This window comes from Streptococcus sp. SS-4456 (assembly GCF_036680365.1).
Lineage (GTDB): Bacteria > Bacillota > Bacilli > Lactobacillales > Streptococcaceae > Streptococcus.
The window spans coordinates 1-56,353 of record NZ_JAVIHI010000007.1 but is presented as its reverse complement, the minus strand read 5'-3'; the positions used below and the strand labels follow the sequence as shown (position 1 = coordinate 56,353).

Here is a 56,353-nt window from a genome sequence, read left to right as displayed (position 1 = left end):
GATTGGAATAGGTAGGAAGGTCAATTCCCAGATTATTTTGACTGGCATCTATATGGATGTCAGTTTTTGTTTTGGGATGAAGAGAAATGTCAATGGAACCATTGTAATTACTGATACCATGTCTTCCTTCTAGTTTTAGATTTTCTGCTTTAAAATCCCCATCCTCAATCGTTAAGCTACTGCCAACAGTATCGGAAATGTCTTTCGGACTTATTAATGTGGACTGATTGATTGCTACTTCTCCATTGATGTGCAATAGACTACTAAGGCTGATGTGACTGTTTTCAATCAAGATGTCCCCATCTTCTGCAGTGAGTTCAAGATTTTGAATAGTTACTTTATCTAGATAAAGGTCTCCTTGAAGGGTGCCTGAAAGTGTTTCGATTGTGCTGTTTTTGGGGACCTGTAAAACAGGTTGATAGTAGGCAATATTCTGGTCATTGACAAGATGTAAGATGGGCTCGAGTAAACCATCATAAGAAACGATGCCTTGAAAAGCACTAGAAATAGTTAATTTTCCATCTTGAACTTGGTGGCTGAGTAGGTCAATGCCTTTGTGCTGATTTCGGTAGTAGTGGAGGTGAAATTGATTGTCAGGCGAGGGCATAATGGACAGTCTTTCATTGACCTCTATAGAACGAATATCCGTAAAGCTTGCCGTTTGGGGCTGAAAGTAGTTTTCGCCAATGTTTTTCATATTTGTCCAACCGCCAGCAAGGTAGCCGATGAGGCTGAGAATGGTCCCCATGGTTAACAGGCTCAGACTGATTTTCGTAAATGGTTTAAGCTGTTTCATGATAGCCTCCTTTGCGAATCATTCTTTGTATCCAGTGTAAAACAAGCAAGAAGGTTTTGCTTCCAAGGTCTAGAGTGAATTTACTACCCAATAGAGTGAGGGCCAAGCAGATGAGGGCCAGGCCTGTGAAGAGAAGGGAGGTAGACCATGATAGTGTGAAGAGGTCAAAGGCGAGGAGTAGCTGGGCGATTGCCAGGCTGAGGAGGACAATCCAGAGTGAGATAAGAAGTAGGAAGACACTGAAGATGAGCACGAGAAGGATGATGAAGAGGGCGATCAAGGTGATGGCTAGGGGGATGCCGATTGGTGCGGCAAGGATAGAGAGGATGGTCAGCCAGAACATATTGCGGGTATTTGGCTTATCCTCAATCTTCTCTTTATCATAGAGATTGGCTAGAATTTCACGGGCTGCATCTTTGGGACTGCCTAATTCTTGAATGGCTTGCTCGTCGTTTTCTTTTTCGTCAAAATATTCATTGAAATAGTCTATGGTATCCTGAAAATCTTCTTTTGGCAGGTGTTTGAGATGTTTTTCAAGCTTCTGTAAATATTCCTTGCGATTCATGGAAACCTCCTTTATCCAACAGTAAGCTGGCAGTCTTGACAATGAATAACTAGCTGAGCAGGGCTATTTTCTTGCTTATAGCTGAGATGAGTGATGTCATCCTCTTTCATCATTGTAAACGCCTTATCCTTTGGAAGTTTAAGGCTAGAATCCTCCTCAGTAATGTCTATGCTGATGTCTGTAGTAGGTTTAAATGTTAGGATAGTATCTTCGGCTTTACAGTTTAGGCTGTTTTCTAGTGCAAACACGTTCAACTTCCAGACGCAATCTTCTAATTCTATGTTGGCATTTGATAGGTTAAGACTTGTTAGATTGATGATAGAATCACTAGCTTTCAGTGTCAAATCTCTTAATTGCCCACCTGAAATAGATAAGGTAGTATCTTCTAGCTGTAGAGAAGCTAGAGGACTTTTTAGATCCGACATTGTCAGACTAGTGTCAGTTGCCTTAAGGACCAACTGTTCGCTTACTTGCACATCCACCATGGTTAGACTGCTATCTCTTGTGTTCAGATTAAGATTGGTAAGGGGCAGGAGATTTTTAGGGATTTTGAGAATAGCAGAGCTAGTTTGATTATTTGAGAAGTAGAGGTGATTAGGGGAAGGCTTGCTTGTTAGGTACAAACTATCCTGAACCAGTTGATAGTCAAAAGCCTGATAGTTGCCATCTTCAGAAACGGGATTGTACAATAAGACAGTTTCTCCGTCATAAGTTTGAACACTCAGAGCCTGATCTTCGAGCGAAATCTGTAGATTTGAAAACTCAGGTAATTCTTCGCTCTTCGCCTTCAATTCCATCCTTTCTCTAGCTTGATAAGCTGAGTGTTTGAAATTGTTGAAAAAACCATCCCAATCAAATTGGAAATCAAAGTCAAAATCGAAATCAAATGCCTTAGCTGATTGTGAAGCTCCTCGGTCTTCCTTAGCAATTAGGGCATCTTCGGGTAGGTTGGCGATGATTTCATTTGCTGCTTCTTGGGGGTTACCTAGTTCAGCAATGGCTGTCTGGTCATCACCTTTTTCATCAAAATATTCATTAAAATAGTCTAGAGCTTCTTGTCTAGCACTTGGATGGAGTTGTGTCAGTGCTTGTTCTAGTTGGTTCAAATACTCTGCGCGTGTCATTTTCGTAGGCTCCCTTCTATAATTCCGTCGATATGGTCTTTGTAGGTATTCCATTCACCTTGCAGGAAGGGGATGTGCTCACGTCCAGCAGGTGTGATGGTGTAGTATTTTCTCTTTCTCCCTTGATATTCTTGGGTATAGGTGGTGACGTAGCCCGCCTTTTCCAGTTTCTTCAAGATAGGGTAGAGCGTGGATTCCTTTATATCAGCAACTATCTTGATGGTTTGACTGATTTCATAGCCATAAGAATCTTGTTTCTCTACGATGGCCAAAATCAGAAATTCAATCAAGATAGAGGATACGGGGTAGTACATGAAATCACCTCTTTATCTTTATGTAATTATTTTATATATAAATTATATACCTATCATTTGCTAAAATCAAGTAATTATATAAATTTTTTATATATTTTTTTAAAAAGTAAAAGCAACCCTTCCAGCTAGGAAAAGTTGCTTCATTTGATATTAGTCAATAAAGAAAGTTTGTGGACCTTGGTAAGAACTTCCGTCATTGAAGGCGATGTAGACATTGAAAAGTGGTGTAAACAAGACATAGAAGATGGCTTGAATATCAGACAAACCAAATGCTTTACCATAGCAGTAAGTCAAATAAATGCCATAAAGTGGTCCAGCAAGTGGGATGAGTAGGAAGAGGATAAACCAACCCTTGTCTTCGCCGAATGTGATACATTGTTGGACGTATAGGTTGTAGAAAGGAATGAGAGATTTCCAACCAGCATAGCCAGCTTTTTTAAAGAGGATGAAGTTGGAAATAGTTACGAGGACATACCAAATGAGTGAAAAAATCATACCGGCTCCCCAAAGCCCAACTAAAATACCTTGTGCAAATGTTTCTTCTGTCATAATAAAACTCCATTTCTTTTTGATGGTTCTATTATAACAGTATTAGTTCAATAATACAAGTGATTTTTCAAAAATTTTGAAAGATTTTCAGAAAAAATCAGACCTTCAATTGAAAGTCTGAACAAATTGTTTATTTATAAGCTACAATACCTAAAATCACATCAACAGCTTTTTCCATGGTTTGCAGACTGACGAACTCGAAGCGGCCGTGCATGTTTTCGCCACCAGCGAAGATATTTGGCGTTGGAATGCCCATGAATGAAATCTTAGAGCCGTCAGTTCCTCCGCGAACTGGCTCGATTAGTGGCTTGATACCTAGATTTTCCATGACGTCCTTTGCTATGTTGATTGGAGTCATGTCTTTTTCGATGATTTTTTTCATGTTGTAGTACTGGTCATGTAGGTTGACAATGACACGTGGAGTGTCAAAATTGGCATTCATTTTCTCTGCAATATCCAGCATGAGCTGCTTGCGGGCTTGAAAATCTTCTTCCTCAAAGTCGCGGATGATGTAGGTGGTAGAAGCAGTATCAACGCTACCCTCCATGTTCATCAAGTGGAAGAAACCTTCATAGCCTTCGGTTTCTTCAGGGCGGTCTGCTTCTGGAAGGGCATTGTGGAAATCAATAGCCATCTGGAAGGCGTTGATCATCTGGTCTTTGGCAGAACCTGGATGGACATTGCGACCTAGGAAGTCAATCTTGGCAGCAGCTGCTGAGAAAGTTTCGTACTGGAGTTCACCAAGCGGTCCACCGTCCATGGTGTAGGCAAAGTCCACATCAAAGTCTTCCACATCAAACTTGTCAGCACCGACACCGATTTCTTCATCAGGACCAAAGCCGACACGGATTTCGCAATGTTTGATGTCGGGATTTTGCACCAAATACTCGATAGCCGTCATGATTTCTGCAATTCCTGACTTGTCATCAGAGCCTAGCAAGGTCGTACCATCTGTGGTAATCAGGGTTTGACCCTGGTAGTTGGTAAGTTGTGGGAAATCTTTTGGATGCAATTCATAGGCAGAAGTTCCCAAAGCGATTGGGTTGCCGTCGTAGTTTTCGATGATTTGGGGATTGACACCTTCTGCGTTGAAATCAGCCGTATCCATATGGGCGATAAAACCAATCTTGCGTGTCAAACTCGGGTCGTTAGCAGGGAGTGTTCCTACCGCAAAACCATTTGGTAAGTAGTGAACATCCTGCAAGCCAATCCGTTTCATTTCAGGCAAGAGGATATTCTGTGCAAACTCGACTTGGTTTTGGGTAGAAGGTGTAGTTGTCGAATGTTCATCTGAGCGGGTGTTTTCTTTGACGTAGACTAAAAAGCGGTCTAAGAGTGTTGGGTATTTCATAGTATCTCCTTATTTGTTCAAAATGTGTTTTTCAATGGCCTTGGCAACACCGTTGTTCTCATTGGTATCTGTGATGTCTTGTGCGATTGCCTTGACCTGCTCGTTGGCGTTGCCCATGGCAATTCCCAAAACAGCAAATTCAATCATTTCAAGGTCGTTGTTGGCATCTCCCATAGCCATAATTTCTTCAGGAAGGATACCGAGACGGTCTGCCAGTTTTTTCAAACCAGTTGCCTTGCTTGCACCGTTTGGTAAAATTTCCAAGAGATAGTCTTGTGAACGAACGGTGGAATAGTGTTTGCTGAGTACAGGATTGTGTTGATTTTCAAAGGCATCAATGGCTTCCTTCTCACCGACAAACATGGCTTCAAAGAAACGGTGACGACCTGATTGGGCTTCCTTCAAATCAATAGGTTGAGGGGTCATGCCCACTAAACGTGCGTCCAAATCAACCATATCATTTGCCTTTTCCGCAAGAACGAAATAGTCTTCCTCATCGAAGAGGGAAATTTGCACATGGTCATTTTCAGTAAATCCAGCAAGATAGCGGACATCCTCAGCGGATAGCTCTTCCCAGTCAATCAAGCTCCAATCCTTTGTCGAATGGGTGGAACAACCATTGTTGACAATGATGTATTCGTCTTCTGTATCAAAGCCTAATTGTTTAACAAAGGGTTTGACGCCAACCAAGGGCCGTCCTGTACAGAGCACAACTGTCACACCAGCTTTAACAGCTTTATGAATGGCATCGATTTGCGGTTGCATCAGTTCTTTTCTCTCATTTAAGAGCGTTCCGTCCATATCAAGGGCGAGTAATTTAATCATATATTCCTCCTTGTTTCCAATACATCTAGTATAGCACAAATCGGGAGAGGACGGATTGAAATACTAAAAGAAATGCTGTATAATATAACAAAATAGAAAGGGGGGCGATTGAGATGAAAGTATTAAAAAATAGAATTGCTGTAGAAAAAATGAATCAAGGGGAGGTTATCAGAAACTAATCTCCCAAAAGGAGTAAAAATGAAGATTGTAACTGTATCGACTGCCGCTGATAAAGCAAGGATTATCGAAGAGGTGCTGGCGGACTTGCCAGAATGGTTTGGTTTGCCTGAGAGTACCAGAGCTTACATTCAAGACGGCTCTGCCTTGCCACTTTGGGCTGCCTATGATGCTGATGAAGCTGTTGGTTTTGTGACCCTGACTAATTCTTCGGAGGCTTGCGGAGATGTTCATTGTATGGGCATCAAGAAAGCCTATCATCGCCAGGGAATTGGACGTTTGCTCATGCAAGCCTTGGAGGAGGAGGCTCGGAAGGACTATGCCTACTTGCAAGTCAAGACAGTGGATGAAGGGCATTATAAAGAATACGACCAGACCATTGCTTTTTATAAATCCTGCGGTTTTGTCAAGTTAGAGGTATTTCCGACCCTCTGGGATGAATGGAATCCCTGCTTGGTCATGATTAAAAAATTATAGACAATGGAGAACATCGGTTATAGACCGGTGTTTTTTGGTATAATAGAGGTATAGAATAGGAGTATGATATGAAGATTGCTGTTAAAAAAGAGGCAGAGAAATATCTGCTCAACATTTGCTACACTGTTCCAGCTAATTTGGTGGAGGCATGGGATTTGTTAGCGACGGATAGTGGTTTTGCTCGCTGGTTTCCTCAGTTGAGGGTTGAGGGTGACAAGTTGATATTTGAAATGGAAGACTTCCGAGAGACCATGGACTTGCTAGCCTATCAACCACAGGAAAGAATTGCTTACACTTGGGATACTGCCACGGTTTCTTTCAGTCTGAGCCAGCAGGAGCAAAGAACACAGATCCTTTTTGAAGAAGAAATCCCTGTCGATTTTGGTAATGACTATGCGGACGCTCAAAAAGACATGACAGGCTGGTTGGTCCAGAATGAATGCATTCAACTTCTCTTGCAAGGACAGGAGTTGCCTGACCACTTGCCCTTGCAGGAAAAATGGGCTACATTTTTGGAAGAAGAACTGAAACGATAGAAGACTAGGAGATTGAGTAAGATGAAATGGTGGGCCCGATTGAGAGAAGAATATTATGAAACACGGTACAATTCTAGCGAGGATTGGCTGGAGTGGTTCATAAAGAGAAAAATGACTTGGGGGTGGCGTTGGCTTATAGTCGTGGCTATTTGTGTCCTCTATCGACTGTTTTGGCTAGAACCACGAAATATTTTTCGCTTCTTCTATTTTATTTTTGTCCTTGGACTTGTATATGGTTGTTATAATTTGATAAGGTTAATACGCAGGAAGTGAGAAAACGAGTAAGCGACATTATTGTTTGCACACGTGATATATGAATGTAATTGAAAGGAAAAATGATGCACAATATTACTTGCCCTAATTGCGCTACCGTTTTTACGGTTAATGAAACAGAATACAGTCAACTCTTGGCCCAGGTGCGTGGTGCGGAGTTTGATAAAGAAATCCACGACCGCTTGGAGCGGGAACGGGAATTATTACACCAGAGGGCTGAAAATGACTTACAGGCCAAACTGGGTGACAAGGACAAGGAAATCCTTAAACTCAAGGCTCAATTGAGGCAAATCGAGCTAGCCAAGGACTTGGAGTTGCAGCAGGCAGTGGCTCAGGTTGAGAAGGAGCGTGACGCGGCTCAGAATGCCTTGGCTGTGCAGGAACAAAAGCAGGAATTGGAGCTGGCGACCACCCGTCAGGAGTACGAGGTACGGCTCAAGGCGGCGGATGAGCAGGTGGAGTTTTACAAGAACTTCAAGGCCCAGCAGTCCACCAAGGCAATTGGTGAAAGTTTGGAACTTTATGCTGAGGCGGAGTTCAATAAAGTGCGGCAGTTGGCCTTTCCAAATGCCTACTTTGAGAAGGATAATCAGGTGTCGGCGCGTGGTTCTAAGGGCGACTATATCTATAGGGAGCTGGATGAGAACGGCGTGGAAATTATCTCCATCATGTTTGAGATGAAGAATGAGGCTGATACAACCAAAACCAAGCATAAAAACGCAGATTTCTTCAAAGAATTGGACAAGGACCGTCGGGAGAAGGACTGCGAGTATGCGGTTTTGGTGACCATGTTGGAGGCGGACAACGACTACTATAACACGGGTATCGTAGATGTCAGCCACAAGTACGAGAAGATGTACGTGGTTCGTCCCCAGTTCTTTATTCAGCTGATTGGGCTTTTGCGAAATGCTGCGCTCAATAGCTTGAAGTACAAGCAGGAGTTGGCAATGATTAAAAAACAAAATGTCGACATCACCCAATTTGAAAAGGAGCTAGATGCCTTCAAAACGGCCTTTGCCAAGAACTACAACTCGGCAAGTACTAACTTTAAAAAAGCCATTGATGAAATCGACAAGTCCATCAAGCGGATGGAAGAAGTCAAACGCTTCTTAACAACCAGTGAGAACCAGCTCCGCCTTGCAAATAATAAACTAGATGATGTCTCTGTCAAAAAATTAACCCGCGACAACCCAACCATGAAAGCTAAGTTTGAGGCGCTGGAGGGGGAAAACCAATGAACACCATCGATCTAAATCTGCCTGTGGCACAGATTATCAACCAGCACCCAGAAGTCAAGGATATTCTGGTAGAGCTTGGTTTCAAGCCCTTGGCAAATCCAGCTATGCTGAATACAGTTGGTAAGGTGACCAGTCTCAATACAGGCTCCAAGATGACCAAGATTCCACTTGACCGTATTCAACAGGTCTTGGAATGCAACGGCTATGAGGTAATAGGAGGAGAAGCATGACAGACCAACGGATTGATATTTTGAAGAATATTCTCTTAGAACTGCACAATGGTGCCAGTCCAGAGTCTGTTCAGGACCAGTTTAATCAGCATTTCACGGGAGTTTCTGCCCTGGAAATCTCCATGATGGAGCATGAACTTATGTCCAGCGACACGGGTATCACCTTTGAAGACGTCATGAGCCTTTGCAATATCCATGCCAACCTCTTCAAAGGAGCCATTGCAGATGTGGAAGTGGCGGATATGGATCAGGAAGGGCACCCTGTCTATGTCTTCAAGCAGGAAAACCTGGCCCTACGGGCAGCTCTCTTACGCATCCGCCGTATCATTGACCAGTATGAGCAGACAGAGGATGCGGAGCTGAAAGACCAGCTCCTGCAAGGTTTGACACGCCAGTTTGACCTCTTGGGGCAGTTTGAAAACCACTACACCCGCAAGGAAAAGATCTTCTTTCCGATTATGGAACGCTACGGTCACGATGCACCGCCCAAGGTCATGTGGGGTGTGGACGACGAGATTCGCGATCTCTTCAAAACGGCTCGCAAAACCCTTGCAACAGGCGACATAGTAGCAACAAAAGCCCATTTTGAAACCTTTGTCAAGGAATTTGAGGAGATGGTGTTCAAGGAAGAGGCTATTCTCCTCATGATTCTGCTGGAGACTTTCACCCAGGACGACTGGCTCCAAGTGGCAGAGGACAGCGACGCCTACGGCTACGCCATTGTTAAGCCGACAGCCAAGTGGGTACCTCATCGGGAGGTTTTTGGAGAAATAGCAGAGCAGGTAGCAGATAGCATTTCTCCGCAGCCAGCTAGCCCAAACCAGCAGATTATCGACACGCCAGAAGGCCAGTTTACCATTACCTTCACACCCAAGGAAAAGTCAGAAACTGTTCAGGACAGGACCAGTCCGCAGATCTTTGGCAATGGATATTTATCTGTTGAACAGGCTAATCTGATCCTCAACCATTTACCGCTGGAATTAACCTTTGTCAACAAGGATGACATTTTCCAATATTATAATGACAGCCACCCTGTCGAAGACATGATTTTCAAACGAACGCCAAGCCAGATTGGACGCCATGTGGAGCTCTGCCATCCTCCCAAAATAGTGGACAAGGTCAAGAAGATTTTTGACTTGCTCCGCACGGGACAAAAAGACCAGGTCACCATGTGGTTCAAGCCTGAGAGCATGGGCAAGTTTGTCTATGTGGTCTATAAGGCAGTGCGTGATGACCAAGGAGAGTTTCAAGGCGTTTTGGAGTATGTTCAGGATATCCAACCATTTTTTGAGATTGATAGCGATTTTCATCGGGATATCTAAATTATATAGGACCGCCCACAAGAGCGGTCCTTTGTGTTATAATGAGAACATGATTTCAGGAATTATTAATGTAAAAAAAGAGGCTGGTATGACCTCGCATGATGTTGTTTTTAAGCTCCGTAAGATTTTGCAGGAGAAGAAGATTGGTCACGGTGGGACCTTGGATCCAGATGTGACAGGTGTTCTGCCCATTGCAGTCGGCAAGGCCACGCGCATGATTGAGTACATGCAGGAAGAGGGCAAGATTTATGAGGGCGAGATTACCATTGGCTACTCCACCACGACTGAAGATGCTTCGGGGGAACTTGTTGAGCGGACACCGGTTTTGGACATAGCAGAGCAGGCAGTTGATGAGGTCATGGCTAGTTTTGTCGGGACCATTACCCAGATTCCGCCTATGTACTCTGCTGTCAAAGTAAACGGCCGCAAACTTTACGAATACGCACGGGCGGGTGAAGAAGTTGAGCGTCCTCAACGCCAAATTGAGATTTACAGTTTTGAGCGAACCAGCCCGATTGAGTTAGCAGATGACTGTGCCCGTTTTACCTTCCGTGTTCGCTGTGGTAAGGGCACCTATGTCCGTACCCTGTCTGTTGACCTAGGGGCTAAGTTGGGCTATGCCAGCCATATGTCCAAGCTAGAGCGTACAGGTTCAGCTGGTATGCATTTATCAGATGCCCTGACTATTGACGAAATCGCTGACAAGGTAGCTCAAGCTGACTATTCCTTCCTCCGTCCTATTGAGCAGGGAATTGGTGATTTGCCTATTGTTGATTTGACGATTGAGCAAGTTATTGATGCCAGATTTGGTCGTTTTATAAGCTTAGATAGTCAGGCGAATTTGTTGGCAGGTTTTCATAAGGAGAAACTGGTGGCTATCCTAGAAAAACGTGACCAAGTCTATAAGCCTCGCAAGGTTTTTCTTGAAGAAGTTTTAGCCTAGTTGTGATAAAATAAACACTATGAAGATTAGAACGATTAAAAATTATCAAGAACTCCATCAGGAAGAGCCGACTGTTTTGGTTCTAGGTTATTTTGATGGCATTCATCTGGGGCACAAGGCACTCCTGGACCGAGCTAGGAAGGTGGCGGATGAAAAGGGTTTGTCGGTGACCGTACTGACCTTTCCAGAGTCCCCTCGCCTAGCCTTTGCTCGTTTCGCTCCAGAGCTCTTGCTCCATTTAACCAGTAAAGAGGAACGCTATCGCCTCCTAGAAACATACGGTGTGGATCAGCTGGTTTTGACCAACTTTACTAGTGAATTTGCCAGCAATACTCCTCAGCAGTTTTTAGAACGCTACATCAAGGGGTTGAACGCACAAGTCTTAGTGGCAGGTTTCGATTATCATTTCGGAAATTGCAGAGCGGATGTGACAGACTTGACAGCCTTGTTTGACGGGCAAGTTGAAATTGTTGAAGAAGTCTGCCTAGATGGAGAAAAAATTTCCTCTACCCGCATTCGCCAAGCTATCCATACAGGAGATGTTCGTTTGGCCAATCGTCTGTTAGGTTATACTTTTATGACCGAGGGAATTGTGGTGCATGGAGATGCCAGAGGCCGCACCATCGGCTATCCTACAGCAAATCTGGCTCCATTTGACCGAGTACATTTGCCATCAGAAGGGGTCTATGTAGCCGATGTTGAAGTGGATGGCAGACGCTACCGTGCCATGACAAGTGTTGGGAAAAATGTGACCTTTGATGGAACGGAAATGCGGATTGAAGCCCATATTTTTGGATTTGATCGCTTTATCTACGGTGAAAAAATCACTATTTTCTGGCTCGAAAAAATTCGCGACATGGTCAAATTTGATGGCATTGATAGCCTAATGGAACAGATGAAGTTGGATGAAGTATTCGCTTTGCAATGGGGGAAAAATGATTAAAAGAATAATTCAAGATCCCCGATATGAAAAAGGGATGACCTATCTAGCTATCGTTTATGTTTTTTTGATTATTCTTGAGTTGATAGATGCCAGCATTGCAAATTCGGCTGGCTATAATGCCTTAGACTGGCTGCTTTGGTTTATCTTTGTCTGTGACTACTTTGTCAACCTCTATTATGCAGATGATAGTATAGACTACATTCAAACCCATATTTTAGAATTGATTGCGATTATTCCTTTCGATTCCGTCTTTAGTTTTCTTCGTTTGGGGCGTTTGGCTCGGCTATTTAGGTTGGTCAAGGTAGCTCGGATTTTTGCTCTTTCCAATCGTTTTTGGAATACGGTTAACAGGCTCCTACATACAAACAGTTTGTCCAAGGTCCTGATGTTAAACCTTTCGGCCGTTTTAACTGCTAGCGTCCTGCTGTCAGCTATTGAGGGAAAATCCTTTTTTGATGCAGTCTGGTGGTCGATTGTTACCATGACAACCGTAGGTTATGGGGATATTGTTCCCCAAGATACCATTTCAAAAGTGATTGCCATCCTCTTGATGCTGGTTGGGATTAGTACCTTTGGTATGGTAACTTCGACCATTACCCGCTTTTTCTCTGAAACTGAGAAAGAAACCAAGTTGGATTTATTGCTTTCAAAAGTGGATGAACAGACGGAGATGATCAAGCGACTAGAAGCTAAAATAGAAAGTTTAGAAAAATTAAGAGATTTAGACTAAAATTCCCTATTGAAAACTAGTTCAAAATGCATTATAATAGAATTGAAGGATAATGTAGAAGGGGGGATTAGTGGATGATTACGTTATTTTTATCACCGAGTTGTACCAGTTGCCGTAAGGCGCGTGCTTGGTTGACCAGTCACGAAGTCCCTTTTGTTGAACACAATATCATGACCAGCCCTTTGACGGCGGATGAACTGAAAAAGATATTGGCTTTGACTGAAAATGGAACAGATGATTTGATTTCTACTCGTTCCAAGGTTTTTCAAAAGCTGAATGTTGATGTAGATGAGTTGTCCATTAAACAGTTGATTGAGCTGATTGAGCTTTACCCAAGTCTTTTGCGCCGTCCCATTATTTTGGACGAGAAACGGATGCAGATCGGTTTCAATGAAGATGAAATTCGTGCATTCTTACCACGCAAATACCGCAAACAAGAACTAAAAAATGCTACATTGAGAGCAGAAATCGGATAAGAAAGATAGATTTAGAAGATATGAACAAAAATTATTCATATCCACTTGATTTTTCGTGGAGCACAGAGGAGATTTCCTCCGTGCTTTCTTTTTTAAATCAGGTGGAGGCAGCCTATGAAAAAGGTGCGGATGCAAGTGCTATCCTTACCAGCTATAAAGAATTTAAGGATGTTGTAAAGAGTAAGGGGCAGGAGCGCCAGATTGATCGAGAATTTGAAGAAGCATCTGGTTATTCTACCTATCAAGTTGTCAAGGTTGCCAAGGAGAAAGGGAAAGGGGTTGTCCGTCTTGGAAACTAAGTATCGCTTAGCCCAATCGCTTGTTCTGGCTGCAGGGGATTTCTTACGTCAGCATTTAGATGATCAATTGGAAATTGAAGAAAAGGCTAGTGCCAGGGATTTGGTGACCCACTTGGACAAGGAAGTTCAAGATTACCTTACTAATAAACTTAAAACAAATTATCCCAATGACTTCATTTTTGGTGAAGAAGGTGGCGACGTCAGTTCTATTTCACAGGGAAATGTATGGGTTATAGATCCGATTGATGGAACTAGCAATTTTATTGCACAGAAAAATGATTTTGCCATTATGGTCGCCTATTTTGAAAACGGAGTTGGACAGTTTGGTTTGATTTATGACGTGATACAGGACAAGTTGTTTCACGGAGGTGGAAACTTTCTAGTATGTTGCAATGAGGAGCCGTTAAAGCAACAGACATTTGCTCCCCTCCAGCAAAGTCTGATGGGCTTGAATGCTCAACTCTACGCAGCCAATCAACATGGCTTGGCTGAACTAGCAAATCAAACTTTAGGCACACGATCAGTTGGCAGTGCAGGTATTGGATTTTCCCATGTTTTAGAAGGAAGGTTATTTGCCTACGCTTCTTATTTGTATCCATGGGACTATGCGGCAGCAAGTATTCTTGGACAAGGATTAGGTCTTAGTTTGTTGAGTTTGGATGCTGAAAATCCTTCGTTTGATAAAAGAGAACACGTTATCCTCGTTGCCAATCAGCACTTAGAAGAAGTGAAGAGGTATTTATTCTAATGCAATTACCACAGGATTTTATTGATAAATATAGTGATTTGCTTGGTCCAGAAGCCCAAGCATTTTTTGAGAGTTTTGATGAGCCAGCTATTTCAGGTTTTCGGACAAATCCCTTGAAGGAACATCAAGTCACTTTTGACCAACCAATTCCAGATATGCCTTGGTCTTACTATGGTAAAGTTTCAGGTAAATCGCCTGAACACGTGACTGGTTTGGTCTATTCACAAGAACCAGCTGCCCAAGTTGTTGGACAGGTTGCCAGTCCTGAAAAGGGTATGAAGGTCTTGGATCTGGCTGCTGCACCGGGTGGAAAATCAACCCACCTGCTTTCTTATCTGGACAATACCGGACTGTTAGTGAGTAATGAAATTTCAAGCAAACGAGCAAAAATTCTAGCAGAAAATATTGAACGGTTTGGAGCAAGAAATGTAGTCGTGACAAATGAGTCTGCCGACCGCTTGGCAAAGGTATTTCCAGCCTATTTTGACATGATTGTCTTAGATGCTCCTTGTTCCGGGGAAGGTATGTTCAGAAAGGATCCAGCTGCTATTCAGTATTGGTCAAAAGATTATCCATCTCAATGTGCCAGCCTACAGCGAGAAATTTTAGAATCAGCCCTGGAAATGTTGGCTCCAAAAGGTCAGTTGATTTACTCGACCTGTACTTGGTCACCTGAGGAAAATGAAGAAATCGTCGCTTGGCTACTGGACAATAATGAGTTAGAGTTGGTTGATATTCCCAAAATCAATGGCATGGCAGAAGGGATTGGCTATCCTCAAACAGCTCGCATGTATCCCCATCATTTTTCAGGGGAAGGGCAGTTTGTAGCCAAGTTTAGATATAGCGGTGAAGCCAAACAGAAAAAACTGAAGCCAGGGAAATCAAACCTAAATAGAGAGCAACAAGCTCTTTGGAAAGAATTTGAGCAGAAACAATTGACTGTTCAATTGTCCGGTATGTTACAGGTTTTTGGAGATAATCTCTATCTCTTGCCTGATGGATTGCCAGATTTGTCTAAAATTAAGATTGCACGGAATGGACTTCATTTAGGTACTTTCAAGAAGAAACGCTTTGAACCGAGCTTCGCCTTGGGCTTGGCGCTTCACAGTTCAGGAGTCAAGCATAGAGTAGACATCAGTCCAGATGACTTTGTAGCATATGTGGCTGGACAGACTGTTGCAGTTTCTAAGGACCTACCTAATGGTTGGTATCAGGTTGCAGTTCAAGGAAACGGTCTTGGATTTGCAAAAATTGTTTCTGGCACCCTAAAAAATGCCTTTCCAAAGGGCTTGAGATTTTAGTAGAAATAAGCAGATTTTTTTTGCAACTTGTCTTTTTATATGATATAGTGGATGAGTGGAAATAACTTGTAAATTCCTTGTAAAATACAAGGAAATCAAAAGGAGATTCCACTGAAAAATGTAAAGGAAAAAACGAAATGAAAAAAAAGCAGAAGCTTGGAATTGCAGCTTTGTTTCTTTTGAGTAGTGTAGCTCTTGCTGGTTGTTCCTCATGGATTGACCGTGGAGAGTCTATCACTGCAGTTGGATCTACAGCTCTTCAGCCTTTGGTTGAAGCCGCAGCAGATGAATTCGGTAGTGTCAATATCGGAAAATCTGTAAACGTTCAGGGTGGTGGATCAGGTACTGGTTTGTCACAGGTTCAGTCTGGAGCAGTTCAGATTGGTAATTCAGATGTATTTGCGGAAGAGAAGGACGGTATCGATGCTAGCAAATTGGTCGACCATCAGGTTGCCGTTGCGGGTCTGGCGGTTATCGTCAACGAGAAAGTTACTGTTGATGATATCACAACAGAAGATCTCCGTAAGATTTTCACAGGTGAGATTACAAACTGGAAAGAGCTAGGTGGAAAAGACTTACCTATTTCTATCATTAACCGTGCAGCAAGTTCAGGTTCCCGTGCTACCTTCGATAGTATTATTATGGATGGACAGACGGCCGTTCAGAGTCAAGAGCAAGACTCAAACGGGATGGTCAAGTCGATTGTTGCTCAAACACCGGGTGCCATTTCCTACTTGTCTTTTGCTTATCTTGATGATTCAGTGAAAACCATCAAGCTTAACGGTGCAGAGCCAAATGCTGAGAACGTAGCAACAAATGCTTGGCCAATCTGGTCTTACGAGCATATGTATACTAAGGGTGAGCCAACTGAATTGACAGAGGAATTCTTAGACTACATGATGTCAGACGAAGTCCAAGATGGTATCGTTGAAAGCATGGGCTATATCTCTATCAATGATATGAAGGTTGAAAAGAGTGCTGATGGCACAGTGACAGAGAAGGAGTAAGCATGAAAAACGAACAACTAGCTAAAGAATTATCTTCTCCGTCTAAGAACTCTCGCTTGGAGAAGTTTGGTAAGGTTATTACCTTCCTTTGCCTCTCGCTGATTGTCTTTATCGTTGCCATGATTTTGATTTTCGTTGCGCAGCGTGGTTTATCGACTTTCTTTGTGGATGGTGTGAGCATCACTGATTTCTTATTTGGAATTAAGTGGGAACCAAGCTCTAAAATCTTTGGGGCTCTGCCGATGATTTCAGGTTCTTTCATCGTTACCATTTTGTCAGCTATCGTAGCAACACCAATTGCTATCGGTGCAGCTGTCTTTATGACGGAAATTTCACCAAAACGTGGTGCTAAAATCTTGCAACCAGTTATTGAGCTTTTGGTTGGTATTCCATCAGTAGTATATGGTTTCATCGGTTTGCAAGTGGTTGTACCTTTTGTCCGTTCTATCTTCGGTGGTACTGGTTTTGGTATCTTGTCAGGGGTATTTGTTCTCTTTGTCATGATTTTGCCGACAGTAACCTTTATGACTGTGGATAGTTTGCGTGCGGTGCCTCGTCACTACCGTGAAGCAAGTTTGGCAATGGGTGCAACTCGTTGGCAGACAATTTGGCGCGTTATCTTGAATGCCGCTAAACCAGGTATTTTCACGGCTGTTATCTTCGGTATGGCGCGTGCCTTCGGTGAAGCCTTGGCGATTCAGATGGTAGTTGGTAACTCAGCGGTTATCCCAACTTCTCTTACAACGCCTGCAGCGACCTTGACTTCTGTACTGACCATGGGTATTGGTAATACGGTTATGGGAACAGTGCAAAACAACGTTCTCTGGTCCTTGGCCCTTGTCTTGCTCTTGATGAGCCTTATCTTTAACATGATTATGAAATTTATTACGAGAGAGGGTAAGAAAAACTATGCACGCTAAAAAATTCGATAAATTGGCGACTGGTATTCTTTACTCCATCGCTACGGTGATTGTCGTTATTTTGACATCACTTATTCTCTATATCTTACTCCGCGGTTTGCCACATGTTGACTGGCATTTCTTGACCAGCAAATCATCTTCATATAAAGCTGGTGGTGGTATCGGAATTCAGCTCTACAACTCATTCTTCCTATTGGTTGTAACGCTCTTGATTTCTGTTCCCTTGTCAACAGGTGCAGGCATTTACTTGGCAGAATATGCAAAGAAAGGTCCTTTGACAAACTTCATCCGTACCTGTATTGAGATTTTGTCATCACTGCCATCCGTTGTCGTTGGTTTGTTTGGTTACTTGATTTTCGTAGTACAGTTTGAATATGGTTTCTCCATCTTATCAGGAGCCCTGGCTCTTACGGTCTTTAACCTGCCACAGATGACCCGTAACGTTGAGGACAGCCTTCGTCACGTTCACCATACGCAACGTGAAGCTGGTTTGGCCCTTGGTTTATCACGTTGGGAAACGGTTCTTCACGTAGTTATTCCTGAAGCTCTTCCAGGTATTGTAACAGGTATTGTATTGGCTTCAGGTCGTATCTTTGGTGAAGCAGCTGCCCTTATCTATACAGCGGGTCAGTCAGCACCAGCCCTTGACTGGTCAAACTGGAATCCATTGAGTGTTACGAGTCCGATCTCTATCTTCCGTCAATCAGAAACCCTTGCGGTTCACATTTGGAAGGTAAACAGTGAAGGTACAATCCCAGATGCAACTCAAGTGTCAGCTGGTTCAGCAGCCATCCTCTTGGTATTCATCTTGATTTTCAACCTTTCTGCCCGTTATATCGGTAAGAAACTTCATGCGAAAATGACTTCGGCAGCGTAGAAGTCTGACTTATAAGGAGAAAAAATGGCAGATTATAACTGGAATGAACGCCATATCATTACTTTCCCAGAAGAAAATATTGCCCTTTCGACAAAAGATGTTCATGTTTACTATGGTAAAAATGAAGCCATCAAGGGCATTGATATGCAGTTCGAGAAAAATAAAATTACAGCCTTGATTGGTCCATCGGGTTGTGGTAAATCAACCTATCTTCGCAGTCTAAACCGTATGAATGATACGATTGACATTGCTAAGGTAACAGGCCAAATCCTTTATGAAGGTATTGATATCAACAGACCAGACATGAACGTTTACGAAATTCGTAAGCATATCGGCATGGTATTTCAACGTCCAAACCCATTTGCAAAATCAATTTATCGCAACATCACCTTTGCCCATGAGCGTGCAGGTGTGAAAGATAAAAAAATTTTGGATGAAATCGTTGAAACTTCTCTCAAACAAGCAGCCCTCTGGGATCAGGTAAAAGACGACTTGCATAAGTCAGCCTTTACCTTGTCAGGTGGACAACAGCAACGTTTGTGTATCGCGCGTGCGATTTCTGTGAAACCACAAATCTTGCTTATGGATGAACCAGCCTCAGCCTTGGATCCAATCGCGACTATGCAATTGGAAGAAACCATGTTTGAGTTGAAGAAAGACTACACCATTATCATCGTAACGCACAACATGCAACAAGCTGCTCGTGCAAGTGATTACACCGCTTTCTTCTATCTTGGCGACCTAATCGAGTATGACAAGACAGCGAATATCTTCCAAAATGCAAAACTCAAGTCAACCAACGACTACGTTTCTGGTCACTTTGGATAGAAAGGAAAACTATGACATCACCTATTTTACAAGTAAAAGATTTATCTGTTTACTACAATAAGAAAAAGGCCTTGAATAGCGTTTCAATTGATTTCTATCCAAATGAAATTACAGCCTTGATTGGTCCGTCAGGTTCTGGTAAGTCAACTCTCTTGCGTGCCATTAACCGCATGGGCGACTTGAACCCAGAAGTGACCTTGACTGGTGCTATTGATTACAATGGGAAAAATATCTACAGTCCTCGTACAGATACAGTAGACCTTCGCAAGGAAATCGGTATGGTTTTCCAACAACCGAACCCATTCCCTATGTCTATCTATGAGAATGTTGTTTACGGTCTTCGTATCAACGGTATTAAGGATAAGCAAATTCTTGATGAAACAGTTGAAAGCGCTTTGACTGGAGCATCTATTTGGAACGAGGTTAAGGATCGCTTGCATGATTCAGCCGTTGGTTTGTCAGGTGGTCAGCAGCAGCGTGTCTGTGTAGCCCGTGTACTGGCAACTAGCCCGAAGATTATCTTGTTGGATGAACCGACATCAGCCTTGGACCCAATTTCAGCTGGTAAGATTGAAGATACGCTTTATGGATTGAAGGACAAATACACCATGGTCTTGGTAACGCGTTCAATGCAACAAGCATCACGTATTTCAGATAGAACTGGTTTCTTCTTGGACGGAGATTTGATCGAGTATGACTTGACCAAAGAAATGTTCCTCAGTCCGAAACGTAAAGAAACAGAGGACTACATCACAGGTAAATTCGGCTAGACCGTAAGAAAAAGAAAAGAGGTTCGTATGTTAAGAGCTCAGTTTGAAGAAGAATTAGGCAAACTCCATAATCAATTTTATGCTATGGGTAACGAAGTGTTGGCACAAATCAACAATGCTGTTCGTGCTTTCACAACCCATGATCGTGAGTTAGCAAAAGAAGTGATTGAAGCGGATAAAAAAATCAATGCCTTTGAAGTGAAATTAGAGAAAAAATCACTTGAAATCATCGCATTGCAACAACCTGTTTCAACAGACCTTCGTCGTGTTATCACTGTTTTGAAGGCAACGAGTGACTTGGAGCGTATGGGTGACCATGCTGTTTCAGTTGCCAAAGCTGCGATTCGTATGAAGGGTGAAGTTCGCATTCCTGTCGTTGAGGAAGAAATCAAGAAAATGGGTCGCGAGGTTCGTCAACTAGTAGAGCAAACCTTGGAACTTTACCTTGGTGATGCGGATATGGAGCGTGCTTATGAAGTAGCGGCACATGACGAAGTGGTCAATGAATTTTATTCAACCATTCAAGAATTGACAACTGAGGAAATCAAGAAAAATCCAGATTCTTTGGTTGCTGGTCGTGATTATTTCCAAGTCTTGACTTACTTGGAACGTGTTGGTGACTATGCTAAAAATATCTGTGAGTGGGTTGTTTACCTACGAACAGGCGATATTACAGAATTGTAAAATGGAAGTCCGAAAGGACTTCTTTTAGTTTGCTTTAAGGAAAATGCAATGGAACTTTAGATTGGTTTAAGTTTTTCATTCTATACTGTTCTTGTCATCAGGTGAGTAAAGACTCGCTATGATAAAATTTTATTGAAAAGAGGAATTTTATGTCAATCATCAATCTATTAAAGTCGCAATCAAAAACAGTATTAGCAGCGGTTGCTATAACTGCGGCCACTGTAGGATTTGCTGGTGGGATGTCAGTTGCAAAAAGTGTAGGAAATGCGACTAGTCAAAGCCAAGCCACTTTGGCGCAAAACCAAGATAATTCAATCGTTGGAAACCAAACACCTCCAGCACCTAATGGTCGTTTACGAGGTATGCCTCCTGGCAAAAATGGAGCCATGCGAGGAGTGCCGTCTGATAACAATGCTAATACTAATAGAATGTCACCTAATCAAGCTACAATAGCGCCCGATGCTACAAGTGGTGCAACACAATCGAATACTTCCTCTGATGAAGTCAATGCCCTAAAAGAGAAAAATAAAGAAATAAAAGCACAAATTTCAGGTAGTTTTAGCACTTCAGACCAATAGGAAAAATAAGAAAAAAGTGGTATAATTAACCCGGCTTTATTGGTCGTACAGAGTGAACTCGATAAAAGTAACAGAAAATTAAAGTTCAAGTTCTTCCTTAGTTCCTTGAACGATTTCATATAGTAGAAAAAGGAGATAAACATGATAAAGATTTTGTTAGTAGAAGACGATTTAAGCCTATCCAATTCAGTTTTTGACTTCCTAGATGATTTTGCAGATGTTATGCAGGTTTTTGATGGGGAAGAAGGAATTTACGAGGCTGAGTCAGGTGTGTATGACCTTATTCTCTTGGACTTGATGTTACCTGAGAAAGATGGTTTCCAAGTCTTGAAAGAATTGCGTGAAAAAGGAGTGACCACCCCTGTTCTGATTACAACAGCCAAGGAAAGTCTTGAAGATAAAGGTCACGGATTTGAATTGGGTGCGGACGATTATTTGACCAAGCCTTTCTATTTGGAAGAGTTGAAAATGCGTATTCAAGCCCTCCTTAAACGTTCAGGTAAATTCAACGACAATCAATTGACCTACGGTGATGTGACAGTTGATCTTGCGACTAATTCCACAAAGGTAGATGGTAAAGAAGTTGAACTACTGGGCAAAGAGTTTGAACTATTGGTCTATTTCCTACAAAATCAAAATGTTATCCTACCTAAGACACAGATTTTCGATCGCTTGTGGGGATTTGACAGCGATACGACCATTTCAGTAGTGGAAGTTTATGTGTCAAAAGTTCGTAAAAAATTGAAAGGAACGGCCTTCGGAGAAAATCTGCAAACCCTTCGCAGTGTCGGCTACATTCTAAAGAATGTTTAAGAGATATAAAAAGATTGTCAATACGGAAAGTTTTTCCTTCTTCATTCGCTATTTTGCTGTATTTACCCTGATATTTGGTTTGATGACAGCCATCATCTTTCAGCTCATGCGTTCCACTATGTATCAGACGACAGATGATACACTAAGTCGGATTAAGGATGAGCCCTCTATGATGATTGGTTTTGCAATTGCGCGGACCTATGAGCCAGATTCTGAATTTATTATCCATGATGAAGGTGAGCAACCTTCTGCAACAAATTCCTCTTCAACTACTGCTTCATCGGAGGATCCACCACCAAAGGATAAGAAAGGTGATCAACCAATGAGGTTAGGCACCAATACCCATGTTTTGCTCTATAGCAAGAGTGGTGCGCTTTTGAACCCGGATAATTTTACAGGTTTATCCGATTTGAAAGTCGATAAAGAAAAGTTGGGGGAAATCAAGGAGTTGACGGTTGAAACTCCATTTGGTTCTGAGGAACATTACCGCTATATCACGGTTGAATTATCCGCAGAGGATTTGGGCTATTATTCTAACTATGACATTACTTGCGCAACGATTTTGGTAAATGTCAGCCAGATAAAGTCTTCTATTGGAACTTATGAATCGACTGTAGCTGTAGTTATGATTTCAGCTTGGTTGATTTCGATTGTCGCTAGTATTTACTTGGCTAATCTCAGCATGAAACCAATTTTAATAAGCTATCAAAAGCAAAAGGATTTTGTTGAGAATGCTAGCCACGAATTGCGTACACCACTGGCGGTATTGCAAAATCGCTTGGAAAGTCTATTCCGTCATCCAGAAGCAACGATTTTGGACAGTAGTGAGAGTATTGGTTCTAGTCTAGAAGAAGTACGAAATATGCGCCTACTGACGACCAATTTGCTCAATCTTGCTCGGCGTGATGATGGATTTAAGCTAGATATAGTAGAGGTGAGCCCTGCCTACTTGGATGAAGTATTTGAAAACTACCGTATCATTGCTGAGGAAAATGGCAAGAAATTTAAGTGTAACAATCTCATTCAAAAGTCCTTCCGAACGGACAGGGTTCTGTTGAAGCAATTGTTAACGATATTATTTGATAATGCAATGAAATACACGGATGAGAATGGTGATATTCGCATTACGGCTACTATGAAGGAGCGCCATGTTTCCATCGCTGTAGCTGATAATGGTCTAGGTATCTCAGATGTAGATAAGAAGAAAATATTTGACCGCTTTTATAGGGTTGATAAGGCACGGACACGCCAAAAAGGTGGATTTGGTCTGGGACTTTCTTTGGCTCAACAGATTATCAAATCCCTCAATGGTCAAATTCTTGTCAAAGATAATCAACCCAAAGGGAGTATTTTTGAAGTTCATCTACCTAAATAATACTAGCAAGATTAGCTCTTGATTTTATGAGATGAGATAAAAAAGAGGAGTGGTGAAAACTTGAAACTGGTTTTCCTACTCCTCTTTTTGGTCAAGTGTGATATACTAATTTGTAAGAGCTCTGGAATCTGTCTTTTTGCTAGTTCAAGAGCCAATAGTTGTTAGGAGTGAACAATGAAAGAGTATTTCTATGCCCGAAAATTACCCCTTATTTGCCTCCTCAGTCTTTCGGTGATCACTTTGACTGCTTGTTCAACTGACCAAGTAGCAGACAAACTAAAAGACCTGCAATTTGAATTTGTTCAGGAGAAAAAAGAACGTGAGGTAGAATTGTCTGCGCTAAGGGAAGAAGTTGCGGGGAATTTTTATTTTCAAGAGTTGGATACAGACAGGGAACGGCGTGTCTATCTCCAATTTGTTAATGGCTTGAGAAAAAGAGAAAGCAGGATTGAGATTGATTCGGTCAATCAGGAAACCTATACTCGTGTCTATTTTTCTGTTGCCAATGATTTCCCGGAATACTATTGGTTAACGGATGCCATGGTTGATGGGATTGGTTTTTCAGACTTATCAAATCCTATCTATCCTGATGATGCTGAGCAAGTCAGTTGGCAACTTGAAAATCTTGCTCGAACTATTATCGAACAGGCTCCCCAGGGTTCAGATTATGAGATGGTCAAGTTTTTCTACGAAACCATTATCAAACAAACTGACTATGATTTAGAGGCCCTGTCCAATGATAGTCTTTCTTGGAAAGAACAGGGGATTACCAGTGTTCTTCTTGAACGGAAATCTGTATGTGCAGGCTATAGCCGAACCTTTCAGTATTTATGTAAATTAGCTGGTATAGATTGTATCTATGTGAGTGGAATGGCCAATAGTGAGCAGGGAAACCAAATCGGCCATGCATGGAACCTGGTTCAGATTGATGGTCAGTACTACGGTATTGATACGACCTGGGGTGATCCTGTCTTTGAAGAAGCCATGGGTGGTCAAGCGAAATCAGATATTTCTTATGACTATCTCTGTGTTACGGATGAATTTTTAAATAGAAGTCGAAAGGCTGATAGTGATTTACTGGCTTACTGGGGTAAGGAATACCCTTTTCAGTCAAGGCCTTTGACCTATCCATCTGCTCAAGATAATTCCCTTAATTATTATATGCAGATGGGAGCCTATTTCCCAAGCTTTGATGAGCTAGCCATCTTAGAAAGTGTTCGTCAGCAGAAAGAGCAGGGTGCAGAGAGGATTTTTCTGCAATTTGCAAACCAGCAAGCCTTGCAAGAAATGGTGAATTTAGCAGGCAGCGACAATAATTCCCTCTTTGATGCCCTGGGTTATGTCTATACCTATCAGTACTATTATAATAACCAGACCTATACATTTGAAGTGACTGGTTGGTGAGTATGAGAGAATAAAAAAAAAGGAAACCCGAAGGTTTCTTTTTTTATTAAGCAAGTTTTGATGAAAGACGTGCTTTGTCGCGGCTTGCTTTGTTTTTGTGAATCAAACCTTTAGTTTCTGCTTTATCGATTGCTGAGCTAGCAGCGCGGAAAAGCTCTTCAGATGGGTTAGCTTCAAATGCTTTAATTGCAGTACGCATAGCTGATTTTTGTGCTGAGTTTTTCTCGTTTTGTTTAACGTTCAATTCAGCGCGTTTGATAGCTGACTTAATGTTTGCCAATGGTTTCACCTCCACCCTTTCTTGTACTAACTATACCATTATATCTGAAAAGACTTGATTTGACAAGTGAAAATTATTTTTTTAGATAAATTTTATCGATTTCGTGGTTTTCAGCCTTATGAAGTATGATGTCGGCTCTGTTTCTCGTTGGCTCGATATATTTTTCTAGGTTAGCGAGATTGATATTCTTCCAGGTATTTTGTGCAATGGCGATAATTTCAGGATAGGTCATCCGTGTAAAACGATGGTAGTAGTTGCTGGGGTCATTTTTAGCGAGTGTTAATAATTTTTGGAAACGTTCTAGGTACCAGGTTTCAATATGCTCCACATCGGCATCAACGTAAATGGACAGGTCGAAATAATCGCTGACATAAAGTCGTTGGTTTTGTGGATTTTGAAACACATTGATACCCTCCACAATCAGAAAGTCAGGGGCCTTAATTTCCTGAAGCTGATCCGGTACGATGTCATAAATCTCATGAGAATAGACAGGGATTTGATAATCATAACCATTTTTTATCTTATCCACGAAATCAATCAATTTTTCCATATCATAGGACTCTGGAAATCCTTTTTTGTTCAATATTTGGCGCTCTTCCAGAATGGCATTTGGATAGAGGAATCCATCTGTTGTGACCAATTCAACCTTGGCGTGTTTAAAGGTGCGGGCGATTAGGATTTGAAGCAGGCGGCTGGTGGTGGATTTTCCTACGGCCACACTACCAGAAACACCGATAATAAAAGGCTGAGGTTTGATGGATTTTTGCAGGAAGAGGCTCTTGGTGAAATTGAGGTCCTTTCGAGCCTTCCGATAAATATGAATAAGGTTGATAAGGGGCAGATAGATGTCCGATACTTCATGCAGTTGGATACGGTCATTGAAACTCTTGATTGAATTGAGCTCTTTTTGGCTCAGGGGAATAGTGGTCTTCCGATGGAGCTGTTGCCAGGTTTTTCGGTCGATTTCTTCAAAATTTAAAAATTCATTCTTCATAGTTTATTCTTTCTAATAGAAGTAAGCGTTTTACATAATACTTACATTTTATCATATTTTCCAATCTTGCAAAACTCTTGAAAACGTTTTTAAGAAATGATATAATCGGAGTATGTCTAATATGTATTATGAAAAGAATCCAAGTGCAGCACATGATATTCATGAACTCCGTGTCAGCTTGCTGGATACTCCGATGACTTTCTTAACAGATGCTGGTGTATTTAGTAAGAAAATGGTTGATTATGGAAGTCAGGTGCTTTTGAATTCCCTAGAACTAGCGAAGGGAAAAACTCTCTTGGATGTAGGCTGTGGCTACGGACCTCTGGGATTGACCTTAGCAAAAGTCTATGCCCTAAATGTTACCATGATTGATGTCAATAGCAGAGCTTTAGAGTTAGCCGAGAAAAACGCTGAGAAAAATGGTGTTTCTGCGACGATTTTCCAATCCGATGTCTATGAAGCAGTTGAGGGTCGTTTTGATTATGTGATTTCTAACCCTCCCATTCGAGCTGGCAAATCAGTTGTGCATGAAGTGATTACAGGTGCCAAGGAACATTTGGTTGACGGTGGTAGCCTAACCATTGTCATTCAGAAGAAACAAGGGGCACCGAGTGCTAAGAAACGGATGGAAGAAGTATTTGGAAATTGCCAGATTATAAAAAAAGATAAGGGATACTATATCCTTGAAAGTGTGAAAGAATGAGAGCTGTTGATTTAATTCAGAAAAAACGAGATGGCTTGGAGCTATCTACAGAGGAAATTCAGTGGTTGATTGATGGCTATGTGGATGGCAGTGTACCTGATTACCAAATGTCAGCCTTGGCGATGGCTATCTACTTTAAAGGAATGTCTACAAGAGAGATTTCAGATTTAACCATGGCTATGGTGCATTCGGGTGAGGAAATTGACCTTTCAGCGATTGCAGGTGTTAAGGTTGATAAGCACTCAACTGGTGGTGTAGGTGATAAGGTTACCTTGATTTTGGCACCGCTTGTGGCAAGTTTTGGTGTTCCCGTTGCAAAGATGAGCGGTCGAGGTCTGGGCCACACAGGTGGCACACTTGATAAGTTGGAATCTATTAAGGGCTACCAAATTGAAGTGAGTCAAGACGACTTTATCAAGCAGGTGCAGGATACAGGTGTAGCCGTTATCGGTCAGTCAGACAATCTGGTTAAGGCTGACAAACTGCTTTATGCCCTACGTGATGTGACGGCAACTGTGGATATCATTCCTCTGATTGCAAGCTCTGTCATGTCTAAAAAGATTGCGGCGGGTGCCGATGCCATTCTTCTTGATGTAACTGTTGGCGAAGGTGCCTTCATGAAGAACATCGAAGATGCGCGTGTTCTTGCTCGAACAATGGTAGACCTTGGAAAAGCTGTAGGTCGAAAAACTGTAGCTGTCTTGACAGACATGTCTCAACCGGTAGGTACTTCCATCGGTAACCGTTTGGAAATTCTAGAAGCTATCGACATTCTAAAGGGAAATGGCAGAGAAGATGTGACAGAATTCATCTGTGAATTGGCTCAAATCATGCTTGGTTTGGCAAATGTTGAAAAGACTGTGGAAGAAGTTCGCCAGCATATCGAAAACGGATCTGCCCTCAAGAAATTTGAAGAGATGGTTGTGGCTCAGGGTGGTGATTTAGAAGACTTATATCGTCCGGTTCAAGTTTCTAATCAGGTTGACGTTCTCTCTGATGAAGCAGGTTGCATCGTTGGACTTCCTGCTTTGGAATTCGGACTATTTGCTATGAGAATTGGTGCTGGTCGGGCTGTTAAGACAGACGATTTGGACTATGAAACAGGAATTGTCTTCCATAAGAAAGTCGGAGAAGCGATTGCCAAGGGTGAAAAAATCGCAACAATTTATGCAAATGAAAATATTTCGGAAAATTTGCTTACAAATTTCAAGAAAAATGTTAAAATAGATAAAGTAAGTGTAAAAACGAAAGAAATCATCGAGATTATTTCATAATGTACGGAGAAAGTATGAAACTTAATAAATATATCGATCATACCATTTTAAAGCCAGAAACCACTAAAGAACAGGTTGCTCAGATTTTGGCAGAAGCCAAAGAATATGACTTTGCTAGTGTCTGTGTCAATCCTACTTGGGTAGCCTACGCAGCCCAAGAATTGAAGGATAGTGATGTGAAGGTTTGTACCGTTATTGGTTTCCCTTTAGGAGCAAATACACCAGCTGTAAAAGCCTTTGAGACCCAAAATGCTATTGAAAATGGTGCTGATGAAATTGATATGGTTATCAATATCGGTGCTTTAAAATCGAAGAATTATGATTTGGTTTTAGAAGATATCAAGGCTGTGGTAGAAGCGAGTGGAGACAAACTGGTCAAAGTCATTATCGAAACCTGTCTGTTGACAGAAGAGGAAAAAGTAAAAGCTTGCCAATTGTCAAAAGAAGCGGGTGCTGATTTCGTTAAGACCTCAACTGGCTTCTCAACTGGTGGAGCAACTGTTGAAGACGTTGCGCTCATGCGAAAAACGGTTGGACCAGATATGGGTGTTAAAGCATCAGGTGGAGCTCGTTCTTATGAAGATGCAATTGCCTTCATTGAAGCAGGTGCAACTCGTATCGGAGCTTCTTCAGGTGTAGCCATTATGAAGGGAGAAAAGGCGGATGGTGACTACTAAACTGATTGATTTGGTTGTAGAAAATAGCCGTCATGCTTATGTTCCCTATTCCCACTTTCCAGTAAGTGCAGTCTTGGTTGCTAAAGATGGTCAAATATTTACAGGAGTAAATATCGAAAACGCCAGCTTTGGTCTTACCAATTGTGCGGAAAGGACAGCAATCTTTAAGGCTGTTTCTGAGGGGGTTCTTGATTTTTCTGAAATCGTCATTTATGGTGAAACAGAAAAACCAATCTCTCCTTGTGGAGCTTGTCGTCAGGTGATGGCAGAATTTTTTGAACAGGATCTAAAAGTGACCTTGGTCGCTAAAGATAAATCGACAGTCGAGATGACAGTCGGGGAATTACTTCCATATTCTTTTACAGACTTGACCTAAGTTTGTAAGCCAGTCGTTAGACTGAAACCATTTATCATTGCAACGAAATGTTGCCAAAGAATTTTTTAGGAGGGTTCAGAAATGAACAAGAAACTTGTTGGCTTGGGTGTTGTATCTTTAGCAGCACTTACTCTAGCTGCCTGCGGTAGCCGTACTTCAAATAACGCATCATCAGATTCAGCTTCATCTTCAGTAAAAGCTGCAATCGTTACTGACATCGGTGGTGTTGATGACCGTTCATTCAACCAATCAGCTTGGGAAGGTTTGACTGCATGGGGTGAGGAGCAAGGATTTGAAAAAGGTAATGGCTATGACTATTTCCAATCTGCAAGTGAATCTGACTATGTCACAAACCTAGATTCAGCTGTTTCAGGTGGTTACAATCTTGTGTTTGGTATCGGTTTTGCTTTGGAATCTGCAATTGCAGAAGTTGCTCCAAATAACACTGATACACATTATGTAATCGTAGACTCTGTTGTACCAGATCTTGATAACGTAGTTAGCGTTGGTTTTGCTGATCACCAAGCATCATACTTGGCAGGTGTTGCAGCGGCTAAATCAACAAAATCTAACCATGTTGGTTTCATCGGTGGTATGGAAGGTGTCGTAATCGACCGCTTTGAAGCTGGTTTCGTAGCAGGTGCTAAATCTGTTAACCCATCTATCAAAGTAACAGTTGACTACGCGGGCTCATTTGGTGATGCTGCTAAGGGTCAAACACTTGCTGCTGCTCAATACGCTGCAGGTGCTGACGTAATCTTCCACGCATCAGGTGGTACAGGTAACGGTGTATTTGCTGCTGCAAAAGCTGAAAACGAAACTCGTAACGAAGCTGATAAAGTTTGGGTAATCGGTGTTGACCGTGACCAATCTGCAGAGGGTGAGTACACATCTAAAGATGGTAAAGCTTCTAACTTCGTATTGGCGTCAACAATCAAAGAGGTTGGTACTGCTGTTAAAGATATCGCAACAAAAGCTGTTGCAGGAGAATTCCCTGGTGGTACTGTAGTTCAATTCTCGCTTGCGGATAAAGGTGTAGAATTGGCTGAAACCAACCTTTCAGAAGATGCTTCAAAAGCTATCGCTGAAGCGAAACAAGCAATCATCGATGGTAAGGTTGAAGTTCCAGAAACTCCAGAAAACTAATCTTTTGAATTAGAATTTTCCGAAGCGGCGGCTGAAATCGGTCGCCCTTTTCGGAGCTGAGAATTTTTCTCAGTAAAGCCTATTACTATCTAGTAGGTTTTACTGACAAAAATGATAGTCAGAAAGGAAGAAGATTATGACTAGGGATAATGTCATTGAAATGCGCAATATCACCAAGATTTTCGGTGAATTTGTCGCGAATGACCACATCAATTTACATGTCAGACGAGGTGAAATCCACGCCCTTCTCGGTGAAAATGGCGCTGGTAAATCAACTCTTATGAATATGTTGGCAGGTCTTTTGGAGCCTACCAGCGGAGAAATTGCAATTAACGGTGAGGTTGTATCAATTGACTCACCTTCTAAAGCTGCCCATTTAGGTATTGGTATGGTGCACCAGCACTTTATGCTGGTTGATGCTTTCACAGTTGCTGAAAATATCATTCTTGGTTCAGAAACAACAAAGGCAGGTATGATTGACCTCAAAAAGGCCATTGCTGAAATCAAAGAATTGTCCGAGCGTTACGGACTTGAAGTTGATCCGACAGCTAAAGTCGCAGATATTTCTGTCGGAGCTCAACAGCGCGTAGAGATTTTGAAGACCCTCTATCGTGGTGCAGACCTCTTGATTTTTGACGAGCCAACCGCTGTATTGACTCCTGCGGAAATTGCCGAGCTTCTCAAAATCATGAAGAAATTGATTGAAGAAGGCAAGTCTATCATTCTGATTACCCACAAATTGGATGAAATTCGTGCTGTTGCGGATCGTGTTACTGTTATTCGTCGTGGTAAATCCATTGAAACAGTTGATGTCGCGGGTGCAACCAATGAAGACTTGGCTGAGTGGATGGTTGGACGTTCTGTATCTTTCAAAACAGAAAAAATCGCATCAAATCCTAAGGAAGTTATCCTATCTATCAAGGATTTGGTAGTAAACGAAAACCGTGGCATTCCGGCAGTTAAAGGTCTTAATCTTGATGTTCGAGCTGGAGAAGTAGTTGGTATTGCTGGTATCGATGGAAATGGACAGAGTGAGCTTATCCAAGCCATTACAGGTTTGCGTAAGGTTAAATCAGGTTCCATTACCATCAAGGGTGAGGAAGTTGTTGGTAAAACACCTCGTAAAATCACTGAGATGCAAGTCAGCCACGTTCCTGAAGATCGTCACCGTGATGGCTTGGTATTGCAAATGTCTGTTGCAGAAAATATTGCTTTGCAGACATACTATAAAGAGCCAAACTCTAAGAATGGTATTCTGAATTACAATATTATCAATGAAAAGGCACGTCAGCTAATGCAAGAGTTCGATGTGCGTGGTGCCAGTGAGTTAGTTCCTTCTAAGGCCTTGTCAGGTGGTAACCAGCAGAAAGCCATTATCGCCCGTGAAATTGACCGTAACCCAGATCTTCTCATCGTTAGCCAACCAACTCGTGGTTTGGACGTTGGTGCTATCGAGTACATTCGTAAACGTTTGATTGCAGAGCGTGACAAGGGCAAGGCAGTTCTTGTTGTCAGTTTTGAATTGGATGAAATTTTGGATGTTTCAGACCGCATTGCTGTTATCCATGACGGTACTATTCATGGTATCGTAGATCCTGCGACGACAAACAAGCAGGAGTTGGGTGTCTTGATGGCAGGTGGAAAATTAGAGAAGGGAGAAAGTCATGCCTAAGAAATATCACAATGTGGCCCTTCCATTTTTGGCAGTATTTTCTGGTCTGTTGTTAGGTGCCATTATCATGCTTGTCTTCGGTTATGACCCAATTTGGGGCTACGAAGAACTATTCTATTCAGCTTTTGGTAATGTAAAATCAATCGGTGAAATTTTCCGTGCTATGGCACCACTGATTTTTACCGCTTTAGGTTTTGCAGTGGCTAGCCGTGCTGGTTTCTTCAACGTCGGTTTGCCTGGGCAAGCCTATGTGGGCTGGGTATTCGCAGGCTGGTTTGCCTTGTCAAATCCAGATTTGCCTCGTCCAGTTCTTATTTTAGCGACAGTAGTTATTGCCATGATTGCTGGTGGTATAGCTGGTTCTATTCCAGGTATCTTGCGTGCCTATCTTGGTACCAGTGAAGTTATCGTCACAATCATGATGAACTACATCTTGCTTTACTCATGTAACTATATCATTCGTGAAATATTTGCTGATGATTTGATGAAGAATAAGGATTCGACGATCAACGTTTCAGCCAATGCTTCCTACCAGACAGAATGGCTCCGCGCTTTGACAGACAATTCACGGATGAACTTGGGTATCTTCTTTGCAATTATAGCTGTCTTGGTCATCTGGTTCTTGTTAACTAAAACAACTCTCGGTTTTGAAATCCGTTCAGTTGGTTTGAATCCAACGGCATCCGACTACGCAGGTATGTCAGCTAAACGTACTATTATTCTTTCAATGGTTATCTCAGGTGCCCTTGCGGGTCTTGCTGGTGCTATCCAGGGTCTTGGTACCTTCCAAAATGTCTACATTCAAAGTGGTAATTTGGATATTGGTTTCAACGGTATGTCTGTTGCCCTCTTGGCTTCAAACTCACCGCTCGGTATCCCATTGGCAGCCTTCCTATTTGGTGTTCTCTCTGTTGGGGCACCAGGTATGGTTCGTGCCCAAATTCCACCTGAATTGATTAACGTTGTTACAGCGTCTATCATCTTCTTTATCGGTGTGAAATTTATCTTTGAGCAATTGCTTAAAGCAAAAAATAAAGCGAAAGGAGCGAAATAAGATGAATATTTCCATTCTTGCCTTACTCATTTCGCAGATGTTAATCTACTCAGCACCCCTGATTTTTACAAGTCTTGGTGGTGTCTTCTCTGAACGTGGCGGTATCGTAAACGTGGGTTTGGAGGGGATTATGGTTATCGGTGCCTTTGCCGGCGTTGTCTTCAACATTGAATTTGCTGAAACCTTTGGTAAATCAACTCCTTTGTTAGCAATCCTAGTTGGTGGTTTAGCAGGAGTTCTATTTGCAGCAGTTCATGCCATGGCTACCATTAACTTCCGTGCAGACCACGTCGTATCTGGTACAGTGTTGAACCTTCTAGCTCCAGCCTTGGGTGTCTTCCTTGTCAAAGTTATCTATAACAAGGGACAAACTGACAGCATCACTCAGTCATTTGGTAAGTTTTCATTCCCAGTATTGGCTGATATTCCGGTTATTGGAGATATTTTCTTTAAGAATACGAGTTTGATGGGCTATGTTGCAATTGCAACAGCATTCCTGGCATGGTTCATACTCTATAAGACTAAGTTTGGTCTACGTCTTCGTTCAGTAGGTGAACACCCACAAGCAGCTGACACGCTTGGTATCAACGTATACGCTATGCGATATGCAGGGGTATTGATTGCAGGCTTCCTTGGTGGTGTTGGTGGTGCAGTAAGTGCCCAATCCGTAAACATCAACTTCTCTGCAACAACCATCGTTGGTTCAGGTTTCATCGCCTTGGCCGCAGTAATCTTTGGTAAGTGGAATCCAATTGGTGCCATGTTGGCTAGTCTTTTCTTTGGATTATCTCAAAGTTTGGCAGTGGTTGGAAGTCAGCTTCCAGGTTTGAAAGATATTCCGACAGTATATCTACAAATCGCACCTTACCTTATCACAGTCGTTGCCCTTTCTGCCTTCTTCGGAAAAGCAGTCGCACCAAAAGCTGATGGTGTTAACTATATTAAATCTAAGTAATAAAAAGGTCCAGTGGACCTTTTTATCATGAGCTTGAAAATCAGAAGGCAAACTAGTCTGGCAGCATAGATGACACTTTTTGCTCGAAATTAAAATCCATCTTCTGCCTAATATAGATTTTTATGTTATACTTGGTTACTCGAGAATATGTGAGGAGGAAAGTTATGGCTAGACGCCTAGTTTTGAATATTGCAATGAGTTTAGACGGTTATATCGCTCGAACAGACGGGAGTTATGATTGGATAGAGGGGCATGGTACAGATAAATATGACACGACCTTGCAATTCGATAATCCCGCATTTTTCAGTAGCTGTGATACGGTCATCATGGGGCGAAAATCATTGGAAGATTGCCCTCTGGAGATGATTGAGGGATATCAGGAAAAGCAGTTTATTATTGCCAGTCGTTCTGAATATGCTAACTATAACAATGTACGATTTGTAAAGGACATTGTTGCAGAAATCGAGCAATTGCGGGCAGAAGAAGGTGGTGATATCTGGCTATTCGGAGGTGCTGGACTTGTACAGGCATGCTTAGAAGAAAAAGTTATTGACCATATCATTATCGGTATCATTCCCACAATTTTGGGAGAAGGAATTTCCCTATTTAATACTCTTCCAGAGGAACAAAAGCTGGCCTTGGTAGAATCAACAGTCGCTGATGGCATTGCCATGTTACGGTATGATATACGAAAATAGAAAAAAGGTGGACCAATGGTTCACCTTTTTAGTCTACTTAGTTTTTAACACCAGCAGCAATCTCTGGGTTAGCGAAGGCATCATCGATGATGTCTTTTAATTGCTTAGCAGAAGCTTGCATTTTTTGCAATTCTGAATCGTTCAATGGGATGTTTACTGGACGAACGATACCGTGTGCGCCGATGATAGCTGGTTGACCGATGAAGACATCTTCAACACCCTTATATTGACCAGCTTGGTAAACTGACAATGGAAGAACTGCATTTTCATCGTCAAAGATTGCTTTTGTGATACGAGCAAGAGCAACACCGATACCGTAGTAAGTAGCACCTTTTTTGTTGATGATAGAGTAAGCAGCGTCACGAACGGATACAAACAAGTCAACAAGACCTTGCTCATCGATGTCGCGATTGTCTTGCAACCAATCATACAATTTCACACCAGCAACGTTTGCGTGTGACCAAACTGCAAATTCAGAGTCACCGTGCTCACCCATGATGTAGGCGTGAACTGAACGAGCGTCGATGCCGATTTTGTCAGCCAAGGCTTGACGGAAGCGAGCTGAGTCAAGAGAAGTACCAGAACCGATAACGCGTTCTTTAGGGAAACCAGAGAATTTCCAAGTTGAGTAAGTCAAGACATCAACTGGGTTAGCAGCAACAAGGAAGATACCGTTGAAACCAGATTTAACAATTTCAGTAACGATTTGTTGGTTGATACGAAGGTTTTTCTCTACCAATTCAAGACGAGTTTCACCTGGTTTTTGTGGCAAACCAGCTGTCAAAACAACTAGGTCTGCATCGTGAGCATCTGAATACTCAGCAGAGTAGATTTTTTTAGGTGAAGTGAAGGCCAATGCGTGGCTCAAATCTTCTGCGTCACCTTGTGTACGGTCTTTGTTGATATCGATGATACCCAATTCTTGACCGATACCTTGGTTAACAAGGGCATAAGCATAAGCTGAACCTACGGCACCATCACCGACAAGGATAACTTTTTTGTGTTGTTTAGTTGCAGTCATTCTAAACATCTCCTTAGTTTTATTTGGGGATGATATCATCCCAACCATCTACCATTCTAGCACTTTTTATGCCTTTTGTCACTTGTGAAAGGGACTTTGAAAATGTTTACATGATAGTTTCCAATAAAGAGTTTTATCGTAAAATATGGTATAATAGAGGCACAATGACTGTTGAAAGAGGCATAAGATGCAAGATAAAAACTTAGTAACGGTAAACCTGACAAATGAGATGAAATCATCCTTCATCGACTATGCGATGAGTGTTATCGTTTCACGTGCTTTGCCAGATGTGCGTGATGGTCTCAAGCCTGTTCATCGCCGTATTTTGTACGGAATGAATGAGTTAGGGATTACACCAGATAAACCACATAAGAAATCAGCCCGTATTACAGGGGATGTTATGGGTAAATACCACCCACACGGTGATAGTGCTATTTATGAGGCCATGGTCCGTATGGCGCAGTGGTGGTCGTATCGCCACATGTTGGTAGATGGTCACGGAAACTTTGGTTCTATGGACGGTGATGGTGCGGCCGCCCAACGTTATACAGAGGCACGCATGAGTAAGATTGCTCTGGAAATGCTCCGTGATATTAACAAGAATACTGTAAACTTTGCGGACAACTATGATGCTAGTGAGCGTGAGCCAGAAGTTCTACCGGCTCGCTTCCCTAACCTGCTAGTAAACGGTACAACAGGTATCGCTGTAGGTATGGCGACCAATATTCCGCCCCATAACTTGGGTGAGACGATCGAAGCTGTCAAGCTGGTCATGGATAATCCAGAGGTAACAACTCGTGAAATCATGGAAGTCTTGCCTGGTCCTGACTTTCCAACTGGTGCCTTGGTCATGGGGAAATCTGGTATTCACCGGGCCTATGAGACTGGGAAAGGCTCTATTACCCTACGTTCTCGTACGGAGATTGAAGAATATGGCAATGGCCGTGAGCGGATTGTCGTAACCGAGTTTCCATATATGGTCAATAAATCCAAGGTTCAAGAACATATTGTCAAATTGGTGCAAGAAAAGCGCATCGATGGGATTACAGCTGTTCGGGATGAATCCAACCGCGAGGGTGTACGTTTTGTTATCGAAGTTCGCCGTGATGCTTCTGCCAACGTTATTTTGAATAATTTATTCAAGCAAACCCAGTTGCAGACCAACTTTAGTTTCAACATGTTGGCCATCCAAAACGGGGTACCGAAAATTCTTTCTGTCCGTCAGATTTTAGAATCCTATATTGAACACCAGAAGGAAGTAGTCACTCGTCGTACGCAATTCGATAAAGAAAAAGCAGAAGCGCGTGCTCATATCTTGGAAGGCTTGCTGATTGCCCTTGACCACATTGATGAGGTCATTCGCATTATCCGTAATTCAGAAACGGACGCTATTGCCCAGGCTGAGTTGATGGAGAAATTTGAGCTTTCTGAACGTCAGAGCCAGGCTATTCTTGATATGCGCCTCCGTCGATTGACAGGCTTGGAACGTGACAAAATTCAGTCTGAATATGATGAGCTGATTGCCTTGATTGCTGATTTGGCTGATATTTTGGCCAAACCAGAGCGTGTTGTCACGATTATCAAAGAAGAATTGGATGAGGTTAAGCGCAAGTACGCTGACCCACGTCGTACAGAATTGATGGTCGGAGAAGTTCTTTCTCTTGAAGATGAGGACTTGATTGAGGAAACAGATGTCTTGATTACCCTGTCAAATCAAGGATACATAAAACGTCTGGCTCAGGATGAATTCCAGGCTCAGAAACGTGGTGGACGTGGTGTTCAAGGAACAGGTGTCAAGGACGATGATTTTGTGCGTGAGTTGGTTTCGACCAGCACACATGACCGCCTCTTGTTCTTTACCAATAAAGGTCGTGTTTATCGTTTGAAGGGGTATGAAATCCCTGAGTATGGTCGTACGGCTAAAGGTTTGCCAGTTGTCAACTTGCTCAAGTTGGAAGAAAATGAAGCAATCCAGACTATCATCAACGTGACCAAGGACCAAGAAGCAGACAGCTATCTTTTCTTCGCAACCCGTCAAGGTGTTGTCAAACGGACTAGTGTTTCAGAATTTGCCAATATCCGTCAAAGTGGTCTTAAGGCCTTGAACCTGAAAGAAGATGATGAATTGATTAACGTCTTCTTGACAAATGGTCAGGCGGATATTATCATGGGTACTAAATTTGGTTATTCTGTTCGCTTTACAGAAACAGATGTTCGAAATATGGGGCGTACTGCAACTGGTGTTCGTGGTATCAATTTACGTGAGGGAGATCAGTTGGTTGGTGCGACCATGATTTCAGATGACCAGGAAGTCCTTGTCTTGACAGAAAAAGGTTTTGGTAAGCGAACACCAGCCAGCGAATATCCTACCAAAGGCCGTGGTGGTAAGGGGATTAAGACCCTTAAAGTTGCAGAGAAAAATGGTTCTTTAGCGGGATTGACTACTGTATCGGGCGATGAGGATATTATGGTGATTACAGATACCGGTGTTATCATCCGAACCAGTGTTGCCAATATTTCCCAAACTGGTCGTTCAACCATGGGTGTCAAGGTCATGCGTCTAAACGATGAGGCAAAAATTATGACATTTGCATTAGTGGATGCTGCAGATGTCAAGAATGAAGAAGAGCAGGAGTAGAATTCTATGTCAAAACGTGCTAAAAGTAAAAAAGGAAAAAGTGGGATTTGGCGTAATCTTCTAGCTTTATTGCTGGTTTTGATTTCTCTAGCTCTCATCTTTAACACTTCTATCCGTAATTTTATAATTGGATGGAATACCAATAAATATCAGATTTCTAAAGTCACTGCTGAAGACATTGAAAAAAACAAAGAGGCAGAAACAACTTTTGATTTTGAACAGGTGCAGGCCATTTCTACAGAAGCTATATTGGCTGCCCAGTGGGAAGCCCAACGTTTACCAGTAATTGGTGGTATTTCAATCCCAGAACTTGGAATCAATTTACCTATTTTCAAAGGTGTGGGGAACACATCTTTAATGTACGGTGCTGGAACCATGAAGGAAACCCAGGAAATGGGGAAAGGGAATTATGCTTTGGCTAGTCACCACATTTTTGGTGTAGCCGGTGCCGCAGATGTTCTCTTCTCTCCATTGGATAGGGCCCAGAATGGTATGAAAATCTATATTACTGACAAGACCAATGTTTATACTTATGTGATTGACAGTGTGCAGACAGTTACACCTGAGAGTGTCTATGTTATTGATGATGTAGAAGGACGTACAGAAGTAACCTTGGTAACTTGTACAGACTATGATGCGACTGCACGGATTATCGTAAAAGGTGTGCTAGAATCAACAACGCCTTATACTGAAACCTCACAAGATATACTTGATTCATTTAACAAATCATATAACCAATATGATTATGGTCAGTAAGGTTTAGGACTGAGAATTTTCTCAGTCCTTTTTAATTCTTTTGCTAGATTGCGAATAATTAGGTGAGGAGGATTTTATGTACCAAATTGATTTTAAGGAAGAGGCACTTTTGCCACGAGAAAGATTACTAGAAGTTGGGGCAGAAAAATTGAGTAATCAGGAATTATTGGCTATTTTTATCCGAACAGGAACCAAAAATGAGCCTGTTTCTATCCTGTCCAATAATCTACTCAATCGCTTGGAAAGTTTGGCTGCCCTTAGAGAGCTGTCTATTGAAGAATTGCAGAGCTTGACAGGCATCGGTCGTGTCAAAGCGATTGAAATCAAGGCCATGATTGAGCTAGGAAAACGGATTAACCAGTCGGAGCTTTTATTGAATGAACGTATTTTAGGAAGTGAGAAATTGGGCCGAAAGATGATCCAAGAACTTGGAGATAAAAAGCAAGAACATCTAGTTGCCCTCTATCTCAATACGCAAAATCAGATTATCAGTCAAAAGACTATTTTTATAGGAAGTGTCAACCGGAGTATTGCTGAGCCAAGAGAAATCCTGCATTATGCGGTAAAATGCATGGCAACATCCATTGTCATTGTTCATAATCATCCGTCGGGATCCGTTGAGCCAAGTAGGAACGATTTATTATTTACCGAGAATTTAAAAAAGTCCTGCGAAACACTAGGACTGGTCTTGTTGGATCATTTGATTGTAGGAAATAAGGACTATTATTCTTTTAGGGAAGAAAGTGAGCTATTTTAGAGGATAAAAAGAGAGGAGCCGGGAATTCGGTTCCTCTGTTCATTATTCACCCTTGCGCATAAAATAGAGAAGGGTTTGCAACTCGCTGGTCAGGTCAACATACTGAACGACTACATCTTTGGGAACCGATAAATTGACCGGAGAGAAACTGAGAATGCCTTTGACACCAGCTTCGACTAATATATCGGTTACCTCTTGAGCCTTGATACTTGGTACGGTCAGAATCGCTGTTTGGGCATCTGCTTCCAAAATACGTTCTTTGATTTCAGAAATAGCATGGATGGGAATATTTTCATCAACGGTTCCAACCGCTGGATTGTCATCCGCTTCAAAGGCCATGACAATTTTCATTTTATTACGCTCATGGAAGCGGTAGTGGAGTAGGGCACGCCCCATATTTCCAACACCGACAAGCATAACATTGGTGATGGAATTATCGTTCAGAATTTCCGCAAAGAAATCCATCAATTCTTTTACATTGTAGCCAAAGCCACGGCGACCTAGTTCACCGAAGTAGGAGAAGTCACGGCGCACGGTTGCGGAGTCGATACCGATGGCTTCTGCAATTTCCTTGGAGCTAGCTTTTTCAATATTGCCGGCATAAAAGCGTTTAAAGATACGATAGTAGAGAGAAAGGCGCTTGGCAGTTGCGCGCGGGATATCTGCTTTTTTTTCGTTTTTCACAATGACCTCCTTAAATATGGTTGACGACAATACTATACTAGCTGACTGGTCTAATGCTTATTTTACTTGAGTATAGGCCTACCAATTTTTCATTCATTTTCAATTCTTTCTTCTATTCTAGTCCAAGATTGTGAAAAAATCAACAGATTGGATTGAAAAAGACTAAGCATAAAATGTTGCCTAGTCTAGTGTTTGAAAGTAGCGGTAGAGGTCACCAATGGTTCCTTTATAATCTAACTGGTGACCATCTCGTATTAGTTTGGTTACAGGATAGTAATCAGGAAGAGTGAGGCAACCTGAGAAGGCCAGTTTGGCTGCATCCAGATTGTCAAACTCTTGTTTTCTATCTATTTTGTAAGCATCTTGATAGTGAACAATAATCATGCTTAACCTTCCTTTGTAAATAGGTCACGGTCCACTAAGCTATCCATCAAGAAGTAGAATTTTTCCTGGATGACCTTGTTTCCATTTTCTTTAAAGATATTGACCAAGTGCAAGCCAGATTTGTCTGTGATGTTGATTTTAAAACCATTCAACTCTTTATTGACAATAATCTTTAAAAGAAAACCCTGATTTGAGTTAGGAACTTCTTCCAAGAGGCGCGTGAGTTGGTAGTGACCTGCTTTTGTTTGTTCAAAAGTGGTATCTTTTAGGGTGTATTTTTTGATGTTAGGGCTAATGTGATAGGTAAATGCGCAATCTTTTAGGCTAACTGATTGTTGAAAGGCCATTTTATCCTCCAATAATTTTTTTTAATTCTGTAAGAAGAATATCTATCTCTTCTAGGGTATTTGTTTCAGATAGGCTGATACGGATGGACTCTTTCAATCGATGAGATTCTTTTCCGTACATGGCTTCCAGTACATGACTGTTCTGAACAACGCCAGCAGTACAAGCTGACCCACTTGAAACTGCAATTCCAGCCAGGTCTAATCTCATCAGAACTTGCTCATTGAGCTTGTCTGGGAAACCTATGTTGATGACATGAGGGAGATGGGAACCAGCTTGATTGATATAAAATGAAGCCCCATCTAGTCCGGAAATGAGGTGTTCTTTCAAACTTTCAATATGGGCTGTATGTTGCTCAAGTAACTGGATTTGTTCCTTGAGGGCAAGTGCCATGGCAGCTATTCCTGGTAGGTTCTCTGTGCCTGCTCGGTGTTGTCGCTCTTGCTTACCTCCATGAATAAGTGCGTCAAATCCTTGCAAGCGACTATATAGAAAACCAACTCCCTTTGGTCCGTGAAATTTATGGGCAGATGCAGCTAGAAAATCAATCCCATAGTCAGTGGGCTTCACATCCATTTTTCCGATTGCCTGCACAGCATCTACATGGAAGACTGCCTGATGGTCGGCCAATAGTTGACCAATTTCTTTAATGGGAAGCAGTTGGCCAGTTTCATTGTTGGCAAACATGGTACTGACCAAGATGGTATCTGGGCGTAGGGCTTCTTGGATTTGCTGGGCAGTGATGACCTGATTGATCGGCTGAATATAGGTTACTTCAAACCCAAAGCGTTCCTCAAGGTATTGCATAGTATGAAGAACTGCATGGTGCTCGATAGCAGTAGTAATCAGGTGTTTGCCTTTGGCTTGATTGGCAAGGGCATAGCCCTGAATAGCCAAATTATCAGCCTCAGACCCTCCAGCTGTAAAAATGATGTGATCTGCTGGGAGATCGAGAACTTGGGCGATATCTTGTCTGGCTTGGCGTAAAATTTGGTTGGCTTTTCTTCCAGCCTGGTGAATACTGGAAGGGTTGCCATAGGTTTCTTGCGCTACTTCCAACATCCGTCGGAGAGCAGTGGGAGATAGGGCAGTGGTGGCTGCATTATCTAAATAAATCAAATAAGGTACTCCTAGTTCTCTTTTTCTGGATTTGTAAACTTAAAGAGTGGGCTGAGTGGTTGGTGTTTTTGAATACGATGGATGGCATCAGCAATCAAGTCACTAGCAGTAATAAAGGCGATATTTTTAGGCTCTTGTTCCTTACTTGCGACTGAATCGGTTACAAGGATTTCTTTGATTGGAGAAGCGTCCAGAAGTTCCGCCGCACTACCCGCGAACAGACCATGGCTGGCAACAGCGTAAATTTCAGTAGCTCCGCCCTCTTGAACGATTTTTGAGGCTTGTGAGAAGGTCCGACCAGTATTTAGGATATCGTCAACTAAGATAGCTTTTTTACCAGCAACATCTCCGATGATGTAACCTTCTGCACGCTCAGAATCATCTTGAGCGTAATCGATAATAGCAATAGGAGCATTCAAAAATTCTGCGATATTCCGCGCACGTTTGATACCCGAATTTTTTGGACTAACGATGACGACGTCTTCACCACAGAGCCCTTTTTCCATATAGTAAGAAGCGAATAATGGCTCTGTAAGAAGGTTATCAACGGGGATATCAAAGAAACCTTGGATTTGAGAAGCGTGTAAATCGAGAGTTAGGACACGGTCAACACCTGCTTTGACCAACATATTGGCAACAAGTTTAGCAGTAATTGGTTCGCGTGGAGATGCGGTACGGTCCTGACGAGCATAGCCAAAATAAGGCATAACTGCAGTAATCGTATTGGCACTTGCACGTTTGCAGGCATCAATCATAATCAGCAATTCCCACAAGTGGTTGTTGACTGGGTAGCTAGTAGATTGGATGATATAAACATCTACACCGCGGACAGATTCTTCAATGTTGATTTGGATTTCACCGTCTGAAAACTGGCGTGATGATAATTTTCCTAGTGGAAGACCAGCTGATGCGGCAATTTTTTCAGCGATGGCACGATTGCTATTGAGTGAGAAGATTTTAATGTTATTTTCACCGAGTGGTTGACCCATTTTCAAGTAACTCCTTTTACACACTAAGCTTTTATGAGAAACATAAAAGAAAATTTTACAATAGATGGTTCTATTCTATCAAAAAAAAGAAATTTTTTCAGTATTCAAGTAAAAAAATCAGCCTTATTGGACTGATTTTCGATGGCTAGCAGTTCGTGCAACCTTACTGCTGGCATATTTAAATTGGATGGAGTTCTTCTTGAGAAAGTCTTCAAAGAGAATTTTTCCTTCATGGGCATCCGTCACTTCAACTTCCAGTTCATAGTCCACTTGTCCAGCGTATTCATTTTCATCTAGGGCCATCAGTCCGATGGAGGTTTCTTTTTCATGACGTTTGGTAGTCAGGCTCCCCCAGACAGCCAGTTTGTCAATCGGAACATCTGTGGCTGAGATGATGTCGGCAATGTGTCCTGCGGGCAGTTGGAAGTTTTCGATTAACTGATGAGCAGTCTGGATGTCTAGAACTTGATTGTACTCTTGATTGCCAATTTCCTGGGGAATTTTTAGGGTCAGCTCTGCTATTTCCTTAAAAGTCCGAATACGGAGTGAAAAACGGTGGTTCTTCATATCTAAATCAGGAGTGTCAATATAGTGGTTGGTTTGAAGAACAGGGCTTACGTCTGAAAAATCAGAGAGAAGGCGTAGGTACTCGGATTTGGTTAATAAGGTTTTATACTCAATTTCAAGGTGGTTTTTCATGCAGTAAACCCTTTCAATGTGTTATAATAGAATAGTCTTTGTGTTATTCTAATACAATTTAAAAATTTTGACAAGAAAGGGGCAGTATGGACTTTAACTGGGAAGAATTTTTAGACCCCTATATCCAGACAGTAGGTGAGTTGAAAATCAAACTGCGTGGTATTCGCAAGCAGTACCGGAAAGCCAATCGCCACTCTCCTATAGAGTTCGTGACTGGTCGGGTAAAGCCTATTGAATCCATTAAGGAAAAGATGGCCCTACGACAGATTAAGTTAGAAAATCTGGCTCAAGATATGCAGGATATTGCTGGGCTTCGAATTATGGTTCAATTTGTGGACGATATTGAGGAAGTCTTGGCGATTTTACGCAAGCGCAAAGATATGCAGATTGTTCACGAAAGGGATTATATTAACTACCGAAAGGCTTCTGGCTACCGGTCCTATCATGTAGTTATTTCATACCCCGTGGACACCATAAATGGCAATGAAACGGTATTGGCAGAAATCCAAATCCGTACTCTTTCTATGAACTTCTGGGCGACCATTGAGCATTCCCTAAATTATAAGTACAAAGGAAATTTTCCTGAAGAAATCAAGAAACGCTTGGAAGTGACAGCAAAGATTGCCTATGAATTAGATGAGGAGATGCGAAAAATCCGTAACGACATTCAGGAGGCCCAGGCCTTATTCGATCCTGCACATAGGAAGCTGAATGACGGTGTCGGAAATAGTGATGATACAGATGAAGAATACAGGTAGAAAAAAAATCGCTCTGCTCGCTAGCCGAAATCCAAAGAGTGAGGCAGTTTCCAAAGAACTTTGGACAAAATTGAAAGAAGCAAATTTCATACTGACACCTAAAAATCCTGATATTGTGATTTCAATCGGTGGTGATGGTATGCTCCTGTCGGCCTTTCATAAGTATGAAAAGTTGATTGACCGTGTGCGTTTTGTCGGTATTCATACAGGCCATCTAGGATTTTATACGGATTACCGTGACTTTGAAGTAGATAAACTGATTGAAAACCTTAAATTAGATACAGGTGCAAGGGTGTCCTATCCCATTTTGAATGTCAAGGTCAAACTACTGGATGGTCGGGTTGTGGAGGCGCGTGCTCTGAATGAGGCGACTATCAAGCGTTTATCCAAAACCATGGTGGCAGACGTCATTATCAACAATGTACCGTTTGAACGCTTTAGGGGAGATGGCATCTCGGTATCTACTCCAACAGGTTCGACGGCCTACAATAAATCCTTAGGTGGAGCTGTCTTGCATCCGACCATTGAGGCCCTGCAGATTGCAGAAGTAGCCAGTCTAAATAACCGCGTTTATCGGACCTTGGGTTCTTCTATAGTGGTTCCAAAAAAAGACAAGATAGTCATTGAGCCCAAACATAGTGACCGCTATTCTATTGCCGTTGATAACAAGACCTATGTTTATGATAATATCGAAAAGATAGAGTACCAGATTGACCAGCATAAAATTCATTTTCTTGCTACGCCAAGTCACACCAGTTTTTGGAATCGGGTCAAAGATGCCTTCATTGGAGAGGTGGAGTAATGCGGTTTGAATTTATAGCTGACCAGCATACCAAGATTAAAACCTTTCTGAAGAAGCATGGTGTTTCAAAGGGCTTGTTGGCAAAAATCAAGTACACAGGTGGCAATATTTGGGTCAATGATATGGAACGCAATGCAACTTACTTGCTTGATATTGGAGATAGGGTTACAATTGACATACCAGCTGAGGAGGATTTGACTGGAAGTTTGAAACCGATTTCCTTTCCGCTGGATATTATCTATGAAGATGATCACTTTCTTGCTATCAATAAGCCAGTTGGATATGCTTCGATACCCTCAGCACTCCATTCTTCTACCATTGCCAATTTTGTCAAGGGCTATCTGGTCGATCAGGCTTATGAAAACAAACAGGTTCATATTGTCACGCGCCTAGACAGGGATACTTCTGGTGTCATGCTCTTTGCCAAGCATGGCTATGCCCATGCTCGACTGGACAAGCAGTTGCAGGCCAAGCTGATTCACAAACGCTATTATGCTCTGGTTAAGGGAGAGGGTGTTTTGGAAGCAGAGGGAGATATCATTGCCCCAATTGGTCGTCCAGAAAATAGTATTATCACACGTTGTGTGACCAAGACGGGAAAATATGCCCATACTTCCTATCGACTTGTGCAATCATGGGGAGATATTCATTTGGTAGACATTCAGTTGCACACTGGTCGAACACATCAGATTCGTGTCCATTTTTCACATATTGGTTTTCCTTTATTGGGAGATGATATGTATGGTGGCAGTTTAGAATGTGGTATTCAACGTCAGGCTTTGCATTGTCACAATTTGGCTTTTGACAATCCCTTCTCAGCCCAAAGGATTGACTTGGAAGCTCCACTTCCAGACGACTTTCAGGCTGTTATTACATTGTTAACTAATAAATAATATTTAAAAGGAGAATTTTAATGGAAATTCGGAATTTATTTGGTGAAATGAAGCAAAAAATCGTAGGTAAAAAACTACGTATCGTTTTCCCAGAAGGTACAGATGAGCGCGTCGTGCGTGCAGCAGCTCGTTTGAAATTTGAAGGTTTGGTAGAGCCTATCATCCTTGGTGTGCCAGAAGATGTTCATACTTTGTTGACAGACTTTGGTTTCTCAAACCCTGGGATCACAGTTATTGATCCTAACAATTACGCAAACTTCGATGCCATGAAGCATGAATTTGTTACTCTTCGTAAAGGCAAGGTTGATGAGGCGCAGGCCGATGAAATTTTGCGTGATGTCAACTACTTTGGTGTGATGTTGGTACAAATGGGATTAGCAGAAGGTATGGTTTCAGGTGCAATCCACTCAACAGCAGATACTGTACGTCCTGCCCTTCAAATTATTAAGACAAAACCAGGTGTTAAGCGTACTTCGGGTGTCTTCTTGATGGTTAAAGACCAGCACAAGTTTGTCTTTGGTGACTGTGCAATCAACATTGAACCAGATGCAGAAACCTTGGCAGAGATTGCCATCCAATCAGCAGAGACTGCAAAAACATTTGGTATCGATCCAAAAGTAGCTATGATTTCATACTCAACAAAAGGTTCAGGTTCAGGTCCACGTGTTGATAAGGTTGTAGAAGCGACTCGCTTGGCTCAAGAACTTCGCCCAGACCTATTGATTGATGGAGAACTGCAGATGGATGCTGCCTTGGTTCCTGATACAGCACGTTTGAAAGCACCTGGAAGTCCAGTAGCAGGTCAAGCCAATGTCTTTGTCTTCCCAGCTATTGAAGCAGGAAATATCACTTACAAGGTTGTAGAACGTCTTGGTGGTTACGAAGCGGTAGGTCCGGTCTTGCAAGGTTTGAATAAGCCTGTGAACGATCTTTCACGTGGATGCAGTTCAGAAGATGTTTACAAGCTTGGTATCATCACAGCTGCACAAGCAATTGCTGCTGAATAAACGGATGAAAAGATTTTTTAGATATTTTAAACCCTATCAGAAGGAAGCGATCCTAGGTCCCGTTTTTAAACTATTAGAAGCTAGTTTTGAGCTCCTAGTCCCTTTAATTATCGCTTTCATTGTTGATACAATCATTCCAAATGGCAATCAGGGGGACCTGGTTGCCATGCTTTTATTATTGGTTGGTCTAGCTTGTGTCGGTATTTTCGTTTCACTTACTGCCCAGTATTTCTCAGCTAAGGCGGCGGTTGGAGTGACAAAAGCTTTGACCAATGACTTGTACCAGAAGGTTCTTTCGCTTCCGAAATCTAGTCGGGATATTCTTTCGTCTTCAAGTCTATTGACCAGACTGACCAGTGATACCATGCAAATTCAGACAGGAATCAATACATTTTTACGATTATTTTTACGGGCGCCGATTGTTGTATTTGGTTCGCTGATGATGGCCTTCTACATTAGTCCTAGTTTGTCTGTCTATTTTCTAGGAATGATTATCCTCTTACTTATCATAGTGACAGGAATTTCCATTATTACTAGCCGCATGTATCAATCCATTCGCAAGGATGTAGATAGTCTGGTAGGGCAGGTACGAGAAACGGTTACTGGATGGCGAGTAATTCGTGCCTTTGGGCAAAGAGCACGTGAAATCAGTGCTTTCCAAGGGGTTAATCAGATTTACAAGAAACAACAGTTGCAGGCTGGTTTCTGGTCTAGTCTCTTGTCTCCATTAACATTTTTAGTAGTAAATGGTACCCTACTCATTCTTATCTGGCAAGGCAATCTTGCAATTTCACAAAACTTACTTGAACAGGGGATGTTGGTTGCCCTCATCAACTACCTTCTTCAAATTTTAGTAGAATTGGTCAAGATGATTATGGTTGTTTCTACCCTTAATCAGACCTATATTTCAGCCCAGCGTATCCAAGAGGTTTTTGAACAAGAATCTGAGGATGTGGAAGCGGATTTGCCAGAAGTACAATTTAATGATAAGGAGCTGGTTTTTTCAGTCAACAATCTTTCTTTCACTTATCCTAAATCTGCTGAGCAGGCTCTATTGGATATAACCTTTGAACTGCCTAAGGGACAGTTTATGGGAATAATCGGTGGTACGGGGTCTGGTAAATCGACATTGGTGGATTTGTTACAAGCACTTTATTCTTTGCCGCCCCAACAGCTTTCTCACTCTATCGATGGGAAAAGTCCTAAGAACCTAAAAGAATGGCGACAACAAATTGCTATCGTTCCTCAAGTAGCCCAACTTTTTGCTGGAACCGTTCGTTCCAATCTTTCATTGGGCTTAGACGCTGTGGCGGATAGCGACTTGTGGGCAGCCCTGGAAATTGCTCAGGCAAGATCTTTCGTTGAGGAGAAAGGTGGTTTAGATAGTTCTATAGAAGCCTTTGGGAAGAATTTTTCTGGCGGACAAAGACAACGCTTGACCATTGCGCGTGCTATTTTACAGATGGCTCCAATATTGATTTTGGACGATGCAACATCCGCTCTGGATTATTTAACGGAAAGTCGCTTATTGGCAGCAATTCGTCAAGAATTTCCTGAACAGACCTTAATTATGGTGTCACAAAGAACCAATAGCTTGCGTATGGCTGATCAGATTTTGGTTTTGGATCAAGGTCACCAAGTTGGACTTGGTCGACATGAAGATTTGCTGAGAAGCTCTGCTATTTACCAAGAAATCGACCAATCTCAACATAGGGAGGAGGACAGCCATGAAGCAATCTAGTTTTAAACAACTGGTTCGATTGGTTTTCAAACAGCCTCTTAGAGTGACTATGATGCTCGTGGGAACCTTGGCACATGTCTTACTAACTGTGTATCTACCAATTTTGATTGGTCAAGCGGTTGATGCGGTTTTGCTAGCAGACAGCCAGATTTTGCTTGACTTACTAGGTAAAATGGCTCTTGTTATCCTACTCAATACCTTGGTGCAATGTTATCTCCCCCTTGAAACCAATCGTTTGGTCTATGGTATGGTTGCAGATTTGCGTGAGCAGGTCTATATAAAGTTGCATCAGCTGCCCTTATCTTATTTAGACCGTCAGTCAGTTGGTGACTTGGTTGCTCGTTTTTCAAGTGATAGTGAGCAGTTGACCAACGGGCTTTTAATGATTTTTAACCAATTTTTCATTGGTATGTTAACCATATTCCTAACTATTTTTACAATGGCTAGGCTAGATATGACCATGATGTTGGTCGTCGTAGCCTTGACCCCGCTTTCTCTACTTGTTGCACGTTATATTGCCAAGAAGTCCTATGGCTATTATAGGCAACAGACTCAAGCTCGTGGACAGCAATCTCAATTGTTAGAGGAATCCATCAGCCACTTGACCTTGGTTCAGTCTTTCAATGCTCAGGAGCAATTTACAGCGCATTTTCAAGCAGTCAATGACCAGTATGCGACCTATTCTCAAAAAGCGATTTTCGCCTCTTCAACGGTCAATCCAAGTACCCGCTTTGTCAATGCTCTCATCTATGCCTTGCTAGCTGGTCTGGGCGCCATGAGGATTATGGCTGGCAATTTTACAGTTGGCTCGCTGACAACTTTTCTCAATTATGCTAGTCAGTACAGCAAGCCCTTTAATGATATTTCTTCGGTCCTTTCGGAATTGCAGAGCGCTTTAGCTTGTGCAGACAGGCTGTTTGTTATCTTGGGTCAAGCTAGTATTGACGATCAGGCAGAGCGGAAAATTGATTCAGAGAAGTTAAAGGGAGCCATCTCCTTTGAAAATGTATCTTTTTCTTATAGAGATGACCAGTCTTTGATTGAAGACCTGAATATTGATGTCAAATCCGGCCAGAAAATTGCTATTGTTGGACCAACAGGAGCAGGAAAATCAACCATGATTAACCTTCTTATGCGTTTCTATGATGTGACAGAAGGACAAATTGTTTTAGATGGTGTTCCAATTAGCCAGTATAGCCGTGAGGACCTTCGCAGGCAAATTGGTATGGTTTTGCAGGAGACTTGGATAAAATCTGGGACCATTCATGAGAATATCGCCTATGGCTATCCTAATGCCACAAGGGAATTGGTCATTGAAGCTGCCAAGGCAGCCAATGCAGACTTCTTTATTCGACAACTTCCGCAGGGCTATGATACAGTTTTGACAGATGGAGGCGAATCCTTATCCCAAGGTCAACGTCAGCTCTTGTCCATTGCGCGTGTTTTTGTTAAAATCCCTAAAATCTTGATATTAGATGAGGCAACCTCCTCCATCGATACACGGACAGAACTCTTGGTACAAGAAGCCTTTGGCAAGTTGATGGAAGGGCGGACCAGCTTCATCATTGCCCACCGATTATCAACTATCCAGTCAGCTGACTTGATTTTGGTCATGGTGGATGGAAAAATTGTTGAACAAGGAAATCATGATGATTTAATGGCTAAACAAGGTATCTATTACCAAATGCAAAATAGCCAGCAATTAGGGGAGGATTAGAATGTTAGATAAACTGAAATTAAACTCTATTACAGTATTGGATGACTTTAATGTCGAGATGCTTGATGATCAACGAGTTATGCTAACAACTACAGTATCAGAGAGTTCTTTAAATCCATATGGAATGGCACATGGAGGCTATCTCTTTACGCTTGCCGATTCTGTTGCAGGATTAACGATTGTGGTCCAAGGTTCTTATGCAGTAACTCTGCAATCCAATATCCATTATATGAAAGCGGCTAAACCTGGAGATAATTTATCGGTAATTGGACATTGTACACACGATGGAAGTCGAACAAAGGTCGTCGAAGTTAAGATAGAAAATCAAGACGGAAAATCAATCGCCTCAGCAAGTTTTACCATGTTTGTGACTGGAAAGATTGAAAAAATTAGTGAGGCTGGGCAAAAGCCCAGCACCGCTTCTCAAAGTTAGTGTCAACATCTCAGCGCAGTGGTTGATTGGCAGATTTGTTCGTGTTTCACACTCCAAATCTGACCTAATCAACTGTGCGGGGGTGGGAAGACGAACTCTTCTATGAAAGGTCGAGTTCTTTCCCACTCCCTTTCTTTGTGTTATACTAGATTTATGTTAGATTTGAAAGAATATGGAATAGTTATGTGGCCTGAAGAAAAGGTTCAGGCTTTTCGTAAGGCACTTTTGGACTGGTATGATACCAATAAACGAGATTTACCTTGGAGAAGAACCAAGGATCCTTATGCAATTTGGGTATCAGAAATCATGCTCCAACAGACAAGGGTGGATACTGTTATTCCTTACTATGAACGTTTTCTTCATCACTTACCGACTATTGCTGATTTGGCTAAAGCTCCAGAGGAGGTCATACTCAAACTATGGGAAGGTTTGGGTTATTATTCTCGCGTTCGTAATATGCAACAGGCAGCTCAACAAATGGTGGAAGACTTTGCAGGGCAATTTCCGACCACGCATGCTGAAATTTCTAGTTTAAAAGGCATTGGCCCTTATACTGCTGGAGCCATTTCAAGTATAGCCTTTAATTTGCCAGAGCCAGCAGTAGATGGCAATGTTATGCGTGTTCTCAGTCGCCTATTTGAAGTGGATTACGATATTGGCTTGCCAACCAATCGCAAGATTTTTCAAGCCCTGATGGAAATTTTGATTGATCCAGATAGACCTGGAGATTTCAACCAAGCCCTGATGGATTTGGGCTCTGATATAGAATCACCAGTCAACCCACGTCCCCAGGACAGTCCAGTCAAAGACTTTAGCGCAGCTTATTTAAATGGAACCATGGACAAGTACCCTATCAAAGCACCAAAGAAAAAGCCAGTTCCAGTTGCCTATCAAGGCTTTATTATCCGCAATAAAGATAATCAATTTTTATTGGAAAAAAATAATGAAGCCGGGCTCTTATCAGGTTTTTGGTCCTTTCTGCTTTTGGAAAAAGGGGCAGTCGTTGACAAACAAGTTTCACTATTTGAAGTAGCAGAAGAAGTTGTTCAGCCGGATATGCGGCAGAGCTTTACAGAATGTTATGGTATGGCTGTTGATTGGCAGAAGCAAGAATTTGACACCGTTCAGCATATTTTCAGTCACCGCAAATGGCAGATAGAATTGATTGAAGGAGTTGCCGAAACAACCAAACTACTAGGAACCAAAGAATTAAAATGGGTTTCCGTAGAAGACTTTCCTATCTATCCCTTTGCCAAACCCCAGCAGAAGATGTGGGAGGTCTATGTGAGGGCTGTGGATAAAAAATATTAACATTCTAGCACATAATTGTTTGATAGCGTTTTCTAAAAGTGTTATAATACATTTGAAAAGAAATGAAGTATGATGTGGAACGCCATCAATCCCAGTGAAAGGAGAAAATTTGCGTTCATTGAATAGCACATACTACTAGTGGCTTTGCTCCGTAAGGCAGGGTTGCTAATAGGGGAAAAGTCCATTATCCCTACTTTGGTGCCTGAAGGCATCTGTTGGCAAAATGCTTAGCATTCACTCACACTTAGCCTTGCTACCCAGTTCAATCAAAAGTAGGCTAATCCTTATTCGTGTCGTAAATACTGTATGGTCAAGATAGATCCTTGGCTAGCAACCAAGAAAATCAGAAAACCTCTAGTGATTTTCATCATAATAAGCAATCTCCACACTTAGACAACAAAATAAGAGGACAATCAAAGACATAAGGGTAGCAGAATAATTACTTAATCATTAACTATTTGTCGTGCAACTTTGGTAATGGACTTTTCCAATTTAAAAGACAAAAGGGAGGCTGAAAGGCCTCCTTTTCGCTATTGTTATGTTTGGCTTTCCTATATGTTAGGATTGACTATAGACATCAATTACTCTACCGATTGGACGGATGTCATCTTCCTGGTTTAAATCAATATCCTCATAGTCAGGGTTGAGGGATTGTAAGTAAGAACCCTTGTATTTTTTAACAAAATTTTCCCCATTAACTGAGAAAATCCCAATTGAGTTCAGAGGAATGTCTGGTGTCAGACGAATAAAGAGGTAGTCCCCATCCTGAATACTAGGTGCCATGGAATCTCCGACAACCTGAGCGATTGTATCATATTGATGATTTTTAGGGATATCTTCGCTATAAAAGGATACTAGGTTGTCAAAGTCACTATCCTGCCAGTAGCCAGTACCAGCTGAAACCTTGCCAGGAACAGCCAATTCCGTTCGTTCACGGTAGTCATCTAGATGAAGTACAGTTGCTGATTTAGAATTAGAGATTTGCATTGCTGCTACTTGTTCTTGCCCGAAAGCAATCCACCTGTCATGAAATTCACCCTCTAGTGTCTGATCTAAAACCTGTGCTTGCTGAGAAATAGATTGCTTAAATTGTCCAAATTGGGCAGGGGTAAGCGTTAGGGCTATAGCTTGGTCTTCATCAAGTTTCTGAACCAAATCAGAAACAGCTATGTTCATGCCTTTTGCAACCTTCTCCAATGTTTCCATGGTTGGAAGGAGGGCTTTTTTTGTTTTAGGATGCTGATTTTTTTCTAACATAGAAATATATCCCTTGGTTAAACCAGATAGTTCTGCAAACCTATCCATAGATAGTTTGTTTTTAGTTCGAAATTCTTTTAAGATATCACCTAGAATCATGCCAGTACCTCGCTTTGTTTAACACATTATACCACAAGAATATTTTTTTGACAAATATTGTTTAACATGTTTGACAAAAATAAAAAATGGTGTTATGATGGTATCAAATCCTAGTTGGAGTGTGTAGAAATGAAAAATAATCTTGAGATTACTTGGACAGATATTTACAGAGAATGGGAAGTCTATGCAGAACATTTCCATTTGCATCCCTTGATGAGCAACGAAAGCAAGTTTCAAGCGGTTAGTCCTGAAATGAGCAGAGGTAGTCTGCTAACTTTTCAGCTATTAAATCATTATCTAGAGGATGAAGAAAAGTATGCAGCAGTATGGCTAGCCTCATTTTGTCGTGATTTAATGCAGGATTATGCTTATTTGTTAAATAGCCGAGCCTATATGTTGGTTAGTCAAGTTTATTTTCAGTCGGTCAAACAGTTTGATGTCTGTGTTCAAGCCTGGGCAAAACCGCTCACGAGATTACAACCAAAGTTATTTATCTCTCACCGAATGTTTGAAAATGCAGACCTAACCAATCTTGTCTGTCTTGTAGAACTGGCCATGATTCAGGCTAGTTTAATCCAAGCACAGATGCTTGAAAGAATGTAGAAAGGTAGATATGAACATGTTTATTTGGAATAAGAAAACGACAAACCTCTTGTCGGTTGTAGAATATTGGTCGGACCAATTGCTGGACTTAGGTATTTTAAAGAATACTGAAACATTAAGCCCTTTTTGCAGGCGCTGCCACAGCACTTGTGGAGTGAAAAATGTTCCGATTGTTTCAGGGAAATGGTTTCATGTAGAAAGCTTGTCCAACCAGTTATTGCTGTGTCAGGCATGTGAAATAGAGATGCCAAAGACTAAGCAAGCTGATGTTGTTTGGAAATGGTTAAAAGATGAAAGTAGTGAATATTACTGGACCATTGAGGCCATGAAAGAATACGAAAAACAGTTTCATACAAGTGTTCTACAAGAACTTTGGAATATAGGAATTAGGGATGGAGAAGAGGTAGAAATCCTAGTTCAAAAAGTGATGACAGATAGACACAAAATAGCTCCATCCTTCAATCGTGCCAGTCTTGCCCAAGCTTTCCGAGTAGAAATTGAAAAAATGCGTAAGGAAGCCTTTACAAACTGGACAGGGATATTTCAAATTGCCAGCTGAGTAAATCAGAATGAAATTTGATGTGATTGCAAGCAAGATTAGGAGTTTTATATATCATTTTATTTTGTTAAAAACGTCACATAATAGTTGAATATATCCGAGTTTTATAGTATAATAACATAAAGAAAAAACAATGTCATTAACTACTATAAATCTTACAGGAGGTTGTCTATGGCAACATTTTACGTCCCAGCGGTCAACTTGATTGGTCGCGGTTGTGTCAATGAAATCGGTGGTTACGTTAAGGATTTGGGCTACAAGAAGGCTCTGCTTGTGACGGATGAATTTATCCGCACTAGCGATATTCTTCCTAAGGTAACCAAGCCTCTGGATGAAGCAGGAGTAAACTATGTAGTATTCAGTCAGGTTGATCCAAACCCAACCTGTAAAAATGTTTATGATGGATTAGCTACTCTTCAAGAAAATGACTGTGATTTCATCATCTCAGTTGGTGGCGGATCCCCTCAAGATGCGGCAAGCTGTATTTCTATCATGGCAACTAATGGCGGTAAGCCACAAGACTATGAAGGTTTGCATAAGTCTGAAAAACTTGGCTTGCCTGTTGTGGCCATCAATACAACAGCAGGTACTTCAGCAGAAATTACTATCAACTATGTTATTACCGATGAAGATCGTAAGGTAAAAATGGTTATGGTAGACAAAAATAGCTTGGCTGTCATGTCAGTCAATGACCCTGAACTTATGCTCTCTAAACCAGCGGCTCTGACAGCAGCGACAGGTATGGATGCTCTAACTCATGCTATTGAAGCTTTGGTAACACCGGGTGCTTATGGTGTGACTAAGAAACTCTCTATGGGAGCGATTGAGCTTATCAAAGAGTACTTACCTCGTGCAGTTGAGAATGGACAGGATATCGAAGCTCGGGAAGCTATGGTTCATGCTATTTTCCTTGGAGGTATGAGTTTCAATAATGCTGGCTTAGGCTATGTTCATTCAATGGCTCACCAGTTGGGTGCTGTTTATGACCTGCCGCATGGTGTTTGCTGTGCTATGATTTTGCCAATCATCGAACGTGAGAATGCAAAACGTGTGCCTGCAGCCTTCCGTGATGTTGCTAAAGCACTAGGACTTGATATTGCAGGTAAATCTGATGAGGAATGTGCAGACTACGCCATTGCACAAATTGAAGAATTGTCTGCTAAAGTTGGTATTCCTAAGAAATTGACAGAGTTGGACATCAAGGAAGAAGAGTTTGACTTTGAATACCTATCTAAGAATGCCTTGATTGATGCCTGCGCACCGGGTAACCCATTCATGCCAACCTTGGAAGAAACCATCGCTTTTTATAAAGAATTGTTTTAACCAATAGATTTTAGAATTTAAATACCTACAATTAAGTATGTAAACGAAGATTGTAGGTATTTTTATTATGGCTTCGAGCCAGTTTTTCTCGTAGAGAAAAACAAGAAAACCACCAGCTATGCTGGTGGCTGACAAGGCTTTGAGCTTCCATTTCTT

Annotated in this window: 62 protein-coding genes (1 of these 62 cut by a window edge); 45 read left to right on the top strand and 17 right to left on the bottom strand. The window is 41.8% G+C overall.

From position 1 onward, the window contains the following. The 7 genes from RFK25_RS03450 to RFK25_RS03420 form a co-directional block, all read right to left on the bottom strand. Positions 1 to 796 carry the 5' portion of a DUF4097 family beta strand repeat-containing protein gene (locus tag RFK25_RS03450; RefSeq protein ID WP_332411516.1) on the bottom strand. Its footprint begins 59 nt before the window's first position, so 796 of the gene's 855 nt are visible here — the first part of the coding sequence; the start codon lies at positions 794 to 796; the stop codon falls past the left edge of the window. Beyond that, complete coding sequence (locus RFK25_RS03445; protein ID WP_332411515.1) at positions 783 to 1,361, bottom strand: DUF1700 domain-containing protein; 579 nt, start codon at positions 1,359 to 1,361, stop codon at positions 783 to 785. Before RFK25_RS03445 ends, RFK25_RS03450 begins: the two co-directional genes overlap by 14 nt. An 11-nt stretch (positions 1,362 to 1,372) precedes the next feature. Beyond that, positions 1,373 to 2,485, bottom strand: coding sequence for a DUF4097 family beta strand repeat-containing protein (locus RFK25_RS03440; protein WP_332411514.1), 1,113 nt, complete (start codon positions 2,483 to 2,485; stop codon positions 1,373 to 1,375). After that, positions 2,482 to 2,799: a PadR family transcriptional regulator gene (locus tag RFK25_RS03435; protein WP_332411512.1), complete on the bottom strand. Its 318-nt coding sequence runs from the start codon at positions 2,797 to 2,799 to the stop codon at positions 2,482 to 2,484. The genes RFK25_RS03440 and RFK25_RS03435 overlap by 4 nt, the downstream gene beginning before the upstream one ends. A gap of 150 nt (positions 2,800 to 2,949) precedes the next feature. Next, a complete protein-coding gene (locus RFK25_RS03430; protein WP_332411511.1) occupies positions 2,950 to 3,348 on the bottom strand; it encodes a DUF5684 domain-containing protein in 399 nt (132 codons plus the stop codon). Between the two features lie 130 nt (positions 3,349 to 3,478). Continuing rightward, positions 3,479 to 4,699: a peptidase T gene (pepT, locus tag RFK25_RS03425; protein WP_332411510.1), complete on the bottom strand. Its 1,221-nt coding sequence runs from the start codon at positions 4,697 to 4,699 to the stop codon at positions 3,479 to 3,481. 9 nt (positions 4,700 to 4,708) lie between these two features. Continuing rightward, positions 4,709 to 5,524 carry a Cof-type HAD-IIB family hydrolase gene (locus tag RFK25_RS03420; protein ID WP_332411509.1) on the bottom strand — a complete coding sequence of 272 codons (816 nt, stop codon included), beginning with the start codon at positions 5,522 to 5,524 and terminating at the stop codon, positions 4,709 to 4,711. 198 nt (positions 5,525 to 5,722) lie between these two features. Here RFK25_RS03420 and RFK25_RS03415 point away from each other — a divergent pair, with 198 nt between their 5' ends. From RFK25_RS03415 to RFK25_RS03310, 22 genes are all read left to right on the top strand, one after another. Then, on the top strand, positions 5,723 to 6,178 hold the full coding sequence (locus tag RFK25_RS03415) for a GNAT family N-acetyltransferase (protein WP_044681663.1): 456 nt from the start codon (positions 5,723 to 5,725) through the stop codon (positions 6,176 to 6,178). Between the two features lie 68 nt (positions 6,179 to 6,246). Continuing rightward, complete coding sequence (locus tag RFK25_RS03410; RefSeq protein WP_332411505.1) at positions 6,247 to 6,714, top strand: ATPase; 468 nt, start codon at positions 6,247 to 6,249, stop codon at positions 6,712 to 6,714. A gap of 338 nt (positions 6,715 to 7,052) precedes the next feature. Next, positions 7,053 to 8,225 (top strand): DUF2130 domain-containing protein, encoded by a 1,173-nt coding sequence (locus RFK25_RS03405; protein ID WP_332411504.1) that lies wholly within the window; start codon positions 7,053 to 7,055, stop codon positions 8,223 to 8,225. Further along, positions 8,222 to 8,455: a DUF1858 domain-containing protein gene (locus RFK25_RS03400; protein WP_332411503.1), complete on the top strand. Its 234-nt coding sequence runs from the start codon at positions 8,222 to 8,224 to the stop codon at positions 8,453 to 8,455. Before RFK25_RS03405 ends, RFK25_RS03400 begins: the two co-directional genes overlap by 4 nt. After that, the gene (locus RFK25_RS03395; RefSeq protein ID WP_332411502.1) at positions 8,452 to 9,777 is read left to right on the top strand and encodes a DUF438 domain-containing protein; all 1,326 of its coding nucleotides are present in this window, start codon (positions 8,452 to 8,454) and stop codon (positions 9,775 to 9,777) included. Before RFK25_RS03400 ends, RFK25_RS03395 begins: the two co-directional genes overlap by 4 nt. Before the next feature lie 52 nt (positions 9,778 to 9,829). After that, complete coding sequence (gene truB, locus RFK25_RS03390) at positions 9,830 to 10,720, top strand: tRNA pseudouridine(55) synthase TruB (RefSeq protein ID WP_332411547.1); 891 nt, start codon at positions 9,830 to 9,832, stop codon at positions 10,718 to 10,720. Between the two features lie 19 nt (positions 10,721 to 10,739). Further along, positions 10,740 to 11,663 carry a bifunctional riboflavin kinase/FAD synthetase gene (locus RFK25_RS03385; RefSeq protein ID WP_332411501.1) on the top strand — a complete coding sequence of 308 codons (924 nt, stop codon included), beginning with the start codon at positions 10,740 to 10,742 and terminating at the stop codon, positions 11,661 to 11,663. Then, on the top strand, positions 11,656 to 12,393 hold the full coding sequence (locus RFK25_RS03380) for a potassium channel family protein (RefSeq protein WP_332411500.1): 738 nt from the start codon (positions 11,656 to 11,658) through the stop codon (positions 12,391 to 12,393). Before RFK25_RS03385 ends, RFK25_RS03380 begins: the two co-directional genes overlap by 8 nt. A 74-nt stretch (positions 12,394 to 12,467) precedes the next feature. Next, positions 12,468 to 12,869: a Spx/MgsR family RNA polymerase-binding regulatory protein gene (locus tag RFK25_RS03375; RefSeq protein ID WP_105125429.1), complete on the top strand. Its 402-nt coding sequence runs from the start codon at positions 12,468 to 12,470 to the stop codon at positions 12,867 to 12,869. Positions 12,870 to 12,889: 20 nt separating this feature from the next. After that, the gene (locus RFK25_RS03370; protein ID WP_172028890.1) at positions 12,890 to 13,168 is read left to right on the top strand and encodes a UPF0223 family protein; all 279 of its coding nucleotides are present in this window, start codon (positions 12,890 to 12,892) and stop codon (positions 13,166 to 13,168) included. Next, on the top strand, positions 13,158 to 13,916 hold the full coding sequence (locus tag RFK25_RS03365) for an inositol monophosphatase family protein (RefSeq protein ID WP_332411498.1): 759 nt from the start codon (positions 13,158 to 13,160) through the stop codon (positions 13,914 to 13,916). Before RFK25_RS03370 ends, RFK25_RS03365 begins: the two co-directional genes overlap by 11 nt. After that, positions 13,916 to 15,217 carry an RsmF rRNA methyltransferase first C-terminal domain-containing protein gene (locus RFK25_RS03360; RefSeq protein ID WP_332411496.1) on the top strand — a complete coding sequence of 434 codons (1,302 nt, stop codon included), beginning with the start codon at positions 13,916 to 13,918 and terminating at the stop codon, positions 15,215 to 15,217. Before RFK25_RS03365 ends, RFK25_RS03360 begins: the two co-directional genes overlap by 1 nt. 137 nt (positions 15,218 to 15,354) lie before the next feature. After that, entirely contained in the window at positions 15,355 to 16,224 is an 870-nt protein-coding gene (locus RFK25_RS03355) for a phosphate ABC transporter substrate-binding protein PstS (RefSeq protein ID WP_332411494.1), read from the top strand. Positions 16,225 to 16,226: 2 nt separating this feature from the next. Further along, complete coding sequence (pstC, locus tag RFK25_RS03350; RefSeq protein WP_332411493.1) at positions 16,227 to 17,144, top strand: phosphate ABC transporter permease subunit PstC; 918 nt, start codon at positions 16,227 to 16,229, stop codon at positions 17,142 to 17,144. Continuing rightward, entirely contained in the window at positions 17,134 to 18,021 is an 888-nt protein-coding gene (pstA, locus tag RFK25_RS03345) for a phosphate ABC transporter permease PstA (RefSeq protein ID WP_044758719.1), read from the top strand. Before pstC ends, pstA begins: the two co-directional genes overlap by 11 nt. 24 nt (positions 18,022 to 18,045) lie before the next feature. Next, positions 18,046 to 18,849, top strand: coding sequence for a phosphate ABC transporter ATP-binding protein PstB (pstB, locus tag RFK25_RS03340; protein WP_332411491.1), 804 nt, complete (start codon positions 18,046 to 18,048; stop codon positions 18,847 to 18,849). Positions 18,850 to 18,860: 11 nt separating this feature from the next. Next, positions 18,861 to 19,619 (top strand): phosphate ABC transporter ATP-binding protein PstB, encoded by a 759-nt coding sequence (pstB, locus tag RFK25_RS03335; protein WP_332411489.1) that lies wholly within the window; start codon positions 18,861 to 18,863, stop codon positions 19,617 to 19,619. A 27-nt stretch (positions 19,620 to 19,646) separates the two neighbouring features. Continuing rightward, on the top strand, positions 19,647 to 20,303 hold the full coding sequence (gene phoU / locus RFK25_RS03330) for a phosphate signaling complex protein PhoU (RefSeq protein ID WP_171998852.1): 657 nt from the start codon (positions 19,647 to 19,649) through the stop codon (positions 20,301 to 20,303). Between the two features lie 149 nt (positions 20,304 to 20,452). After that, positions 20,453 to 20,881, top strand: coding sequence for a hypothetical protein (locus RFK25_RS03325; RefSeq protein ID WP_332411486.1), 429 nt, complete (start codon positions 20,453 to 20,455; stop codon positions 20,879 to 20,881). 141 nt (positions 20,882 to 21,022) lie between these two features. Next, positions 21,023 to 21,694, top strand: a complete 672-nt coding sequence (locus RFK25_RS03320) for a response regulator transcription factor (protein WP_105117942.1) — start codon at positions 21,023 to 21,025, stop codon at positions 21,692 to 21,694. After that, positions 21,687 to 23,069: a sensor histidine kinase gene (locus tag RFK25_RS03315; RefSeq protein WP_332411483.1), complete on the top strand. Its 1,383-nt coding sequence runs from the start codon at positions 21,687 to 21,689 to the stop codon at positions 23,067 to 23,069. Before RFK25_RS03320 ends, RFK25_RS03315 begins: the two co-directional genes overlap by 8 nt. Before the next feature lie 174 nt (positions 23,070 to 23,243). Beyond that, positions 23,244 to 24,473 (top strand): transglutaminase domain-containing protein, encoded by a 1,230-nt coding sequence (locus RFK25_RS03310; protein WP_332411482.1) that lies wholly within the window; start codon positions 23,244 to 23,246, stop codon positions 24,471 to 24,473. A gap of 46 nt (positions 24,474 to 24,519) precedes the next feature. Here RFK25_RS03310 and rpsT read toward each other — a convergent pair whose 3' ends face one another. Together rpsT and coaA are read right to left on the bottom strand one after the other, a co-directional pair. After that, positions 24,520 to 24,753, bottom strand: a complete 234-nt coding sequence (gene rpsT, locus RFK25_RS03305) for a 30S ribosomal protein S20 (protein WP_332411481.1) — start codon at positions 24,751 to 24,753, stop codon at positions 24,520 to 24,522. A gap of 73 nt (positions 24,754 to 24,826) precedes the next feature. Further along, positions 24,827 to 25,747, bottom strand: a complete 921-nt coding sequence (gene coaA / locus RFK25_RS03300; RefSeq protein WP_332411480.1) for a type I pantothenate kinase — start codon at positions 25,745 to 25,747, stop codon at positions 24,827 to 24,829. Positions 25,748 to 25,859: 112 nt separating this feature from the next. On the opposite strand from coaA, the gene RFK25_RS03295 reads away from it, so the two are divergent. From RFK25_RS03295 to RFK25_RS03255, 9 genes are all read left to right on the top strand, one after another. Next, positions 25,860 to 26,450, top strand: a complete 591-nt coding sequence (locus RFK25_RS03295; RefSeq protein WP_332411479.1) for a class I SAM-dependent methyltransferase — start codon at positions 25,860 to 25,862, stop codon at positions 26,448 to 26,450. Further along, on the top strand, positions 26,447 to 27,724 hold the full coding sequence (locus RFK25_RS03290; RefSeq protein WP_332411478.1) for a pyrimidine-nucleoside phosphorylase: 1,278 nt from the start codon (positions 26,447 to 26,449) through the stop codon (positions 27,722 to 27,724). The genes RFK25_RS03295 and RFK25_RS03290 overlap by 4 nt, the downstream gene beginning before the upstream one ends. Before the next feature lie 14 nt (positions 27,725 to 27,738). Further along, positions 27,739 to 28,401: a deoxyribose-phosphate aldolase gene (gene deoC, locus RFK25_RS03285; RefSeq protein WP_332411476.1), complete on the top strand. Its 663-nt coding sequence runs from the start codon at positions 27,739 to 27,741 to the stop codon at positions 28,399 to 28,401. Then, complete coding sequence (locus RFK25_RS03280; protein ID WP_332411475.1) at positions 28,388 to 28,777, top strand: cytidine deaminase; 390 nt, start codon at positions 28,388 to 28,390, stop codon at positions 28,775 to 28,777. The genes deoC and RFK25_RS03280 overlap by 14 nt, the downstream gene beginning before the upstream one ends. A gap of 81 nt (positions 28,778 to 28,858) precedes the next feature. Continuing rightward, positions 28,859 to 29,923 carry a BMP family lipoprotein gene (locus tag RFK25_RS03275; RefSeq protein ID WP_332411474.1) on the top strand — a complete coding sequence of 355 codons (1,065 nt, stop codon included), beginning with the start codon at positions 28,859 to 28,861 and terminating at the stop codon, positions 29,921 to 29,923. Between the two features lie 136 nt (positions 29,924 to 30,059). Then, positions 30,060 to 31,595, top strand: coding sequence for an ABC transporter ATP-binding protein (locus tag RFK25_RS03270; protein WP_332411472.1), 1,536 nt, complete (start codon positions 30,060 to 30,062; stop codon positions 31,593 to 31,595). Next, on the top strand, positions 31,588 to 32,649 hold the full coding sequence (locus RFK25_RS03265) for an ABC transporter permease (protein ID WP_332411471.1): 1,062 nt from the start codon (positions 31,588 to 31,590) through the stop codon (positions 32,647 to 32,649). The genes RFK25_RS03270 and RFK25_RS03265 overlap by 8 nt, the downstream gene beginning before the upstream one ends. Before the next feature lies 1 nt (position 32,650). Continuing rightward, complete coding sequence (locus RFK25_RS03260) at positions 32,651 to 33,604, top strand: ABC transporter permease (protein ID WP_332411470.1); 954 nt, start codon at positions 32,651 to 32,653, stop codon at positions 33,602 to 33,604. Between the two features lie 164 nt (positions 33,605 to 33,768). Beyond that, the gene (locus tag RFK25_RS03255) at positions 33,769 to 34,302 is read left to right on the top strand and encodes a dihydrofolate reductase family protein (protein ID WP_332411469.1); all 534 of its coding nucleotides are present in this window, start codon (positions 33,769 to 33,771) and stop codon (positions 34,300 to 34,302) included. A gap of 37 nt (positions 34,303 to 34,339) precedes the next feature. On the opposite strand, the gene RFK25_RS03250 is transcribed toward RFK25_RS03255, so the two are convergent. Next, positions 34,340 to 35,323: an L-lactate dehydrogenase gene (locus RFK25_RS03250; protein WP_332411468.1), complete on the bottom strand. Its 984-nt coding sequence runs from the start codon at positions 35,321 to 35,323 to the stop codon at positions 34,340 to 34,342. A 187-nt stretch (positions 35,324 to 35,510) separates the two neighbouring features. Here RFK25_RS03250 and gyrA point away from each other — a divergent pair, with 187 nt between their 5' ends. From gyrA to radC, 3 genes are all read left to right on the top strand, one after another. Next, on the top strand, positions 35,511 to 37,961 hold the full coding sequence (gene gyrA / locus RFK25_RS03245) for a DNA gyrase subunit A (RefSeq protein ID WP_332411467.1): 2,451 nt from the start codon (positions 35,511 to 35,513) through the stop codon (positions 37,959 to 37,961). A 6-nt stretch (positions 37,962 to 37,967) separates the two neighbouring features. Beyond that, a complete protein-coding gene (locus tag RFK25_RS03240; RefSeq protein WP_105117929.1) occupies positions 37,968 to 38,717 on the top strand; it encodes a class A sortase in 750 nt (249 codons plus the stop codon). 76 nt (positions 38,718 to 38,793) lie between these two features. Continuing rightward, positions 38,794 to 39,474, top strand: a complete 681-nt coding sequence (gene radC, locus RFK25_RS03235; RefSeq protein WP_332411466.1) for a RadC family protein — start codon at positions 38,794 to 38,796, stop codon at positions 39,472 to 39,474. 42 nt (positions 39,475 to 39,516) lie between these two features. On the opposite strand, the gene RFK25_RS03230 is transcribed toward radC, so the two are convergent. The 6 genes from RFK25_RS03230 to RFK25_RS03205 all read right to left on the bottom strand — a co-directional run bounded on the left by RFK25_RS03230 (position 39,517) and on the right by RFK25_RS03205 (position 43,694). Beyond that, the gene (locus tag RFK25_RS03230; RefSeq protein WP_172091357.1) at positions 39,517 to 40,158 is read right to left on the bottom strand and encodes a redox-sensing transcriptional repressor Rex; all 642 of its coding nucleotides are present in this window, start codon (positions 40,156 to 40,158) and stop codon (positions 39,517 to 39,519) included. A gap of 180 nt (positions 40,159 to 40,338) precedes the next feature. Then, positions 40,339 to 40,542: a DUF4649 family protein gene (locus tag RFK25_RS03225; protein WP_332411463.1), complete on the bottom strand. Its 204-nt coding sequence runs from the start codon at positions 40,540 to 40,542 to the stop codon at positions 40,339 to 40,341. A gap of 2 nt (positions 40,543 to 40,544) precedes the next feature. Next, entirely contained in the window at positions 40,545 to 40,889 is a 345-nt protein-coding gene (locus tag RFK25_RS03220) for a DUF1831 domain-containing protein (protein WP_332411462.1), read from the bottom strand. 1 nt (position 40,890) lies between these two features. Next, positions 40,891 to 42,006: a cysteine desulfurase family protein gene (locus RFK25_RS03215; protein WP_332411460.1), complete on the bottom strand. Its 1,116-nt coding sequence runs from the start codon at positions 42,004 to 42,006 to the stop codon at positions 40,891 to 40,893. A gap of 11 nt (positions 42,007 to 42,017) precedes the next feature. Next, the gene (locus RFK25_RS03210) at positions 42,018 to 42,995 is read right to left on the bottom strand and encodes a ribose-phosphate diphosphokinase (protein WP_332411458.1); all 978 of its coding nucleotides are present in this window, start codon (positions 42,993 to 42,995) and stop codon (positions 42,018 to 42,020) included. Between the two features lie 123 nt (positions 42,996 to 43,118). Beyond that, positions 43,119 to 43,694, bottom strand: a complete 576-nt coding sequence (locus RFK25_RS03205; protein WP_332411456.1) for a CYTH domain-containing protein — start codon at positions 43,692 to 43,694, stop codon at positions 43,119 to 43,121. 86 nt (positions 43,695 to 43,780) lie between these two features. Here RFK25_RS03205 and RFK25_RS03200 point away from each other — a divergent pair, with 86 nt between their 5' ends. The 8 genes from RFK25_RS03200 to mutY all read left to right on the top strand — a co-directional run bounded on the left by RFK25_RS03200 (position 43,781) and on the right by mutY (position 52,356). Next, positions 43,781 to 44,452, top strand: coding sequence for a GTP pyrophosphokinase (locus RFK25_RS03200; protein ID WP_105114800.1), 672 nt, complete (start codon positions 43,781 to 43,783; stop codon positions 44,450 to 44,452). Next, on the top strand, positions 44,436 to 45,254 hold the full coding sequence (locus RFK25_RS03195) for an NAD kinase (RefSeq protein WP_105124854.1): 819 nt from the start codon (positions 44,436 to 44,438) through the stop codon (positions 45,252 to 45,254). The genes RFK25_RS03200 and RFK25_RS03195 overlap by 17 nt, the downstream gene beginning before the upstream one ends. Next, complete coding sequence (locus tag RFK25_RS03190; RefSeq protein ID WP_332411455.1) at positions 45,254 to 46,147, top strand: RluA family pseudouridine synthase; 894 nt, start codon at positions 45,254 to 45,256, stop codon at positions 46,145 to 46,147. Before RFK25_RS03195 ends, RFK25_RS03190 begins: the two co-directional genes overlap by 1 nt. A gap of 20 nt (positions 46,148 to 46,167) precedes the next feature. Then, positions 46,168 to 47,154 (top strand): phosphate acetyltransferase, encoded by a 987-nt coding sequence (gene pta / locus RFK25_RS03185; RefSeq protein ID WP_332411454.1) that lies wholly within the window; start codon positions 46,168 to 46,170, stop codon positions 47,152 to 47,154. A 4-nt stretch (positions 47,155 to 47,158) separates the two neighbouring features. Next, positions 47,159 to 48,895 (top strand): ABC transporter ATP-binding protein, encoded by a 1,737-nt coding sequence (locus RFK25_RS03180; RefSeq protein ID WP_332411452.1) that lies wholly within the window; start codon positions 47,159 to 47,161, stop codon positions 48,893 to 48,895. Further along, positions 48,882 to 50,612 carry an ABC transporter ATP-binding protein gene (locus tag RFK25_RS03175; protein WP_332411451.1) on the top strand — a complete coding sequence of 577 codons (1,731 nt, stop codon included), beginning with the start codon at positions 48,882 to 48,884 and terminating at the stop codon, positions 50,610 to 50,612. Before RFK25_RS03180 ends, RFK25_RS03175 begins: the two co-directional genes overlap by 14 nt. 1 nt (position 50,613) lies before the next feature. Continuing rightward, positions 50,614 to 51,045: a PaaI family thioesterase gene (locus RFK25_RS03170; protein ID WP_332411449.1), complete on the top strand. Its 432-nt coding sequence runs from the start codon at positions 50,614 to 50,616 to the stop codon at positions 51,043 to 51,045. Positions 51,046 to 51,198: 153 nt separating this feature from the next. Next, positions 51,199 to 52,356: an A/G-specific adenine glycosylase gene (mutY, locus tag RFK25_RS03165; protein ID WP_332411448.1), complete on the top strand. Its 1,158-nt coding sequence runs from the start codon at positions 51,199 to 51,201 to the stop codon at positions 52,354 to 52,356. A 558-nt stretch (positions 52,357 to 52,914) separates the two neighbouring features. Here mutY and RFK25_RS03160 read toward each other — a convergent pair. Continuing rightward, a complete protein-coding gene (locus RFK25_RS03160) occupies positions 52,915 to 53,712 on the bottom strand; it encodes a helix-turn-helix domain-containing protein (RefSeq protein WP_443035548.1) in 798 nt (265 codons plus the stop codon). 129 nt (positions 53,713 to 53,841) lie between these two features. Between RFK25_RS03160 and RFK25_RS03155 the strand changes: the two genes are divergently transcribed. From RFK25_RS03155 to RFK25_RS03145, 3 genes are all read left to right on the top strand, one after another. Further along, positions 53,842 to 54,315, top strand: coding sequence for a hypothetical protein (locus RFK25_RS03155; protein WP_332411444.1), 474 nt, complete (start codon positions 53,842 to 53,844; stop codon positions 54,313 to 54,315). A 49-nt stretch (positions 54,316 to 54,364) separates the two neighbouring features. Next, a complete protein-coding gene (locus RFK25_RS03150) occupies positions 54,365 to 54,874 on the top strand; it encodes a hypothetical protein (RefSeq protein ID WP_332411442.1) in 510 nt (169 codons plus the stop codon). Positions 54,875 to 55,045: 171 nt separating this feature from the next. After that, positions 55,046 to 56,197: an iron-containing alcohol dehydrogenase gene (locus tag RFK25_RS03145; protein ID WP_332411440.1), complete on the top strand. Its 1,152-nt coding sequence runs from the start codon at positions 55,046 to 55,048 to the stop codon at positions 56,195 to 56,197. Positions 56,198 to 56,353 lie beyond the last annotated feature (156 nt).

Excerpts from the sequence above, each read along its gene's own strand:
- RFK25_RS03355 (WP_332411494.1), top strand. The coding sequence starts at position 15,355 with ATGAAAAAAAAGCAGAAGCTTGGAATTGCAGCTTTGTTTCTTTTGAGT.
- pstB (WP_332411491.1), top strand. The coding sequence starts at position 18,046 with ATGGCAGATTATAACTGGAATGAACGCCATATCATTACTTTCCCAGAA.
- RFK25_RS03410 (WP_332411505.1), top strand. The coding sequence starts at position 6,247 with ATGAAGATTGCTGTTAAAAAAGAGGCAGAGAAATATCTGCTCAACATT.
- RFK25_RS03400 (WP_332411503.1), top strand. The coding sequence starts at position 8,222 with ATGAACACCATCGATCTAAATCTGCCTGTGGCACAGATTATCAACCAG.
- mutY (WP_332411448.1), top strand. The coding sequence starts at position 51,199 with ATGTTAGATTTGAAAGAATATGGAATAGTTATGTGGCCTGAAGAAAAG.
- RFK25_RS03155 (WP_332411444.1), top strand. The coding sequence starts at position 53,842 with ATGAAAAATAATCTTGAGATTACTTGGACAGATATTTACAGAGAATGG.
- RFK25_RS03435 (WP_332411512.1), bottom strand. The coding sequence starts at position 2,799 with ATGTACTACCCCGTATCCTCTATCTTGATTGAATTTCTGATTTTGGCC.
- radC (WP_332411466.1), top strand. The coding sequence starts at position 38,794 with ATGTACCAAATTGATTTTAAGGAAGAGGCACTTTTGCCACGAGAAAGA.
- RFK25_RS03200 (WP_105114800.1), top strand. The coding sequence starts at position 43,781 with ATGGACTTTAACTGGGAAGAATTTTTAGACCCCTATATCCAGACAGTA.
- pstC (WP_332411493.1), top strand. The coding sequence starts at position 16,227 with ATGAAAAACGAACAACTAGCTAAAGAATTATCTTCTCCGTCTAAGAAC.
- RFK25_RS03415 (WP_044681663.1), top strand. The coding sequence starts at position 5,723 with ATGAAGATTGTAACTGTATCGACTGCCGCTGATAAAGCAAGGATTATC.
- RFK25_RS03295 (WP_332411479.1), top strand. The coding sequence starts at position 25,860 with ATGTCTAATATGTATTATGAAAAGAATCCAAGTGCAGCACATGATATT.
- RFK25_RS03440 (WP_332411514.1), bottom strand. The coding sequence starts at position 2,485 with ATGACACGCGCAGAGTATTTGAACCAACTAGAACAAGCACTGACACAA.
- RFK25_RS03325 (WP_332411486.1), top strand. The coding sequence starts at position 20,453 with ATGTCAATCATCAATCTATTAAAGTCGCAATCAAAAACAGTATTAGCA.
- RFK25_RS03290 (WP_332411478.1), top strand. The coding sequence starts at position 26,447 with ATGAGAGCTGTTGATTTAATTCAGAAAAAACGAGATGGCTTGGAGCTA.
- RFK25_RS03280 (WP_332411475.1), top strand. The coding sequence starts at position 28,388 with ATGGTGACTACTAAACTGATTGATTTGGTTGTAGAAAATAGCCGTCAT.
- RFK25_RS03395 (WP_332411502.1), top strand. The coding sequence starts at position 8,452 with ATGACAGACCAACGGATTGATATTTTGAAGAATATTCTCTTAGAACTG.
- pepT (WP_332411510.1), bottom strand. The coding sequence starts at position 4,699 with ATGAAATACCCAACACTCTTAGACCGCTTTTTAGTCTACGTCAAAGAA.
- RFK25_RS03320 (WP_105117942.1), top strand. The coding sequence starts at position 21,023 with ATGATAAAGATTTTGTTAGTAGAAGACGATTTAAGCCTATCCAATTCA.
- RFK25_RS03180 (WP_332411452.1), top strand. The coding sequence starts at position 47,159 with ATGAAAAGATTTTTTAGATATTTTAAACCCTATCAGAAGGAAGCGATC.
- phoU (WP_171998852.1), top strand. The coding sequence starts at position 19,647 with ATGTTAAGAGCTCAGTTTGAAGAAGAATTAGGCAAACTCCATAATCAA.
- RFK25_RS03225 (WP_332411463.1), bottom strand. The coding sequence starts at position 40,542 with ATGATTATTGTTCACTATCAAGATGCTTACAAAATAGATAGAAAACAA.
- RFK25_RS03260 (WP_332411470.1), top strand. The coding sequence starts at position 32,651 with ATGAATATTTCCATTCTTGCCTTACTCATTTCGCAGATGTTAATCTAC.
- RFK25_RS03315 (WP_332411483.1), top strand. The coding sequence starts at position 21,687 with ATGTTTAAGAGATATAAAAAGATTGTCAATACGGAAAGTTTTTCCTTC.
- RFK25_RS03370 (WP_172028890.1), top strand. The coding sequence starts at position 12,890 with ATGAACAAAAATTATTCATATCCACTTGATTTTTCGTGGAGCACAGAG.
- RFK25_RS03445 (WP_332411515.1), bottom strand. The coding sequence starts at position 1,361 with ATGAATCGCAAGGAATATTTACAGAAGCTTGAAAAACATCTCAAACAC.
- pstB (WP_332411489.1), top strand. The coding sequence starts at position 18,861 with ATGACATCACCTATTTTACAAGTAAAAGATTTATCTGTTTACTACAAT.
- RFK25_RS03160 (WP_443035548.1), bottom strand. The coding sequence starts at position 53,712 with ATGATTCTAGGTGATATCTTAAAAGAATTTCGAACTAAAAACAAACTA.
- RFK25_RS03210 (WP_332411458.1), bottom strand. The coding sequence starts at position 42,995 with ATGGGTCAACCACTCGGTGAAAATAACATTAAAATCTTCTCACTCAAT.
- RFK25_RS03265 (WP_332411471.1), top strand. The coding sequence starts at position 31,588 with ATGCCTAAGAAATATCACAATGTGGCCCTTCCATTTTTGGCAGTATTT.
- RFK25_RS03170 (WP_332411449.1), top strand. The coding sequence starts at position 50,614 with ATGTTAGATAAACTGAAATTAAACTCTATTACAGTATTGGATGACTTT.
- RFK25_RS03195 (WP_105124854.1), top strand. The coding sequence starts at position 44,436 with ATGAAGAATACAGGTAGAAAAAAAATCGCTCTGCTCGCTAGCCGAAAT.
- RFK25_RS03420 (WP_332411509.1), bottom strand. The coding sequence starts at position 5,524 with ATGATTAAATTACTCGCCCTTGATATGGACGGAACGCTCTTAAATGAG.
- RFK25_RS03360 (WP_332411496.1), top strand. The coding sequence starts at position 13,916 with ATGCAATTACCACAGGATTTTATTGATAAATATAGTGATTTGCTTGGT.
- RFK25_RS03385 (WP_332411501.1), top strand. The coding sequence starts at position 10,740 with ATGAAGATTAGAACGATTAAAAATTATCAAGAACTCCATCAGGAAGAG.
- RFK25_RS03310 (WP_332411482.1), top strand. The coding sequence starts at position 23,244 with ATGAAAGAGTATTTCTATGCCCGAAAATTACCCCTTATTTGCCTCCTC.
- RFK25_RS03250 (WP_332411468.1), bottom strand. The coding sequence starts at position 35,323 with ATGACTGCAACTAAACAACACAAAAAAGTTATCCTTGTCGGTGATGGT.
- RFK25_RS03190 (WP_332411455.1), top strand. The coding sequence starts at position 45,254 with ATGCGGTTTGAATTTATAGCTGACCAGCATACCAAGATTAAAACCTTT.
- RFK25_RS03220 (WP_332411462.1), bottom strand. The coding sequence starts at position 40,889 with ATGGCCTTTCAACAATCAGTTAGCCTAAAAGATTGCGCATTTACCTAT.
- pstA (WP_044758719.1), top strand. The coding sequence starts at position 17,134 with ATGCACGCTAAAAAATTCGATAAATTGGCGACTGGTATTCTTTACTCC.
- RFK25_RS03240 (WP_105117929.1), top strand. The coding sequence starts at position 37,968 with ATGTCAAAACGTGCTAAAAGTAAAAAAGGAAAAAGTGGGATTTGGCGT.
- RFK25_RS03205 (WP_332411456.1), bottom strand. The coding sequence starts at position 43,694 with ATGAAAAACCACCTTGAAATTGAGTATAAAACCTTATTAACCAAATCC.
- gyrA (WP_332411467.1), top strand. The coding sequence starts at position 35,511 with ATGCAAGATAAAAACTTAGTAACGGTAAACCTGACAAATGAGATGAAA.
- RFK25_RS03430 (WP_332411511.1), bottom strand. The coding sequence starts at position 3,348 with ATGACAGAAGAAACATTTGCACAAGGTATTTTAGTTGGGCTTTGGGGA.
- RFK25_RS03255 (WP_332411469.1), top strand. The coding sequence starts at position 33,769 with ATGGCTAGACGCCTAGTTTTGAATATTGCAATGAGTTTAGACGGTTAT.
- RFK25_RS03380 (WP_332411500.1), top strand. The coding sequence starts at position 11,656 with ATGATTAAAAGAATAATTCAAGATCCCCGATATGAAAAAGGGATGACC.
- RFK25_RS03175 (WP_332411451.1), top strand. The coding sequence starts at position 48,882 with ATGAAGCAATCTAGTTTTAAACAACTGGTTCGATTGGTTTTCAAACAG.
- deoC (WP_332411476.1), top strand. The coding sequence starts at position 27,739 with ATGAAACTTAATAAATATATCGATCATACCATTTTAAAGCCAGAAACC.
- RFK25_RS03145 (WP_332411440.1), top strand. The coding sequence starts at position 55,046 with ATGGCAACATTTTACGTCCCAGCGGTCAACTTGATTGGTCGCGGTTGT.
- RFK25_RS03405 (WP_332411504.1), top strand. The coding sequence starts at position 7,053 with ATGCACAATATTACTTGCCCTAATTGCGCTACCGTTTTTACGGTTAAT.
- coaA (WP_332411480.1), bottom strand. The coding sequence starts at position 25,747 with ATGAAGAATGAATTTTTAAATTTTGAAGAAATCGACCGAAAAACCTGG.
- RFK25_RS03270 (WP_332411472.1), top strand. The coding sequence starts at position 30,060 with ATGACTAGGGATAATGTCATTGAAATGCGCAATATCACCAAGATTTTC.
- RFK25_RS03375 (WP_105125429.1), top strand. The coding sequence starts at position 12,468 with ATGATTACGTTATTTTTATCACCGAGTTGTACCAGTTGCCGTAAGGCG.
- RFK25_RS03275 (WP_332411474.1), top strand. The coding sequence starts at position 28,859 with ATGAACAAGAAACTTGTTGGCTTGGGTGTTGTATCTTTAGCAGCACTT.
- pta (WP_332411454.1), top strand. The coding sequence starts at position 46,168 with ATGGAAATTCGGAATTTATTTGGTGAAATGAAGCAAAAAATCGTAGGT.